The following is a 57,671-nucleotide window of genomic DNA, read 5'->3' on the forward strand; positions in this document are numbered from 1 at the left end:
GGTGCCCGCCTTGGCAAGCAGCGCATCGATCTTGCCAAGCACCTCTCGCATCTGATCGGCTGCAGACTGGCCAGGCCGGGCGACCTGGCCGGTCAGGTAGAGCGTGCCGTTGTGGATGACGCCGTGATGGATGCGGGTTTCGAAATCGAAGCGCTGGATATCGCTCATTGGATTGACCTTGTCAGATTGCCGGCGTCTGCCGGATAGGATTGCCCTGCAGGTATTGCGCGTAAGGCGCCTGTACGAGCCAGCCGGCATCGACAGGAAGGGTGACGCCGGTGATCGACGCAGCACGGTCGGAGCAGAGGAACAAAGCCGCCTCGGCGACGTCGCGCGGCTCGACGAAGCGGCGGAGCGCCGTGGTGGCCTGGATGGCTTGCGGGTTGCGCTCGCCCTTCGCGATCTTTGCCTTCAATCCATCGGACAGCGTGTAGCCGGGCGCCACGGCGTTGACGCGAACGCCATGCGGGCCAAGCTCGGCGGCAAGCATCTGGGTAAGGGCCAGGACCGCATGCTTGCCGGGCGTGTAAGCCGGGAGCGACAGCGGCGCGAATGAGGCGAGGGAGCCGACATTGAGGATCGCGCCGCGACCGGCGGCCGACATCAGGCGGCCGAACACCTGGCAGCCAAGCAGCGTGCCGCGATAGTTGATGCGCCACATCTGCTCGTCTTCGTCGAGGTCCTGGTCGAGCACATGCTTGCCGCTCTGGAGGATGCCGGCGCAGTTAATCACGACGTGCGGCGTGCGGAAGGCATCGCCGACAGCCCGCGCCAGCGCTTCGACCGAGGCGGGATCGCCAACATCGGTCTGGACAAACAGCGCGCGCGGCGCGCCCGCATTCTCGCAGGCGCCGGCAGCTTCCTTGCCTCTGATGGCATCGCGGCCGGCGACGACCACCTGATAGCCATCCTCGGCGAAGCGTTCGGCCATCGCACGGCCGATGCCGGACGTGCCGCCGATGAGGACCGCGGTCAGTATGTCAGCCATTGCGGCGATCCTTGCGGTCGATGTCGAAGAAGGCGGCCATGGCCTCGACCTGGAAATCCATCATCGGGCGCCCGGGCTGGATGCGGCAGCCGATCGCCTTCGCCGCCTTCAGCAATGGCGTTTCGGCCGGCTCCATGATGATGTCGACCACGGTCATGTCTGGTGTCAGCTTGCTCACATCCATCGGCAGCGGATCGCTGGCTTTCAGGCCGGCGGGCGTCGCGTTGATCGCCATATCCATGCCGGATGGATCGGGCTCGCCAACCTCGATGCGGCACTTGGGGAACGACTCGTTGACCAGCGCAGCTAGCTTTTGCGCGCGGTCCTTGTCGACATCGGTGAGACGGATCTCGGCGGCACCTTCCTCGGCAAGGCAATAGGTCAGCGAGGAGCCCGCGCCGCCGGCGCCGACCTGGAGGATCCGCTTGCCGGCGATCTGGTGTCCGCCTGCCTTCAGGCCATCGATGAAGCCGACGCCGTCGAAATTGTCGGCATACCAGCTGCCGTCCGCCTGTCGGCGCACCGAGTTGGCGCTCTGCACGCGCGATGCGCGATCATGGGCTGCCGCGCATTTGTGATAGACCGGAACCTTATAGGGCACCGAGATGATCACGCCACGGATGTTCTCCGCCGCCGTAATGCCGGCCCAAAAAGTGTCGAAATCCTCCGGACGGCAGCTCAGCGGCACCATCAGGCTGTCGAGCCCCTTCTGCTCGAAGATTTCGTTGAAGATTCCGGGACTCTTCGCATGGCCCACGGGATGGGCCAGCATGACGAAGATGTCGGCCTTGCCGGTTCCGCGCATCGGTTATTCCTTTCCGTTTGACAGTTCGTGATCACTCAGGATTTCCAGCGCCCGCACGAGCGACGAATGGTCGGCCTCCGCGCCGCCCGCCCGGGCCGAACAGGCATTCATCAGCTGCTGCGCCGTTGCGGTGCCCGGCAAGGCAACGCCGAGCGCGCGGGCGCTTTCGAGCGCCAGATTGAGATCCTTCTGGTGCAGCTTGATGCGAAAGCCCGGCGCGAAGGTGCGCGCGATCATACGCTCGCCATGCACCTCGAGGACGCGCGAGGAGGCAAAGCCGCCCATCAGGGCGTCGCGCACCTTGGCCGGATCGCAGCCGGCCTTGCTGGCGAACACCAGCGCTTCGGCGACGGCTTCGATGTTAAGCGCGACGATGATCTGGTTGGCGATCTTGCAGGTCTGGCCCGCGCCGTTCGTTTCGCCGATCAAATTGATGTTCTTGCCGAGCTTCTGGAAAATCGGCAGCGCCCGCTCGAACTCGGAAGCCGGTCCGCCGACCATGATGGTGAGGCTGGCCGCCTTGGCGCCGACCTCGCCGCCAGAAACCGGCGCATCGAGATAGCCGGTTCCCGCTTGCCTGAACTTCGCTGCGAATTCGGCCGTGTCGATCGGGCTGATCGAGCTCATGTCGATGACCAGCTTGCCGGCCGAAGTTCCTTCCAGCACGCCGTTCTGTCCGAGCAGCACACGCTCCACGTCAGGTGTGTCGGGCAGCATGGTGATGACGATCTCGGACATCCGCGCCACCTCGGCGGCGGAGGTGACGACCGATGCGTTCAGGTCCGTCGGAAGAGGGGAGCGATTGAGGACCGTGACGATCTCATATCCGGCATAGGCGAGATGTCTCGCCATCGGCGCTCCCATGACGCCCAGTCCGATGAAACCAATCTTCATGTACAACACCCGCGGCGGTTAGAGCCATCTTGCAGCTCACGTTAGCCATATGATATAGGACATCATACAAATTTCAACGCACCTTCTTCTGGCTGGGAGACCGATCGCAAAATGCAGGAGCGCGTCAATTCGGTGAAAGCTGCCGTGCAGGCTGGCCGGCCGCATATCGGCATCTGGTGCTCGCTGGCTTCGGCGCTCACAACCGAGGTGGTGGCAGGCTCTGGGGCCGGCTGGTTGCTGATCGATGGCGAGCACAGCCCTAACGATCTGCGCGGCATCATGGCGCAGCTGCAGGTCGCGGCGGCCTTTCCATGCGAGGCGGTGGTGCGCCTGCCGTCGGACGACGCGAACCTCATCAAGCAGGCGATGGACATCGGCGCCCGCAGCCTGATGATCCCGAACGTACGCACGGCGGATCAGGCGCGCGGCATCGTCGGCGCGATGACCTATGCCCCGGGCGGCTTTCGCGGCTTCTCGGTCGGCCATCGCGCCAACGCCTTCGGCCGCATCGCCGGCTATCATGCGAAAGCGCGTGAGCAGCAGCTGCTAGCCGTCCAGATCGAGGATGAAACCGGTGTCGCCAATGCCGCCGAGATCGCGGCGGTCGACGGGGTCGACGTTCTGTTTGTCGGGCCGGGCGACCTTTCCACGAATATGGGCGCCATGGGCAACCCCGGCGCCCCTCATGTGCAGCAGGCGATATCGTCCGTTCGCAAAGCCGCTGCATCGGCAGGCAAGGCGAGCGGCATCCTCGCGCCCGTCAAAGCCGACGCGGACCGCTATCTCGCCGACGGCTTCACCATGGTGGCCGTCGGCTCGGACCTCGGCTTGCTGGCGCGGGGCTCGGATGCCCTGGTCGCGTCGTTCAACCAGTAGAGCGGAGAACAGACGTGGCGATCCCTCCTTACAAGGCACCTTCGCGCAGCGCCTATGACATCGTCATCGTCGGCGGCGCCGTCGTCGGCTCGTCGACGGCCTACTGGCTTACCCAGGCGCTTGGCAATCGCGCCTCGATCCTCGTGGTAGAGCGCGATTCGAGCTACGAATTTTCCTCGACCGCGCTTTCCACCAGCGCCATTCGCCAGCAATATTCCAATCCGATCAATGTGAAGATCAGCCAGTTCGGCATCGAGATCATCCGGAGCTTCCAGGAGCGGATGGCGCCGTTCTACACGAATGAGCCGGCACCCGATCTCGGCTTCAAGGAACATGGATATCTCTATTGCTGCTCTCCCGAGGGCGTGGACGCTGCGCGCGAACGGGTCGAGCTGCAGCGCGGCCTTGGCGCCCATACGGTCTTCCTCGAACCGGGCGCGTTGAAGGAACGTTTTCCGTGGCTGAATGTCGACGATCTCGGCGGCGGCTCGTGGGGCGCTCGCGAAGAGGGCTGGTTCGATTCCATGGGCATGTTGAACGGCTTCCGCCGCGCCGCCCGCGGCAGCGGAGTCGAATATATCGACAATGCCGTGACGGCGCTGGATGTCGTTGACGGGCGTGTCGTCTCGGTCCGCCTCGCGACAGGTGAGACGGTCGCTTGCGGAACGCTGGTCAACGCGGCCGGTCCAAGAGCGCAGCAGGTTGCCGCGATGGCCGGGTTGTCGATCCCGGTCGCACCCTACAAGCGCTACAGCTTCGTCTTCGCCAGCGCTAATCCGATTCCGGGCCGGATGCCCAATGTCATCGACCTTTCCGGCACATTCGTGCGCCCGGAAGGCGAGCTTTTCCTCACCGGCAACACGCCGCAGGGCGACGGGCCTGCCGACTATGACGACTTCGAGATGCATTTCGAGGAGTTCGATGACCATATCTGGCCGGCGCTCTGGCATCGCATTCCAGCCTTCGATGCGTTGAAGGTACAGACGAGCTGGACCGGCCACTACGAATACAACATGCTCGACCACAATGGCATCGTCGGCTTTCACCCCGACGTGAAGAACTTCATGTTCGCCAACGGTTTCTCAGGGCACGGCTTGCAGCAGTCGCCAGCGGTCGGTCGGGCTGTGTCGGAGCTGATCGTCCACGGCACCTTCCAGACGCTGGATCTATCGCCCTTTTGCTACGAACGCATTCCGCGCAACGAGCCGTTCCTCGAAGAGGCGGTGATCTAGCGAGCTTGAGTATTGACTACAATTCATCTCGCTGTTAGCCGCCGCACGAGCAGATTGACCTGCGACTTGTTTTAAGCACTTAATAGTCTATGCCAGATAACTGGCCTCCCTGAAAGAATCGGCCATGAAATGGCGAAACGCCCGACAAGCCCGTCGCTTCGCTCTCTGCTCAATGCAGTTTTTGACAGGTTGCGGAACCTGTTAAGCGAATAGGCCGACGCGGACTGCTGCATGGCGTAGGCCGAAACCATTTGAGCAACGGGTACCAGATTGACACCGTAAGCAGGCCTGCGCTTGTGTCCGGGCGTTGGCTAAGGTTGTCAGATATCTGGTTTTGGTCGCGTGAAGCCGACGGACCGCTATCGGCCCATTTCGGTCATTCACTAGGAGGAAGTTCCTGGCGACCCGCAGCCACAGCGTCGATATCTCGAAGCTAGTAGTTAATCTCGTTTGTCGTCATCAGGTTCGCCAGACCACACGAGAGAATACGAAGGAAATGGGTTGGCGAACCAGATTACAGGAGTGGTATCCGCGATCCATATGTTTCGCCGGCCGCCTGCGGCAGTCCGATGTCTTGTCGCTCAAATCCTGAGCCTGTTCCGTACATGCTCGATGCCGAAGGGGCGCGGGACTTCTTAAGCCGGCGCAGTTTTAGTCGCGCCCTGCAGTTTCCGTAAGTATGGCTGGGGCATAGTGAGTATGTTTAACGGAAGAAGTTCTATTTTAATGTATAAAATTCTATATTGTTGGTGAGAAGTCATTGGATTCCCGCGTTAATCTCGCTGCCATCCATCAAATTACGAAAAACTGACGCCCGGGGAGGTTCTTCCCATGGCGCCGGAAGAATTAGCATGGTATGAAGCAACGGTTTCGTGTCCAGCGGGGAGGCTTGGAGATGCTGCGTTCATTCGGCGTGGGTCCGTCATCGCGTGAAACGGTGCAAGAATCACGAAATGCCGGAAGAAGCATGTGGGCGCGACTGCTTGGGTGGGGAAGGAAACGCAAGGCACACCGGCATTCGCACTCCGCCACCAGTCATCTCCCTGGTCTCAGGTTGGAGCCGTTAGAGCCGCGTTTCCTGCTCTCGGCCGACATAATCCCCTTCCAGGTCGACATGACGGGCGACGCGAGCGGCGCGCACTATTCCTTGAAGTACGACAATCTTATCCAAGCCGTTCAGGTTTTCGACGACCGAAGCGGCATGCTGATCGACAGCCGCAGCGCGCAGGAAATCAACTTTATCCGTGTCGTCGGCACCGCTGCAAACGACCGGCTGACGGTCGACTTCGCCAAGGAATTCCTGCAGGGGGTCGAAATCGACTTCGAAGGCGGTGACGGTGACGATGTGCTGGCGCTGACGGGCGGGGCCTTCACAGACGTCACAGTGACGATGACCGGCGACGGCGCCGGAGCGGTCGCAGTCAGCGGCGCGGCCGGACCGCAGACGATCGGCTTCACCGGCGTCGGCACTGTTTTGGATGGGAGCGCGGCCGGTAACCGCATCTTCCGGGACGCGACGGGGCAGGGTCAGACGCTCAGGATCGGCGACAACGGGACCGTGGGCGACGGTATCTCAAGCATCGACGCGGTCGGCGCCGGCGGCGCGCTTACCTACAATTTCCTGCATCCGGACGTTAAGCTCACAATTGACGCCGGCGCGGGCGACGACACTATCGTCCACGACGGCTTCGAGACGGCGCTCGCCGGCAAGATCCTGCTGAGCGGCGGCGCGGGCAGCGACGCGGTGACCGGCCCTCCGGCAAACACCACCTGGAACATAACCGGACGGGATTCGGGTAGTGTTTCAGGGGTGTCCTTCGTTGAGGTCGAGAACCTTCGGGGTTCGGCCGACAACGAGGACACCTTTTTCGTTTCCGCTGGCGGCGTGATGAGCGGCGTCATGGACGGCGGCGCCGGCGGCTTCGACAGCATGGTTCTGGAAGGCAATTCCGGCACAATCGTCTACAAGGCCGACGACGCGCATTCCGGCACCATCACGCGCGACGGCGCGGTGCTGACCTATGCCGGCCTCGAGCCGGTCAGCCTCGGCAACGCTGCAAACGTCACCATCGATCTCAGCGCCGCTTCCGACAATGCAGTCGTGACGATGAGCGGGTCGACCGTAACGGTCGCATCGCAAAGCATTCCGACGTTCGAGCAGACATCGTTCGAACTACCAACCAATTCCGTCACGATCAAACTCGGCAACGACCAGGGTCTCTTCCCGCTTCTCAATGAATATTTGGGCGAGGACGTATTCGCTGGCGCCAACTTGGGGAACCTCATCGCCGCCTTCGTTGAGGGTGATGCGATCACCTTCCAGGGCACCATCAATCTCGGCTCGGCGAGCCTGACGGTCGATGGTGAGGATGGACTCGACAACATCATCGTGACCGGCGCCCTGACCGCCGGAGCGATCCACTTCAAGGCCGAGGAGATCAATGTCAACGCGGGCGCGTCGGTCTCCGGCACGTCCGTCAACTTTGAGGCCGTCGGCGAAGGCAACGGCCTCATTCCGACGGAACTCACCAAGGGTCTCTATCTGGCGGCGCCGCACGCCACCATCAACGTCACGGGCAGTGTGACCGCTACTGCGGGCGACGTCGTGATGAGCGCAACTGCCACCTCGTCGCTCACACCCAGCCAGGGTCAGATCGGAAGCATCGGCGGCGCTATCGTGGTCGGACTGCCGAAGGCCACGATCACATTGGGCGACGGCTCATCCAGCGCCCATATCTCGGCCACGGGCAAGGTCGATCTCGACACCGCTGTGAACGTTACCGTCACGGCTGCCGACGAGGCGGATTCGAGCGACACCGAAGCCAAATTGGACGCCGCGATCGCGGTCACTACGCTGATTTCCAAGTCCGAAGTCGGAATTTTTGGCGCCAGCACGATCGACGCAGCCGGTGCGGTCAGTATCGATGCCGCATCGACGTTCGAGATCGAGAACGTCGCGGACGGAACGGCGGGTGGCGCAGGCGCGACCGTGGCCGCGACGGTGGTCGTTGCCGCCACCGGCGTGAAATTCAGCGACTCCGCATCGATCGGCGCCACCACTGCGCCGACGTCCGTCGCGTTCGCCGCGACGACCACCAGCACCATCACAACCTCGGCGATCTCGACCAAGGGCGGTGGCGATGAGAATGGCGGTGCAAACCAGTCCGAACAGCAACTCGACAGCAACAATGCGAAAACCGCCGAGGGCTCCATCAAATTTGCAGGCGCTGTGGCAGTAACCGTCTACAGGCCGGTCACGCAGATCTCCAGCAATACTTCAGGCTCCATAACGAGTTCTGGTGACATCACGCTGTCAGCGACGACTACCGATACCATCACGTCCAGCGCCGACGGGTCCAACACCGGCGAAGCGCAGGACCCGCCGCCCTCCGGCGGCACCGGCGTAGGCGTCGCCGTTGCAATCGGCATCATCGCGCCCAAGACGCTCGTTTCCCTGGGCGGCACAGGCAGTTACACAGCCCCGAACGTGGCGCTGACGTCGACTCTCGATGCCGACAGCACCTACAGGACCGAGGCCACGTCCGGCGTCGGCGACGGCGGCAAGACCGGTTTCGCCGGCTCGCTCGCCCTCAGTGTCGTCACCTCCACCACCACGGCGCTGATCGAGAGCGACGCGAACGTCAATCTGAACGGCGCTAACCTGACGGTGTCGGCGGAGTCCGCTACCGCCACCGAGGCCTCCGCCAAGGCCACCGTCGACGGTAGCGGTAACTCGACGGGCATCGGCGCTTCGGTGGCGATCAGCGTCGGTGACAACGATACGATCGCCCGTATTTCCGGTGCGGTTTCCGGCGCCGCCGACATCACCGTTTCGGCGAAAGGTGTCCATGACGTTCTTGCCGCCGCCGAAGGCGGCGCGACGGGCGGCACGGCTGTCACTCCGGTTGTCGCGACCGCGGTCGCGCTCAACGACACGAGTGCCGACATCCTGGCTGGATCGACGCTGACGATCACGGGCGATCTGACCGTCACGGCCGAACATGACAATGAGGCAGCCTCCACCGCCAATGGCGCGGCCAAGGGCACCAACGCGGCGATCGGCGCGAGCCTGGCGTTGACGATCGCGCAGGACAGTCTGCTCGCGGGCTTGGCGCGCAGCGTCACGGCAGGCGGCGCGGTGCTAATCGCCGCGACCAGCCGGGCAGCCAGCCGCGCCGATTCCAAGGCGAGCGCTACCGGCGCCAAGCAGGAAGGCGACAACGGCGGCAACACAACCCAGAGCCAGACCAATACCCAGGTCGCCGGAGCGAACAATGCCAGCGGCGCGAGCGCTACGGCGCCCGGCACCAATACTTCGTCCGGTCCGCTCAGCGTGGCGGCGGCCATTGGCATCAATATTGTGCAGGACACGTCTTCGCATGCGGTCATTGGTGGTGTGTCGGGAGCCCCGATCACGGTCGCTGCAGAGGGCGGCGTCACCGTAAAGAGCCTCGCCAATCACGATGCCGCGGCAACTGCCGACGGCAAGTCCGTGACCACCTCGAACGCCACCGCCATTGGCGCGGCCGTTGCGGTCAACGCCTCGGACAGCCAGAACCATGCTTTGATCGAACATGCTATCGTGACCGGCGACGGCGTCACCGTCGAGGCGGGGATGGCCGAACGCGAGATCGAGGCGACCTCGACCATCGACCTCGATGCCGACACGATCTTCGTCGGCGAGCAGGCCGGCCTCGAGACCGGTGAGAAAGTCGTCTATTCCAACGGTGGCGGCGGCGACATCGGCGGACTGACTAGCGGTACTGACTATTACGTCATCAAGGGCGAGAAGGGCCTGATCCAACTCGCAGCATCGGCAGATGACGCCGACAACGGTGTTGCCGTGGACCTGACCAGCCTTGGCTCCGGCGACGCGCACAAGCTCCAGCGCCCCGATACCACGGAAGATGACGACATCACCTTCGATCCCGATGCAGCGCGGTTCGCGTCGCCCGGCGTGGTGACCGGTGACGAGGTCGTCTATTCCAACGGTGGCGGCGGCAATACGGACATCGGCGGCCTGACCGATGGCACCACCTATTTCGCCATCGTTGACGGCAGCGGAAACATCAAGCTCGCCGAAGATCGTGCGAAGGCCCTGAAGGGCGAGGCGATCAAGATCACCTCGTCCGGCACCGGCGACGGTCACAAGCTGACCGAAACCAGCCATTCGACCGACGCGACCGCCAAATCGGGCGCCAGCAAGGGCAAGATCGGCGTGGCGGGTTCGGTCGCGATCAACGTCGCCGAAGGCGAAACCAGCGCCATTTTCGGCGACGGTGCGGCCGTCACCGCCCAGGACGGTGACGATGCCAATACGGACATTGGCGCCTCGTCCGTCAAGGCCGAGACGACGACCTATACACTGACGCGGGCGTTTCCGGCGACCGCGGCGACGGGAACGACCACGGGCGTCGGCCTCTCCTTTGCCGTCGGCTATGCCGGCTACGACACGCTGGCCGAAATCAAAGGCTCGGCCACAGTGACCGCGAACGACCTGACGGTCGATGCCGACGGTGGCCACGGCTTGATCACGCTGGCGACCGCCGGCGCCGGCGCTGGACAGGGCGGCACTTCGGTTGGTGGCGCTATCGCGCTGGGGGTTTCCGACAACAACACCGACGCGCGCGTGTTGGCGGGCCTGGCCATCGAAATCGAGGGCGACCTGACGATCACGGCGGACAATGTTGTCAGCCAGACGACCGAAGCCAATGCCGAAGTGACCGGTTCTGGCGGTACCGGCGTCGGCGCAGCGATCGCGCTCGGGTGGACCGAGGACGGCGTTGGCGCGCGGCTTGAGCGCAGCGTCTCGACGGGCGCGGCGGTAGCGGACGATGTGAAAGTGGAGGCCAAGGGCACGATCACGTCGACGGTGCTGGCGACGGGCAGCGCCGAGGGCGAGAAGAACGCCAACAGCGGCGGCCAGACCTCGCAGAACCAGACCGGTTCGCAGACCAGTTTCCTGAATGCCAGGACGAATTCCAGCCTGACCGAACCGACCCCGCAGACCCAGGTGGCGAGCGCCAACCAGACGTCGCAGAACCAGACGACGAATCCGGGCGGGCAGGGTAACGCCAACGCCAATCAGGCGGGCACGCAGACGTCCGGTGGCGTGCTGAGGATCGCCGCGTCGATCGGCGGAACGGTGATCGTATCCAAGGTCGCGGCTGAGATCGCGGACGATGTGGATATCGATGCCAGCGGTGACCTGTCGGTCAAAGCGATCAGCGACGCCGACGCGCAGGCCGAAGCGGTCAGCATCGCCTTCACCAAAGGCTCGTCCTCGTCCAACAATGTGAGCGCCGCAGTAGCGTTCAACGTCGCGCTGATGGACACGACAGCGCGGCTCGGCAATGGCACCACGACAGCAGGGTCGGTGACCGTCGAGGCTGGCACCAGCGCCGGCGAGGTGAATGCGTTCAAGGCGTTGGCTCTTTCGGGAGCCGGCTCGCAGCAGAGCAGCACCGGCGGGACCACCCAGGGTGGTTCCGGTGGCGGCGGGCAAGGAACCGGCGGCGACAAATCGAGCCTCGGCATCGCCGGCGCGGTCGCCTTCAGCGTCCTCGGTTCACCGGCGACTGACGATCCGAACACGGTGAGCGCCAGCATCGCGGATGGTGCAACCGTCACGGCGCTCAACGGCGATGTCACGGTCACCGCGCGCCAGGACATCGGCATGCAGAACATCGCCGGCGGCGGTGCCTTGAGGATCTCCGGTGGTGGAGGCGGAGGCGGCGGTTCCGACACGACGGTTGGCGCAGCGGTCACCATCGGCGTCCTCGATGTCGAGACGCTGGCCACGATCGGCAGTGACGCCACGGTCACGGCGGACACCGGCAATATCGACGTGAGCGCCGCGACCACGTTCAAGCCGCTTGAGATCGTCTCGCCCTTCGTCAAGGCAGTAGATACGGGCGTCGACGTCACCAATCTGGCGATAGGCGCGGCCATCGGCTCGGGCGGCGACACCGGCGCCGGCTCGGCAGTCATCAACGTCCTCGACGTGACCACTCGGGCGAGCATAGGCTCCGGAGCGACGGTCACCGCGTCGGCGGGAGACGTCTCGGTCACGGCATCGAGCGACGTCAACGTCATCGACTTCGCTGGCAGCATCGCAGTCACCATCGGCTCCGGGCAGAAGAGCGGCAGCGGCGTCGGCATCGGACTCGACGTCACCGTACTTAACGAAACGACCGAAGCTCTGGTCGCGACCCGCAACGGCGCGGCGACCACGGTCACCGCCGGCGGCAACGTCGTCGTCGACGCGACCTCGTCGGAGGACTTTTTCCAGCTCACCGTCAATGCCGGGGCAGGAAACAGCAGCTCGGGCGCCGGCGGGCTCAATGTGCTCGTCAACGATACCACTACGCGGGCGCTGGTCGGGCGGGACCCGACGGATGCTGCTTCGACAACCGGCACCGCAGCGATCGATGCCGACGGTTCGGTTGTCGTCGCCGCGGACAGCAAGACGGTGATCGAGAGCTATGCAGGTTCGCTCGGCGTCTCGTTGAGCGGATCGGCGGTCGGCGTTTCCATCGGCATAGTGGTCGATCTCGACCAGACCACCGCAACGGTAGGCGCAGGGTCCACCATCACCGCGCTCGGAGGCAAGACCGCCTCGGTGAACGATGGAATCTTCGACGGTGACGGCAATCAGGGCTCGGAATCCGTCCGCGGTCTTGCCGTTACCGCGATCAGCTATGGCGACGTGTTCCTGCTGGCAATCGCGGCGTCCGGCTCGCTGGGCAGCGACAATAGCGGCCAGGGCGGTGGCTCCGGCGGCAGCAGCAGCTCCGGCGGCACCAAGGTGGGCATCGCGGCATCGGTCGGCGTTGCGGTCCTGAAGGGCGAGACCAAGGCCACAATCGGCAATGGCGTCGCGGTCAATCCGGACAATACCGGGGCCAATGCGGCGCAGGGAATCCTGCTGCGCGGCGCCGGCGAGACCAATCTGACCAACGTCACGGGCGGCCTGACGATCACCCTCGGCGGCGGCGACGCCGGAATCACCGGCTCGGTCACGGTCAACGAGGTCGATAATTTCGTCTGGGCGAGCGCGCTCGGGGGCAACACGCTGAACGCAGCCGGGGGCGGAGTCCGCCTGGATTCCCACGCCAAGGTCGACATCGATGCGGTGACGATCGCTGTCGCCGGCGTCGTCAGCACCAGTTCGTCCAGTTCCGGCAAGAACAGTTCCGTCAATTTCTCCGGCGCTGGCGCGGTGACCGTGAACATGGTCGAGACGGAGGCGCTGGCCGATATCGGCGCCGGCAGCGCGGTCTCGACCACCGGCGACCTGACGCTTGAAGCGAGCGACGATTCGGCAATCACCGCGGATTCCGGCGGTGTCGCTATAACCGTCTCGACCAATAACGGGACAACGGCAGGCTCCGTCGGCGCGTCGGTCGCGGTCAATGACATCACCCAGACCATTTCGGCGACAGCGACGGACACCTCCACGAGTTAGGTTTCATCGCAAGTGTCCTTCCCGCTGCAGCGCATGCAGGGAGGGCTTAATCATGACCTCTCAGAAGCGCGCAGGCGTCTACGCTCAGGTTACCGAGGCGATCATCGCGGCAATCGAAGCCGGTGCAGGTGACTTCGTTATGCCGTGGCATCATGATGGAACGGCGACATCACGGCCCACAAACATATCTTCCGGAAAGCCTTACCGCGGCGTGAACACTCTCACGCTTTGGGCCGCGGCGCAGAGCGCCGGCTATCCCAAGGGCGTGTGGGGAACTTATCGCCAATGGCAAGCCCTGGGCGCCCAAGTCCGCGGAGGCGAGCGATCCACGACGATCGTCTTCTGGGGCCCGGTCCGGGGCAAATCCGACGAGGGCGAGGCCGACGCTGATGGTTCAGAGCGCACCATGCTGTTTGCGCGTGGCTATTCGGTGTTCAACTGTGCTCAAGTTGACGGATTTGAGCCTGAGCCAGTGGCTCCTCGTTCAAACAACGACCGCATCAGCGAAGCCGATACATTTTACGCTAACCTCGGGATCAACACCGTCTTCGGCGGCAGTGAGGCATATTACCTCCCCTCTGCCGACAGGGTGCATGTCCCGGCTCTCGCTGACTTCAAGGACAGTGCGTCGCATTATAGCGTTCTTTTTCATGAAGGCCTTCATGCGACAGCAGCCAAGCACCGGCTGGACCGGGACCTCTCGGGTCGTTTTGGCTCGGAGGCCTATGCGATGGAGGAGGTTGTGGCAGAGCTTGGAGCCGCAATGGTTCTCGCTGACTTGTCGATCTCGGCTCGCCCGAGGCCCGATCACGCGGCTTACGTTGCCAGTTGGTTGAAGGTCCTTCGCAATGATTCTTCCGCCATCTTTGCGGCTGCGAGCAGGGCTCAGAAGGCCGTTGATTGGATGCATGCGCAGCAACCTTCTAGCGAACTCAGCGCCGCCGCGTAGCCGACGGTTCAGCGGCGGGCCCCAATGCGGCTCGCCGCTGTACCGACGCTAATTGCCCCTCCACCGTCCTTGCTCTGTGAAGCAGGGCGAGGTTTTGGCTTGCCAGGCTACGCTTTTCTTCCGCATGCCGCTTGGCATCGGCGCGCAAGAGGGCAATTTCGGCCTCCAGCTCGCGAACCTTTTCGGCTAAGTCCTTCGAAGGCCCGGGTCCCTCAGCGGCGGCCTCGATTTCATCGAGGATGTCCCGATGTGTCGTGTAGAGCGGGTTTCGGCTTTTTCCCGCCTCACGTGCAACTGAAGCAGGGCTGATCCGGACGATCCGCCCCTGATGATCCGGATGGCGGCCCTCGCCGCGTACCAGCCGGGCCAAGGCGGCGCGGTAGGCTCGAGCCGCCGACGTAGCGGAAGGCGAGCGTGGTTCACTCATCCTTTTCTCCGATCCTGGTCAGGACAGTGTCGCACTGTTCGATCACCTCTGTCAGAACGGCGGCCGTCATGGCGTTGGCCCGCGGGAGTAGATCTAAATTCCGGCTTCGACGATCGCGCCAGTAAGGCGCATGGCGCAGTTCAATCACCATGTTCGCGCAACCCAGGCAGACGGCCGGGCTCCGGCCAGCCTCGCTCGGACCGACCTCGCCGCCGCAACGACTGGTCTCCCGCTGGAACACGCACCAACCATAGTCGCAGGCATGGATGCGCAGATCGGTATCGGTGAGAACGAACTCGATGTAATCCCGGCGTACCTGCTCACCCGCTCGTCCCCGGAAACACGCGTTGTTCGCTGCGATTCGCTCGCCCATGCGACCGGCAAGTCGATCACTCAGCAGCATCCTTTCCAACGCCGTCGCCGTTTCAGCCCGGTTTTCGTGTTCGATCAGTTGGCGGAGATCGAAGTCGTTGCCGACGTACCCCCGCGCGGTCATGGCGACCGATGCATGCTTGAAGTGTTCGGCAAGGCCAAGAAGCTGCGACCTGTCCTTTCGGGCAATGAATCGTGCAAAGGTCTTGCGGAACTGGTGTGTGCTGAACGACCAGGGCTCTCCCTCGTGCAGCGGCACCCCGACGTGGCGCGCAAAATCGTTGATCCGCCAGCCGATATGCATATGGGTCACCGGTACGACCTCGCCATACTGCGTGTTCTTGACGAGGAAGAGCTCACGCCTTCCGGATGCTTTGCGCAGCGGCGCGCTCAACTGTTCAAGCAGTTCCACTGCCTTCACAACCGGCTCTGGGGCAATCCAGCGTTCCATTCGACCGCCATGCTGGTCAACCGTCTTGAACAACCTCGCCACCAGGTAAGCTTGTTCGACACCGGTTTCTGCAATCGGGTGGGACTCTATGGCGCCAATTTCGATCGACAGAATCTCGCTCACGCGCATGCCGACAAAGCCGGCGATGACGATGTAGCACGCCTCCACGAGACGAGTGGCGGCGTGGCGGACCGCATGGGCGCCGAGCAGTGCTTCACCGGCAGGGCCTGTCAGGTTTATGCTGCGCAATGCCTTTCGAACATGATCCGAGGCCTGCCTTCTGGTCCCTTGTGTCAGCCCAGTTTCATGGGCCTGGCGGCGGACAGTCTCGGCTCTCACGATGGTCGGGCCATAAATTTCCACCCACTGAAGCGCGGTATTCAGCAATGAGATCGCAATGGGGTCGGGGATGAACGGGATCGCACCGCGCGTAGCTGGGGTCAATCCTGCCGCTTCATAGGTGGTTTCTTGTGGCAAGGGATCGACCAACGGGGCATCATTGAGCTTGGCTCGCTGTCGATAGAGATCCTTCAGCACCAACATGTAGTTGACGATGGTGTTGGCGGTGATTGACTTCGCCTTCAATCCTGGACGCGTCGGCAGCCAAGTCCGCAGGCGCTCCACGGCCCCGGCATCAATGCTGCTGAACGTCTCCAGTCCGTCAAGCGCCATCCACCCAATCATGGTTTTTAGTGTCACGGCTTTGCTATGCACCGACGCTGGCGACAGACGTTTGCGCCCGGTCGGAGGGTTCACAGTCATCGACCATAGGAACTGCTTTGCCGCCCTATGGAGACTGCGCCATGCCGTTTCGCTGATGACAGCTCCCTCCGGCAACTCTGGCGTCCAGTTTATCTTATTCTGGTCAGCGCGCCGGCCGGCAGTGCGGATATCGAGCAGCCATTCATCGTCGCCGAAGCGACTCCATGGCGAGACCGGCGCTTCAGCCCATCCGGCCACAACGGGATTTTCGGCGAGCAGCGTTTTCATTCGATCACCGGCAAGGCTGGCGCCTCTTTCATAGACGCAGCCAGGTGAAGCTCGGATGAGAAGCGCGGCAAGATGTCGTTCTCGAGGATTTCCAGTTTCGGGGCGTAAAGAAGACGCCAGCGATCTGGCGCCAGTTCCTGACGCGCCGCGACAAGCGCATCGCGCGTGGATATCAGCCGCGCCAGAACATCCGGATCGAGCGGGATGACGGCGTTCGGGCAGGTGAAGCAGCCAAGCCACGCCGTACACAGCCGGCCAACTTTCTGACCTTCCCCGACGCCGGCGAGGGGATCCTTGCAAGTGAAGCCGGCAGCCGTGGCATACGCGGCGTCGGTTGCCGATATTTCGTCCCTCCGCTCAGGAGCGTCAGTACCACGAACAATATCGACGAAGCGTGCCTGCAGGTCGCCGACGATGCGTTCTTGGGCTCGTCGGACGATCGGCCGATCGATATACCGTTGCGTTGTGTCGGGGGTGACATGGTTGGCGAGAACCTGGGTTTTCAGAATGTCGTGGCCGAGTGCCTCGTGTGCGAGGGTAAGTCCCGTTGTGCGCAGGGCCGCCAAGGTCAAAGCAAGCGGGTCTCCTTTCTCGTCAACGAGATCGTGGCGCTGCACAAAGAGCCGAACATGCTTGCTGGCCAGATAGTTGGGGATCAGCTGTGTTGCGCGTGAACCGTTTATGCTCGCAACAAGGAACAACCGATCGCGGTCGTCAGCGGGAACGTGCGGCAGCAACCCCGCCGTCATTTCCAGAACTCTGTCGACGAGGTTTGGTACCGACAGGCTCTTGTCGCGCAGGAAGCTTCGACGTTGGAGTCGGCTCGAACGGCCCTTCGACCATGTCATCACCTCTCGCCCCTCAAGAAGCAGATGATCGCTCATGCAGTCGCGCCGCAGGTCGCGCAGGGCTTCGGGGTTGGCATAGCTCTGCGCGCCTATGGCGATCATGTATGGGATCAGCGTTTCGGGCAGGGCATGAAGATAGCTGGAAAGCTTTTGGTTTCCGCCGTGTCGAACCGAGGCGAAGTGAAGCCGCCAGCGCCCGGAACCTCGCTTCAGCGTAACGTTCTGCGGAGGCATCAGTCCGCCGTAATGCTCGACAATAACTGCAAGCATCACGCCGAGGTCGTCGAGGTTTAGCCGGCTGAGGTCACGTTCCCTTGCGATCGCTTCTCGGTCAACCTGTGAGAGAAGTGCCTTTCCCCTTTGGAAGGTCGCCCAGCTCGCCTCGATGTCTTTCCGGGCCGCCGCCAGAACAGCTTCCATCTCTGATCGGCTTAGCGCCTCTCGCGGGCGCGTCTCCGCATTCTTACGAGGAAAGGCATTGAACGGGATTTCAAGATCGCAAGCAACGAGGTCGGGTCGGTTGTGCTTGAGCCAGCCGATCATCTGCTTGAGCACCGACCAGCTGCCATGACGAGAACTCTTGGTCCATGGCTTAGCATTGAGCCAGGCTATAAAGGCGTGCAGCACCGCCGTATCGACATCCCCCATCGACGTGATCTCGGAAGTATGATCGTTCAGGAAGGCAAACCAGCGAGAAAGTGTGTTGAACGCGCCTTCGCGAGTAGCCGGGCTGTGGCCGGCATGATGGTGACGGAAGGCAAGCGCAATTTCGGCTGCAATCCTCGGCGCAGTTCGATAGACGGTGAAGTCGAAGCTGCTTTCCGGTCGACCGTTGGGATCAAGGAAGTTGACCACTAGAGAGCCAGGCACGCCCACAAGACCCACTGGTGATGGATCGAGCCGATAATCCTTGCGTCGCTGTGCCATTATAACAAAGCCTCATAAAGGTTTTCGACCGATGCCTCCGCAAGCGTCAGGTCTGTCGCCACAACGCGCAAATAGATCGCCGTAGTGGTCAGATCGGCATGTCCCAGGAGAACTTGCAGAGTGAGGAGCGGATTGAGCTCCGGCTCCTGTTGTGTCCGCCGTTGCAGGAACCGGAGCATCGAGGTCGCAAAAGTATGTCTCAGCGCGTGGAAGCTAGCAGTCACACCGGCTGCCGTGGCAGCAGCGGCGAACATCGCGCCTACGCGCCGAGCACTCACCGCCCGTCCAGCTTCCGTCAGAAAGACCGTATTTGGTTCCGCATAGTTCGGGTTTCGGGATTTCGCGCGCCGTATAATGGCGGCGCGCTCCTCACGTACATAGGCAAGCGTACGGTCGACCAAAGGCTGTGGCGGATAAACGGTCCGCGCTTTCCCGCCCTTGGTGGTCTCGATCTTTATTGCGGTAAGGGCATCCGAGCTTTCCCGCGGAAGCACGCGCAGCCGCAATCCGGCAACTTCCATCCGGCGCATACCGGTGGTGACAGCCCACTCCACAATCAATCGATTTCGCGAGTCCAGCCCGCTCATCACCTGGCGCATTGTTGCGGGTGACAGAGGTCTCGGCAATGTCGATGTTTGTCGGACCGTCAGCTCATTGACAGTCTGGCGTCCACCAGTGGCGTCGACGTGCGCCAGGAAACCCTGCGGTCGGCTTCGCGATAGTGCCAACTCGTCCGCGGTAAATGGCAAGTGGTGAGCAAGGCCCGCACCAACGCACCATCGGTAGAACAGGGCCAACGTTCTGATGCGACCATTGATCGTACCGCGCGCGTAAGCGCGCCTGGTATGATCGCTTGGACGAAAGAGCATTCGATCTCGGTAAGCTGCGATCTCCGCTACTCCGATCGCGTCCCACACCCATTCATTGGCCTCAAGCGTCTGCCACCAATCGTAGAGAGTCTCTCCATAGGTGCGCCATGTCTGCCGACTGCGCGTGCGTCCCCGCACCAGAGCGATGTGCAGCAGCCACGCGCAAGCTGGTTCGACAAGTCGCATCTCGTTATCGAGAAGCATGGGGACGCCCGGGCGTGATATGCCGTGCGGCGCAAACTCTTCGGTGGTGAATAACAGTTCGGCCATGGGTTCCCCAATTCGCGCCGCCCGCCGCTTTGCCGGGCAGGCCCTCGGGCCCGCCCGGCAAAGCGGCGGGCGTCCCACGCAACCAAAACTGTCCTGATTCTAGTTCAGGAAGATGACAGAAAGGACGCGCTGGAGACGGGTCCTAACATCTCGGCCGCCAATGTGTCGGCTACAGCCGACAACAGCGCTGTCATCGATGCGCTGACGATCGCCGGCTCGGCGTCCGTCTCGACTGGCGGCAATGCGCTGGGCGGCGCAGGCTCCGGCTCCGGCAACTTCGTCGTCTCCACGACCACGGCCGGTGTGCTGAATCCGTCTGGAATCAAGAGTCTGACGGCGACGGGCAACATAACGGTCGAGGCTACGGATTCGAGCCAGATCGACGCCGATGCCGGCACGGGGGCTCTGTCGGTCTCCACCAACGGCGGCAATATGGGCGCCGTCGCCATAGGTGCTGCGGCAGCCGACAACGAGATCACCAAGACGACGACGGCAACGCTGCAGAACGTCAATGCGAGCGGTGCGAATGTCGACGTGACGGCCAGCTCCACCGGCACCATCAGTGCCTTCACACTCGGCATCTCCGGGTCGCTGAACACCAGCAACGGTCCCCTGTCGCTGGCTGGCGCTGGCTCGGGATCCGGAAATTACATCACGTCTACGACCACGGCGAGCATCGATCCGAGCACCGTAACCGCTACCGGCGATGTGACGGTTTCCGCGATCGACAGCGCCACCATCACGGCTACGGCCGGCGCAGTCGGCATCAGCTTGAATGTCGGCAGCGGCACTGGAGCCAAGGTCGGTGTAGGTCTCGGCCTGGCGATCGCCATCAACGAAATCAACAGCAGCGCTCTCGCTTTGGTGGAAGACAGCTCGGTGTTCGCCGGAGGCGCGATTTCGGTCACGGCCGGCAACACCGGCAACATAGATGCGACAGCCTTCGGCGTGTCGCTGACGGTTTCCAATTCTTCCTCCGCCGCTGCCGTCGGGGTCAGCGCCAACATTGCAGTCACGACCAACGACCTGACCTTGACCACCAAAGCCACGATCACCGATGACGCCGGCGGCGATCCCCAAAGCGTCTCGGCCGGCGCGGGCCTGTTGGTCAGCGCCACGGATTCGGGCATCATCAACGCCGACGCGACCTCAGTCGGCCTGAGCGTCGCGGCGGGCGGCAGCAGCGGCGTGTCGGTGGCCGGCACGGTCAGCGCGTCGATTGCCCAAAATTCCATTGCTTCGACGACGGAAGCCATTATCGACAACGTCGATACGACGGTTACCGGCGACGTCGATGTACTGGCGTCGTCGTCGAAGTCGATTGACGCCATCGTCACGGCAGCTTCGGTGGGCGTTTCTGTCGGCTCCGGCAGCGCCAGCGTCTCGTTGACCGGCGCAGGAGCAGGCGCCTCGAACGTCACCAACAATTCCGTGCTTGCAATCATCCGCGCCGCGGATGTCGACGCTTCGGGCGACGTTACCCTCAACGCCGCCGACCAGACCGATATCAGCGCCACCATCGTATCAGTCGCCGCATCGGTCGGCGTCAGTGGCGGCAGCGGCGCATCGGCGACGCTGACCGTATCGGCCATCGACGCCACGAACTCCATCACCAATATCACCCGCGCGGTGGTCGAGAACGGATCGAACGTCACCGCTGACGGCAATTTCACCGCGGACGCTTCGTCGACCGGTTCGATCACCGCCACAGCGGTGGCGGCGTCGATCGGCGTCGGTGTCGGCGGCGGCAACGTCACCCTTTCCGGCGCCGGCGCCGGTGCCGGTGCCGACAACGCCATCTCGAATACGATCGAGGCGGGCGTCATCGGCGATTCGTCGGTCGCGGCGGACGGCAATGCCGACATCTTCGCCGCCGACTCGGCGACGGTGAATGCCAATGTGGCGACGGCCGCGATCTCGGCATCCATCGGTGGCAGTTCGGCGACCGTTTCGCTGACCGCGGCCGTTTCGATCGCCACGAACACGGTGAACGACGTCGTGGCCGCGCATGTGGTGGATTCGAGCCTCACCTCGGGTGGAAGCGCCGCTATCGAGGCTGATTCCACCAAGTCGATCACCGCCCTTCAGGTCGCGGTCTCGGTTTCGATCTCGATCGGTTCCGGCACGGCAACTCTGGCCGGAGCGTTTGGCGTTGCGCAGGTGTCGAACGTTATCGGCGGCTCGACGACGGCGGGCATCTTCGATGCTGATGCCGGTGAGAGCCAGGCGGCGACCATTGGCGGGCCGCTGACCATCAGCGCGACGAGCGCCGGAACCGTTCACGCCACGCTGGTGGCAGTGACAGCGTCCGTCGCAGTGGGATCGGGCACGGTGACGCTGTCGATGTCGGCGGCGGTCGCGCTGGCCTCGAATAGCATATCCAACGACGTTCTGGCGGCCATTGAGACCTCCGTTGTCGACGCGAGCGGCGCGGTCGATATCACCGCGACAAACAGCAAGGACATCGACGCCGTGTCGGTGGGTGTGGCGATTGCGGTCTCGGTGGGAAGTTCCGCGTCGATTTCGGCGGCGTTGGCCTTCTCCAAGGCCACGAATGCCATCATGGGATCGACCGAGGCGCTGATCACGCAGAGTTCGGTGACGGCGGACGGCTCGGTGGCGCTGACGTTGGAGGATACCTCCTCGATCACCTCGGACGTCATCGCGGCGTCGGTATCGGTTGCCGTCTCCGGCGGGATCGCCGGGGTCGGCCTGGCGGTTTCGGTCGCTCTGGCGGAAAACACCATCTCGGGCAGCAGCCGCGTCGCCATCGAAGACTCTACCGTCACAGCCAGTGGCGGAGCAAGCGACGTCACGGTCGATGCGACGACCGAAAACACCATCAAGACCGTTGCTGTCGCGGCCTCGGTCTCGGTCTCGGCCAGCAGCGGCACCGTGGCGCTTTCCGGCTCCGGCGCGGGCGCATCGGCCACCAACACCACGACCAACGAGGTTCTGGCTGAAATCGTCGGCTCGACAGTTGAAGCCGGACGCGCCGTATCGGTCACCTTGTCAGACGATTCGGTGATCGAGGCCAAGATTGTGGCGGCTGCCGTCGGCGTCTCGGCGTCCAGCGGCGTTGGCATATCCGGCGTGGTCGCGGTAACCGTCGCCACCAACAGTATTGGTGGCGTCTATGGCGCCACGATCTTCGATTCCGATGTCGATGCGCTGGCCGGCGGGGTGACGGTTTCGGCGACGGCCGACAACTCGATTGACGCAATCGCTGTCGCGGTCGCCATCTCGGTAGCCCTCGGCAGCAGTTTCGCCGGCTCTGTTGCTGTTGCAGGGGTCATTGCGGAAAACATACTGACCAATTCTTTGACTGCCGGCATTGTCTCCGGCAGCAATATTGGCGCTCATGGTCTTGTCGGCGTCAGCGCCACCGACACATCGTCGATCAAAGCCACCCTCGTGTCGGTTGCCGCGTCAATTTCGGCCAGCGGCAGCGCCAGCGTCGCTTTCTCGATCTCGGCAACGGTCGCCAACAACGAGATCGGCTCGACCCTCAAGGCGACGATCGATGATTCCGCCGTCGATACGACGGGTGCGGTTTCCGTCGAAGCGCGGGCCGATACGCTGATCTCCGCCACGGCGGCGGCGATCAGCGTCAGCGTCGCCGTCAGCGGCGGAGTGTCGATTTCTGGCGCCGGCTCGGGTGCCTACGCAGCCAACAGCACGACCAATTCTGTCGAAGCCTCCATCATCGGATCGTCGATCACGGCGGTGGGCGATGTCGATGTGCTGGCGACCGACATTTCGAGTATTTCGGCGACGCTTGTTTCAGCTGCGGTCGGCGTGTCTGGCGGCAGCGGGCTTGCCGTGTCCGTGTCCGTCGCGGTCACGCTGGCGGAAAACACTATCGATAGCGCCTTGCTGGCGACGATCGACGATTCCACCGTGAGCACTTCCGCCGGCGCGGTCACCGTTGCGGCGACCAATTACGACGACGCCCTTGCACGAGGCATGGGCATTACGGCGACAGCTGTGGCTGCGGCCATTTCGGCCGGCGGCTCGGGCGGCGTGTCAGTTCAAGGCGCCGGCACCGGCGCGGTTGCCACCAACAGCATCAGCACCGGCATACAAGCAAGCATCGTCGACACTGCGGTCACTGCACACGGCACGGTTTCGGTCGCGGCAACGGACGAGGCCAGGATCAAGGCCGTGCTCGTGGCGGCCTCTATCGGCGCCGGCGGCGCGGGCGCCGTCTCAGTCAACGTTGCGATCAGCGCCACGGTAGCCGAAAACACCATAGGCGGCGGCTTGCTGGCGACCATCGACGGCTCGACCGTCAACACGACGAACGGCGCAGTGACTGTCGACGCCATCGCAGACAGGACCATCGACGCGCTCGGCGTGGCGGTGGGCGTCGCGGCGGGCGGTGCCGGGGCCGTTTCAGTCAATGTTGCCCTCAGCGCCGTTGTAGCGAGCAACATCATTGCTGGCGCAACTGAAGCCAGCATTAAGGGCGGCAGCGATGTCGACGCCAACCACGCGTCCAACGGCTTCGTTCGGGTCAACGCGCTGGACACGTCCTCGATCGAGGCGACCCTGGCGTCGGCGTCGGTTACTGCCGGCGGAGCCGGAGCGGTGTCGGTCAACGTGGCCGGCGCATTCGTCTATGCCGACAACGCATTGACGGCGAGTACCGATTTCGACTGGAACGCCGACGGCGTCATCGATTTCCACGACATTCATGCGGGCCTAGCGGTGCTGACCGCATTGCATGACCTTCAGATCGGTAACGACGGCGTAATTGGCGATCAGCCCGGCCCTGACGGAGATCCCGATACTTTGGGGGATAACGTCCCCTCCGACGATCTGACCGTCGATCAAGCTATCGACGCCCTTGGCAATTTGAGCGTCTTTGCAGCCGGACAACCGAGCGCTGCCTACAAGACGGCGCTGAAGAGCCTGATCGGTTCGAGCTTCGACATTGATGGCGACGGCAACATCACCAATCGCGATCTGCGGCTCACTGGCAGCACGTCTGACGACGTCGTCATCGCGAATTCGATCGTCGCGTCAATTGAAACGTCAAGCGTTGATACAGCCGGGGCGGTTGCCGTATCCGCCTCCGACTACGATACCGGGTCAGCCAGCGGAATGACCATCCATGCGACCGGCATTGCGGTCGGCATCGCCGCCGGCGGCGCGGGCGGTATTTCCGTCAACGTCAGCGGTGCCGGCGTGGTGGCGTTCAACGACATCAATAACGGCATCGAAGCCAGCATTGTGGGAAGCACGGTAATCGCGGGCGGCAACGTGACTGTCCATGCCGAGGATCGGGCGGGCATCAAGGCCGAACTGCTGGCTGTCACCGTATCTGCGGGCGGTGCCGGTGCGGCCTCGGTCAACGTTACCGTGTCGGTCACCTATGCCGAAAACACGATGAGCGGCAGCCTGCTGGCCACCATTGACGATTCCACCGTTACTTCGACGTCGGGCAACGTCACCGTCGATGCTTTCGCCGACAACCTCATTGAGGCCGAGGGCGTAGCTGTTGGCGTGTCGGTCGGTGGCGCGGGCGGCGTGTCCATCAATGTCGCGGCCAGCGCGGTCCTAGCGACGGCTGTTCTGACCAACGTGGTCGAAGCCAGCATTGTCGGCGGGTCCGATGTTGCCGCAAACTCCGTCAGCGCCACGGCGACCGATGAATCGACCGTGGATGCTACCCTGGTTGCGGCTTCCGTCAGCATTGGCGGCGCGGGCGCTGTTTCTGTCAATGCGTCGATCGCGGTCTCCGTCGCGCAAGTGGATTTTGGCACGACCACACGGGCGCTGATCTCGGGATCGAAGGTTCTCGCGCGAACGGGCAACGTCAGCCTCACCGCGCTCTCAACCGGATCCGTCGATGTGGACGCGGTTGCCGTAGGCGTATCCTTCGGCGCATCCGGCGGCGTCTCGGGTTCGGTCGCGGCCGCGGGCGCGATCGCAACCATCAATTCGACCAATCTTGTCGCGGCGTTGATCGTCGCTGATTCGGATGTCGACGCGACATTGGGATCGGTGATCCTGAGCGCGACCGACGAAACCCTGTTCACCAGCGATGTCGACTCGGTCAGCGTCGCCGGGGCAATCAGCGGCGGCGCTGGGATTGCGCTCTCGATCGCCTATGCGCAATCGAACACGTCGATCGACGGCACGGTCAGGACCGAAATCAACGACAGCGACGTTGATGCCGGCACCGATATTACGCTCACCTCCTTGGCCGATGGCGTGATCGACGCCGATGGCGTGGGTGTCTCCGTGTCGCTTTCCGCCGCGGTCGGCTTCTCGCTTTCGGGCGCCGGCGCGGGCGTCATTATCACCAACGTCATCGGTCAGGACGTCATTGCGGAAATCGGCGACAGCGAGGCCGCTGAAGGCCAGGGCGCGACCGCCGGCAACGATGTGCTTCTCAGCGCCACTGATTCCATCAAAAGTACGGCTGACGCGTCGGCCGCCACCGTTTCAGGGGCCGCGAGTTTCGCGGCGGGCGCCCTGGCGATTTCAGCCGCACGTGCGAGCAATTCCCTCGAGGGCACCACGCGCGCCGGTATCAAGAAGAGCAAGGTGCAAGCCACTGGTGGCGACGTCGATATCAAGGCGAAATCGGAAAGCGAGTTGATCGCCACGCCCGAAGCCTATGCGCTTGCCGCGGCGGCCGGTTTTGGCGGCGCGGCCGCTGGCGCAGGGGCGGAAGCAAGCAACACCGTCACGCGCACGACCGAAGCCTTCATTCGCAACCAGTCCGACGTGCGGGCGCTGAACGGCCTGTTGACAGTCGAGGCCCACGACCTTCTTAAGGCAAAGGCCGATGTCGACGTGTTCTCACTCAGTGTCGGCATGGCTTCGTTCGCGGCTGGCGTCGCCTTGGCCAGCAACAACATCGCGTCGGTTACCACGGCGTCCGTCGAAGGCAGCACGGTACAGTCCGGCCTCGGCAATCTGTTGATTGACGCGGATAGCCAACAGCTTGACGCCGATCTCATCACCCGCAGCGACGCCGCTGCAATCGGCGCCGGCATTGGTGTGGCAGCGGTAGGCGTTGTCGCTGAAGAAGTCATTGCGTCGCGTGTTGAAGCCTTCGCCAGCGGCTCGACGCTCATCGCCGCCGGACAAGTCAATGTCGACGCGGATAGCAACCACAGAGCGACCCCCGAAGTCTTCGGCTTGTCTGCCTCGCTCGGCGTCGCGATTTCGGTGGTCGATGCGACCGCGATCGTCAGCGGCGCAACGCGCGCCTATATCGACGGCAATTCCACCGTCAGTGCCTCCGGCGACACCAATGTGACGGCGGACAGTCTGTCTCACGCACTGCCTGACGGCGATTCCGTCGCCGTTGGTGGCGGGATCGGCGGCGCGGCCGCGATCATGGACGCGCAGGTCAATCGCGTGACGGAAGCCTTCGTCGGCCGGCGTGCGAGCAAGCAGCTTGTGGTCGATACACGGCTCAACAGCATCCAGCTTGACGAGCCGGCAACGCCGTGGGGCGACGCCGAGATCGTCACCTACTCGGCTGGCGGCGGAACCGCGATCGGCGGCCTCGTCAGCGGCAAGCAGTATTATGTCTTCCAGAGCTCCGACGGGCGGATCATGCTGGCCGAAATCCTGCGCGACGGCGGCAACAACATCAAGCCGCTGGCGGAACAGGACAATCTCAACGGCCGCATTGCGATCGACCTGACCTCCCTTGGCAGCGGCACCAACCATCAGTTGATCCGTGCGGGGTTGATAGCCGATGTGGCGTTTAACCCGTCCGAGGTGCTCAACCCTGCACCTTTGACCACGACGGTGCTGGACATCGGCGCCCACAAGCTCAATGTGCTGGCGAATTCGACTTACGAGGCGCGGGCCGACAGTCTTGCGGCCGGCTTCGGCCTGCTGGGCGGCGCAAGCGTCGCCAAGTCCTCCGCGAGCGTCGTCGGCGACACTCTCGCCTATGTGGGCGAAGGCGCGACCGTCAAGGCCGGTGGCCTCGATGTCAAGGCCGTGTCACATGACGGCGCCTATTCGTTGAACGAGTTCTACGCCATAGGCGGTGCTATCGCGGTAAACGTGACTATCGCCGACGCCACGATCGACAGCCGCACCGAGGCGTTCATCGGGACGCAGGCAGGCGTCACACCGACCAGCGGCGCCCCGACTGTCGTCACGCTCACCGATGCGGTCGGCGTGGACGGCCGCCTGTTGATCGATGCAAACGGCAGCCAGACGGCGACGGCCGAGGCCAAAGGCATCGGCGCGTCGTTCGGGGTATCCGTCAACGTATTGCTGCCTACGGCGGACGTGTCGGGCGCGGTGCGCGCCTATGTCGGCGAGAACACGACGGTCGTCGCCGACCGGCTCGACGTGCTGGCGCATGGCGACGTGATGGATGCGACCGCAACGGTGAGATCCGGCACGATCAGCGGCATCGCCTCGGTCACGGGTCTGTCTTCGCTCGCGAAGGTGACCGGTGAAGTCGAAGCCTTCATCGGCGCGCACAATGATCGTGGCGCCTCCGCGACCCTGGCGCCTCAACTGACCATCTCCGGCAGCGACGCCGGTGACGGCGCCGTCGTCGTTGATGCCGATGCGACCATGGATGCGGTCGCCGATACGTTCCTCGTCGGCGCAAGCTTCGGCCTGACCGTCAACATTGCCGAACCGAAGGCTGAACTGAGCGGCAAGACCCGTGCCTATGTGCGCGATGGCGTTGCCCTGAAGGCCGCGTCGCTTGAGATCGAGGCCGGCGATTCGGCGGATCGCGTCCAGTACAACGCAACCGCAACCACCTTTATGCTGAGCCTCGGCGGCCTGGCGTCCGTCTCTACCCTCACGGCCAATGCGCTGGTCGATGGAACAGTCGAGGCCTATCTCGGTGCGCCGTTCAACGGTCCGGTCACCGGTGGCGCCGGCGTGACTGACATTACCGGTGTGGTAACCGTCAACGCCTGGTCGGACATGAACGCGACCGGCGGCATCGACAATGGCGGCTTCGCGCTCAATGTGGGCGGCGTCGCCACCATCAGCGTCTTCGACACATTGTCCGACGTGGCCGGCAAGACCCGCGCCTTTGTCGGCCAGGGCGGCACGCTCTGGGCCGCCTCGCTCGACGTCAAGGCGGACGGCGATTATGACGCCAACTCCGATACGACGGCCGTGGCCGTCTCGGGTGCGGTCAGCGCTTCGGACATCAAGGCTACTGCCAAGATAACCGGCGAGGTTGATGCGCATGTCGGTTCGGCTTCCGGCGTCGAACCGTCCTCCGACATCGGTGTTGTCGATATTGACGGCCAGGTCAACATCACCGCGATCGGCAACATGCTGGCGACGCCCGACATCGTGAATGTCGGGATTTCCGGGCTCGCCACGGTCTCGCTGCTTGAACAGAACGCCACCGTTTCCGGCAAGGTGCGGGCCTATATCGGCCAGGGCGTCGATGTCGACGCAAGCGGCGTAGCCATCCTTGCCGACGCGCCTGAAATGAAGGCGGATGTGCAGGGCGCGAGCATCGCGGTAGGCGGATTGGTTGCGGGCAGCGATGTTACCTCCAACGCCACCGTAAACGGTGTCGTCGAAGCCTTTATCGGCGCCGGCAGCAGCCAGGTTGCAGCGAACGTGACGACCGACGTCAATGTGGGCGGCGGTGCGATCACGGTCGTTTCAGACAGCAACATGCATGCGGTCGCAAATCTCCTGGGCGTCGACGTGGGCGGGATCCTGTCTGTCGGCCTTTACAAGCCGACAGCCACCGTCAGCGGCAAGACGTCATCCTTCGTGCGAGACGGGGTGAACCTGCTGGCAGGCACGCTCGACGTCAGCGCGGGCAAGCTTGGCGGCGTGGACAGGGTTGTCAACAAGGCCGAGGCGAAAGCCAATAGCGTCGGCGTCTCGCTCGTCGGCACCGTGCAGGATCTCGAGGCCGTTGCGCAAACCAGCGGCATCATCGAAGCCTATATTGGCGCAGCAGACGGCGTGAGCGCCGGCGGCGACCCGAATGCCGTGGTCAAGGTGACCGGCGGCGCTGACGCCGTCGACATTTCGGCGCGCGGCGACATCGACGCGATCGCCCGCACCGAAGGCGGCGGCGGCGCGCTCGGCGTCACCGTCGGACTTTACAAGCCGACAGCCATCGCCGGCGGCAAGACGCGGGCCTATGCCGGCGACGGCGCGGACCTGCGCGTGACGGACCTGAACCTGACGGCCGATGGGGATGCGCTGGCCGATGCCAAGCTCTTCAACGTCACGGTGTCCGGTCTTGCATCCGTTTCCGGCCTCTCGCCCACCGCGATAACCTCCAACGACGTCGAGGCCTATGTCGGCCGCAACAATGATGCGTCGCAGACGACGCTTGTCGACATCGACATATTGAGCCAGGACGGCCTGTCGCGCGGCCGCATTGACGCGGTCGCCAATGGACGTACCGAGGCGAGGGCCGTCACCGAAGGCTTCAGCATCGCCGGTCTGGTCGGCGTGTCGATCACCACCGCTGTCTCCGACATGCAGGGCAAGACCCGCGCCTATATCGGCAAGTACACCGACCTGACGGCGGGAACCGTCAATCTCACCGCGACGGAAGCAACCGCCGCGGCCAATTCGACTGTCACCGCCACCAGCTTCGGCGGGCTCGCCGATGTCAACGACCTCGAAGCCCGTGCGACCGCCAGCCGGATTACCGAAACCTTCGTCGGCCACGATTCGATCATCGATCTCGGCGGTGCTGCCCTGACCGGTATCGCCACAACGGCGACCGGCGCATCGATGGCCAACGCTCTCGTCAACGCCGCCTCGGGATCGCTGGGCGTTTCGGCCAGCGATATCACGGCGATCGCTACGATCGGCGACGGAACCGGGCAATCCTCGCGTACCCGGTCCTATATCGGCGACAGCGCCAAGGTGACCGCGGGCGATGTAACGCTGACCGCGACCTCCAATACGACTGTCAACGCCGATGTGACCAGCTTCAAGGCCGCTGGCCTTGCAGCGATCTCATCGACCACGATTACCGCCAAGGCCGCGCATGACACCGAAGTGTTCGTGGCCGACGGCGCGGACGTGACGCTGAGCGGCGCGCTGACCATGACCGCGACGGGCACGTCCACCTCGGCGCCACAATCCAAGGGCGTCGGCATCGCCGGCGGTATCGCCTTTGCGTCGACAACCGTCACGACCTGGATCGACAGTGATACGCGCGCTTATATCGGCGAGGACGGCGAACTTTCCGCGACGAGCGTCAGGCTCCTGGCGGAAGGCCATCACACCGCCGACGCGGCGGCGCTGGGCACCGGCGTTGCCGGACTGGCCTCGGTCACAGCTCTGGACGTGACTTCGAAGGATACCGGCGGCGCGGAAATCCGCATCGGCGCCGAGGCAAGCGATGCTTCGCAGGGCACGACAAAGATCACCACCACCTCGGGCGGCATCGACCTCGATGCCGACCTGACGTCGAATGTCAGTTCCACTGCGAAGGCGACAACGCTCAGTGTCGGCGCGTCGATTGGCGACGTCATCACCCGCGCGACCAACCAGTCTCAGGTCATCGGCCGGATCGGCGGCAATGTCGATGTGACGTCGGCGGCTGGTTTCGACATGCAGGCCAAGCTGGTCGGCAATTCCATCAGCGCGGCGACCTCATTGACCGTCGGCGCGGTTGCGATCTCCAATTCCAACACCTTCTCGGATTTCGACGCCTCGCTGGATTTCACCAGTGGCCAGGGTGGCTCGATTCATGCTGAAAACAGCGTCAATATCGTCGGTCTTCTCAACCATGATGGCGTCAATTTCCTGCGCGTCTCGGGAGCCACGCCACGCGGCGCAGTCGCATCTGCCAACAACGTCATAGGTGGCCTGGCCGCCGTGAGTAATACACAGGTCAATGCCGATGCCAGCTCGACCCTGAACCTGGACATCGACGAAGGCCTGTCGCTGACCTCCGCATCCGGCGATATCAACATCGCCGGCCGTCATGGCAACGAGGCCTTCGGCGGTGGTTCCACGGCCAGCGGCGGCTTTGTCCGGGTAGACTCGGTCGATGTGAACGTGACGGCCGGCGGTTCGACCACGGTGAAGTTCCGCGGCGATGTGGATGACGATACAAACAGTGCCGCCAACAACATCAATGTCGACGCCGTGGCGCTTGCCACGACCACTTCGACCATGTCGTCGGACGGTGGTGGTCTCGCCAATTTCGCATCCGGCAGCGCGGATTCGACGACCGTGCATACGATGAACCTGACTTTTGCCGGCGTCGGCAGCATCATGCGCGTTGGCGGCAACATCAAAGGCACGGCCAACCTTGTTACGGACGCCGACTCGGCGGGCCGCGTCAGCGGTGGCGGGTTCATCAGCGACAGCGCGGTGACGACAAGCGCTTCGGCGACCGGCACGGTGAACTTCGTGATCGGCGATTCCGAACGCGTCGAGGCGCAGGGCAACATCGAGATGATCGCCCAGCACGGCGCCAACGGCGGCGACGTGTCGGACGGCACGGTCACGGGGTCCAGCGACGCCGGCAATTTCATCGACTTCGGCAAACCACACAAGCTGAACGACAGCGCGACGATCACCTGGACGGGCGCTACCACAGGCGGTCTTGTCCAGAACAAGGAATACACCGTCGTCGTGCGCGACGGAAATACCGTGCAACTCGGCGCCAGGTTCGGTTCGAGCGCCGTCAACGCGGCATACGACACGATCACAATCCCCAACCACACTTTCGTGGATGGCGACCAGCTGATCTACAACTCGAACGCAGGCGACGTGATCGACGGCCTGTCGAACGGCACCACGTACCAGGTCAAGGTCATCGACGAAAACACGATCAAGCTGCAGACGCTCGGTTTCGTGGAGGTGTCGGACACATTTACGCGCGGCATGATCGACGATGCGAACGACAAGATTCTCGACGCGAGCACGCCTTTCAACAACGGCGACGTGGTGACGTATCGCCCGGCGCAGCCGCGCACGTTCATTCCGGCATTCGTGGACGCCAATGTCACGCTGGACAATCCGGCGACCGAGGCCAACGAGTTCTCCGTGAGCCAGGACAACTCCAATGTCGGTCGCATCTATCTGCCCAGCCACGGATTCTCGAACGGCCAGGCGGTGATCTATACCGGTTCAGGAATAGCCGGGCTGGTCAGCGGCCATACCTATTATGTCATCAACGGCGGCAGCTATACCGGTGCCGTCGGCGTTGCATATAATTTCGATGCAAACTTCATTCGGCTGGCCGACAATCCTGGCGATACGGTCGGATTCATCGACACCGCCCCGGATCCGGACGTTTATCACGCCCCGGTCGTCAAGAACCTGGTCTTCTCGAACACTTTCACTGACAATTCGCTCATCGGCGTGGGCGAGCAGACCCTCAGCAACCTGAATCCGGGTCAAGCCTATTACGTGGTTCAGAAAGATGCCGCCGGATACAAGCTGTCGACCAGCTTCAACGGCACGCCGGTCGCGCTGAATCTCAACGGCAATAGCAGCACCGGCACGCATAGGTTGGTCAAGGAAGGCGTCGATCTGCAGGACTCCGGACCTGCCTCGGGCCAGACTCTGGTCTACAACATCACCAGCAATTCGATTTCCGGCCTGTTCGACGGGGTCGGCGGTGCAGCCGGCTTCAACGTGCCGACCTCGGCCGATGGCGTCGTCACCGGTTCGGCCGGCGGTTCGTCCGGCGGCGCCTGGAACAACAAGGACTCGAATACTTCATCCTCTCAGACGGTTTCGACGAACCTGACGGTGAATGCCGGCGCCATGCTGAAGGGCGCTAATGTCCTGCTTCAGACCGACAGCCGGATGGGATCGGTCGCCACCGCGGACGGCGGCGGCGGCGGCGGCATCTCGCTCGAAGGAGCGCAGGCCACGGCCACCGGCGTCAACAAGAGCGACATCGTCATCGGTTCCGACGCCAGCATCGAGGCGCTTCACGACCTCACGGTCAGGGGCATCACCAAGTCCTACGTCTCGTCGGAGGCGCAGTCGTCGAGCGGCGGTCTCGGTGCGGCGAGTGATGGAACCGCGACGTCAACATTGAGCTTCGGCATGAAGCAGCAGATCAATGGCGACCTTAAGGCCGGCCATGCCCTGGTTGTCGACAACAAGGTCGACAACAACTCGGCTGCGCATGCCGAAGCCTATGGCGGCGGCCTCGGGGCCAGCACCAATGTGAGTGCGACCGCACGAGTGCAGGCCGCGGTCGGCTACAAGGGGGCCGAAATCATCCTTCAGGGCAACGCCGATCTCGTCGGCGCAACCGTGACGGTGAATTCGGAAATCGTCCGCAACCGTGCCAACGCCAACACCAACACGACCGCCGGCGGCGCCGGCGGCTCCGCGGTCGCCAACTCGACGGCGACGATCAGCGGCAGCAACGAAGTCGTCCTCGAGCACAGCTCATTCGTGCTCGCCGACACCTCCATCCTTATCCAGTCGCTCTATTCCGGCACGGACAACCGCGCGACGGCGAAGTCGAGGCTCTATGCGATCGGCGGCTCGACCACGGCAAACGCGACCGATGAGGTGACCAACAACGCCAAAGTCGAAGGCTTCTGGGAGGCTGTGCTCAAGGCCACGACAGTCGACGTCAACGCGCTCGATTACAATTTCAGCAATACGCGCGACCGGAGTCCCGGCGGCTTCTATATCGGCCCTGCTCATAGGGGCGGAAGCGAATCCACCGACCGGAATCGCGACATCTTCTGGGAGGCGCATGTCATCCTGCTCGGCGAGCCCAATCCCGAACTGGAGATCGACAAGGACGGCGTCATCACCAAACTCGCCAACATCAATTTCCTGGGCGTCAATGCCGGCAAGACGATCGGCGACACGCTGGTTGCGGCGAACGCCACCAATCCGCAGGTCATCATCGACGACATCGTCTATGACTCGGCAGGCAAGCTGACCTTCTATGCGAACGCCGTCTCCGGCGACAACGGCCGCATCTGGGGCAATCACGGGCTGGTCGACAGCCAACGCACCTGGGATTCGGTCAAGATCACGAATTCATCGAAATTCGACCTGGTGATCAACCATATCGACACGCTCGACGGGTCGTCGGTCGTCGACATCAAGGTCGACACGATCTACGGCGATACCGGCAACAATCCAGCCGACAACAACATTTCGCTGCATCCGGATGATCCGACAAAGCGGGCCGACGGGGTAACCCCGGCCACGCCGACGTTCGAATTCGACGTGAACCTGCGCCATCCTCAGACCGACGTCAGGATTATCAACCTCGCGGCGGCCGGTGTGCCGAACAGCGACATCCTGCTTTACCGCGGCATCGAGAACACGCTGGGCTTCACCAAGATCGAGAACCAGCGAGGCAACATCTTTGTCGACGAGCTCAATCTTGTGGAAGAGCAGCCGGCGCTCGCCGGACTGTACCTGAATTCGCACCCGGCCAGCGGGCGCCCTTACGATGAAGGTCTGATCCGCACCAACACGCTCGACGTCGACGCGTCCGGTCATATTGGCGACCAGAACGCCGCCGGAACGCAGCCGCGCAAGGCGCTGATGGTCGAGCTCGTCCGCATCACCCATGCGGTCGACAAGGGCCAGACGCCCACCTTGAGGCAGGTCCATCTCACTGCCGATGCCGGCGGCGATGCGGTTCTCGACATCACGCTGCACGATCGCTCCGCCGACCCGGCGCTGTCCTCGCTCGCCGTCACCATCGACCGCATCACGGCGGGTGACGATGTCGACGTGGTCGTCAACGACTCCAGGGCCGGCGACAATCTGTCGAACATCGACGGCGTGCATGTCAGCACCTATTACCCGCTGGTCAACCTCGTCACGACCCAGGCGCGCACTGGCGAATATTTCGACCATTTCAGCCCGGACGTCACCGGCATATCGCTCTACAACTTCGTGCGCCGCAGCCTGGGCACCGACTATGAAGAGGTGGATTCCACCTATAGTTTCGCGGAAGTTCGGTCCGGCGACGACATCGACATCGGTCATGTCACGACCACGTCCCTCTATACCGGAGACGAGCCGCGCAGCTACCGGACGACGTCGATCGCGGGTACGCCCTATGGTGCCGACGTCGTCGTCGACTCGCCCGATACCGTCATCAACTTCGTCGTCAACACCGACGTCGACTGGACGGGCGGAAGCTCCGAGGACGACATCGAACAGATCTTCCTGACGACCAATGGCGACATCACCGCCAGTGAGCTGGTCGGTCCGATGCTTGTCGGCCATATCCATTCGACAGGCGGCGATGTCACGCTGAGATCCCGTGAGCAGATTCTCGACGCCGACAGCCAGCCGACGGTCGACGTGACCGGCGTCAACATCACCCTATATTCCGGCGTTGTCACGGTCGGCGGGGCAGCGATTTCCGGCGGCATCGGCCTTGCGACCGACTTCCTGGAAATCAATGTCGACCGCAACAACGGCGACGGCGTCCTCAACGCCTTCGACAACAATGCAGCGATCTCCGTGCATGGCGGCATTTATCTCGACGAGCTGTTCGGCCCTATGGAGGTCGATACTGTCTGGTCGATCGACAATGTCAGCCTGCGCACCGTTGACGGTTCGATCCGCGACGCACGCAATAACGGCCTAGGCGATGACTTCGCCAACGTACTCGGTCAGGCTGTCGATCTCGACGCCAACGGCGTCGGTGCAAGCATCGGCTCGTCCGGCAACGACCTAGAGATCGACAGTTCGCGCGGTTCGTCCGTGCTGACCCTCGACCAGGACGGCGACGATGTCGCCATGGAGGCGGACGCCAACATCTATGTGACGGAAACCGACGGGTACCTGCGACTTCTGCTTGCTCACACCTATACCGGCGATATCCGCATCACGGTGCGCGAATCGGCCAACGCCACTTCGACGGGCGAGGACCTGCAGCTCGTCAAAAGCGGCAGCGCCCAGTTCGCGGAGAGCAATTCCAGGCTCCCCGGCCTGCATGTGGACGCCCAGCGTCCGCTGCCGCACGGCCTCATCCTTGCCGAAGCCGGCTCGGTGACGCTGCGCGTCGGCGACGACGTCGAAACGCACCAGAATTCGGCCATCGTCGCCGGCAACCAGATCGACATCTATGGCGACTATGCGGACGCCGATGAGGGTTATGGCACGCACATCCTGCTGCGCGGCCAGATCATCGCCGGCGCAATCATGGTCGTGGCGGGCAACCGCTCGCCGGGCTCGCCTGCCGGCACCTCCGCGTCGCGGCCGATCGGCACCTGGCGGCCGGACGACAACACGGCCGGCGTCACGAATGCCGACAGGCTGACGCGCATCTTCGGCAACGCCGACAGTGACTTCTTCCAGTTCGGCGACACGACCGGCTCCGCAGGCGGCACCGCCTGGGGCAGCGCGGGCTACGTCTTTATCGGATCGAAGACGAGGGTTTATGGCAGCGACGTTGCCGCGACCGGCAGCTATGCGACGCCGAATGACCGCAACGACGGCGAGGACAGCTTCAAGGTCTACTTCCTGCAGGATGCGGCCGCCCAGACCTCGCCGGCGATCACACCGGTGGGCGTCACCTTCACCACCGACCAATATACGACCGGTGCTGCGCTTCCCACCTATACCTACCAGATGAATGTGCTCGCCGAGCACACGCTGACCCTCGACGGTCAGTCGGACACCGACACCTACGAGGTCTATACGCTGGGCTCGCAGGGCAACCAGCGCAACTACATCATCAACGTGCTCGATACGGGCGAGGAAGATGATGGCGTGGACGAGCTTTCGATCTTCGGCCGGGACAGCGCCAACAACGGTGCCAATTTCCAGACCGACGACATTTTCCTGCTGCGCGCGGCGGCCTACCTGCCGCACGAGACGGCCGACCGGCCGGGCTATGTGGCGCTGCTGCATGGCACGCTCGGCCCGTATCAGGACGTCGTGCAGGGGAATGAGGATTCGAAAGAGGTCCAGAGGATCAACTACGATACTGGGCTGAACGGCCGGCTTACTGTGGAAGGTCGCGGCGGCAACGACGCCTTCTTCACCGACGACACAACCGTCATCACCACACTGGACGGCGGCGCTGGCGACGATCAGTTCCAGGTAGGCCAGATATTCGGCGCGCAGCGCGATTCCGCCGACGGCGGACTGCTGCCGCAGGATGTCTTCCCGAACCTCGTGGCCACGACCCGCGGTTGGCTGTCGGCCGGCTCGTCGTCGCCGATGGTCGCCCAGGGCGGCACCGGCAACGACACTTTCCGCGTCTATTCGAACCAGGCCGAACTGCGCCTGGAAGGCGACGACGACAACGATCTGTTCATCGTCCGTGCCTTCGCGCTGTCGGCGACGACCGACTTCGACTGGAACGGTGACGGAACGATCAACAAGGCCGACCTGGATGCCGGCGTGGCGATCCTGAAGGGGCTGAAGAGCGGCTCGCTCACCTTCGCGCAGCTCTCAAACGGCGCGGCCCTGCAGGCCAAGATCGGCAACGTCTTCGACACCAATGGCGACGGCGGCATCAACTATCTCGACCTGCTGATCACCAGCGACCCGACCGACGACGTCATCGTGCTCGACAGTAAGGGCGTGGCGACGCCGCAGATCGGACTCGGATTCTCGGTCGCCCAAGCGCCCGACATCCGCGCCGGCGGCGGCCAGGACGAGGTCCGCTACAACATCAACGCGCCGGTTTCGGTTGACGGCGGCACGGGCTTCGACAAGCTGGTTATCCTCGGCACCGAATTTGCCGACGACATCGTCATCACGGACAAGGGCATATTCGGCGCCGGCCTCAACGTGCGCTACTCGACCATCGAGGTCGTCGAGGTTGACGGCCTCGAGGGCGACGACGAGTTCTTCGTGCAGTCGACCGCCTTCGGCGTCGCTTACCGCGTGATCGGCGGGCTCGGCTCCGACACGATCAACGTCACCGGCGACGTCACCGAGGACATCATCACCCGCGAGCTGGAAGGCGTATCCGGCGCGGTCGATCACCTCGTCACCTCGAACGATGCGCTCTACAACGGTCTCGTTGTCGACGGCTTTGACTACAACGTCTCGACCGCGCATGAAGGCCTCGTGGTCATCAACGAGGAAGCCGCCGGTGACGGCAGCTCGGGACATACCGTTGTCCGCGAGGAGTCCACGCAGGCCAATCAGTTTGCCGACTTCTACACGGTTCGGCTCTCGCAACAGCTGACGGGCACACAGGTGGTTTACGTCACGGTCTCCGCGGCGCGCTCGCCGCAGGAGGAGCGCACGATCAACCCGGCGACCGGTCTTCCCTACGACCTCAATCCCGATCCGCTTAGCGATAAACTTGGCGACTCGATCTGGCTGTCGACCGACCCGATGTCGGGCAATCACACCAACACCTACGCCGTCGGCGACCTTGCGACGACTGCCGACGACAGCTTCCTGCACAAGGTCACGATCGACGGCCAGGACTTCTGGATTCCGGATCGCGCCGTCGTCCTCAGGTTCGACGCAAGCAACTGGAATCAGGAGCAGAACGTCTACGTCTTCGCCCCCGACGACAAGCGCTCGGAAGGCGACCGCGTCGTCGTGATCCAGCATTCGGTCATCTCGAATGTCGGTATCTACAACGGGGCCGACGTGCGCAACGTCGAGGTCGACGTCCTGGATAACGACACCCCCGGCGTCTATGTCCGTGAGGTTGATGCGGCGGGCAATCTCGACAACCGCACCATCGTCATCGAAGGCACCAACACCACCAAGCTGACCGACCAGATCGAACTGCGTCTGGCCAAGGCTCCGGCCGGAACGGTGGTGGTCGACATCGTGCTGAACGACTTCGCCGACAAGGCGATCAAGTTCTTCGACAAGGTCGATTTCGCCGATGACGGCCTTCTCAACGGAAGCGCCACGGACAGCCGCCTGACGCTGTTCGCCAATCCGACCTATGACGCGGTGAACGATCGCGTGGTGGTGGGACGGGTGACCCTCAACGCCTCCAACTGGAACGACCCGATCATGCTCGGCGTCGAGGCGCGCGATGACTACGTCCGCGAGGATGTGCAGACCGCCGTGGTCGAATTCGTGCGCAATGACGTTCTGACCACCGACGCGACCTATGTGTTCCCGAACCTGCGGTCTGGCCTGCAACTCCTCGACGTGGAAGTGCACGACAACGAGACCTCGGGTGCGGTCATTCTCGAGAGCGGCACCGGCACGCAACTGATCAAGGACATTCCGGCCGGCAGCGGCAAGAACGACACCTACCAGATCCGTCTGACCCGCGAGCCGGACGCGACGGTTCGGGTAGCCGTGCTCACGGACGGCCTCGCCGACGTGGTCAAGATCGGTTCGACCGTCATCTCGCCGGAAGACTATGCGGTGATCGGCGGGCTGCAGGCCACGCAGATGTTCACCGGCAATCTGGTGTTCGGCACCCAGGGCGGGTTCCTGACCATCAAGCGCGGCGCAGGCTCCGATCTCGGCAGCTTTATCGACCAGGGCTTCTTCGGTGCCTCCGAAGCCGCTCATCAGGTCTTCAGCGGCAACCTGACCTTCGGCACCAGCGGCGGCAAGCTTGCGCTGGACGGCGTCGGCCTCAACACGCTCGGCTTTGCTGCCGGGGACAAGATTCGTGTCAGCGCGCCTTCGGCGAACGGCTTCGACGTCAACAACGACGACTACCAGGTGCTGAGCGTCAGCGCCACGCAGATCGTCCTGACGAAGGCCGGTGTGTGGGCCAAGTCGGGTGCAGGCCAGTCCGTAGCTCTCAGCGAGTTCGTGCCGATCGAAGGCCAGCATATCCGCATCGGCGGCAGCGCGGTCGCGCAGGAGCTGTTCGACGGAGTGCTGACGTTCGGCACCAGTGGCGCCAATCTGGCGGTCAACGCCACCGGCATCGGCGGGCTAGGCTTCGTCGCCGGCAACAAGATCCGCATCGACGCCACGGGTGCGTTCTCCGGCAATGACGGCGACTACGTCATCCAGTCGGTTAGCGCCAACCAGATCGTCCTTACGACGCTCGCGGCGGTCGATCCGTGGACGACCTCTGGCACCGCCACTGCGGCAGTCTCGGTGAGCAAGCTCGTCAGCAATGATGGCGACTACCAGATCGCGTCGATCTCGGAAGACGGCAAGACCATCACCCTGACCCAGACGGGCTCGTGGACCGCCGCCGGCGCGACCGCTGACCCGGCCGTGCTCAGCGACCTTGCCGAACGCTTCATCTTCGAAGGAACCGTGAATTACGGCCAGGAGACCAATCCGCAATCCTTCCCCGGCCAGTTCCTCGACCGTGGGCTGACCGGCGAGCAGGAAGGCTGGCTCTCCGAGGGCTTCCTCGAGGGCATGTGGGTGCGGATTTCGGACCTCAACGGCGGCCATCCCGACATCGAGGCCAAGATCCAGCTCATCCGCGGCGACAACGCCGGCAAGGATGCGAAGCTCCAGTTGATCCACGTCATGATCGACGGCGTCGAGCAGACGCTGAGCGCGACCTGGCTGGGCGACGCCACTGCGGACAATGTACGCGTTGTGCGCATTGCGCCCGAGGCGGTGTTCACCGGCGGCGATCCATCGGCTTCCGATGCCTGGTACCAGCTCCAGACCGTCGAACTGGCGGCTGACGTGGACTACATCGTCCCGCCGACCCGCGACGGCGTGAAGATCTTCCCGGTCTCCACCCATCTTCTGTCCAAGTTGCGCGGCCCGCTGGCCGTCGAGGGCGGCCCGGCCGGCGCCGACCGCTCGCTGACCGCCGGCGTCAAGCTGCCGGGCGAAAAGGATACCTTCCTGATCGCCATCGGCGCGCAGCCGCCGGAAAGCCAGCAGATCGACGTCCTGAACATCTTCGACGACTCCAGCCAGGCAGACGGCAACGGCGTCATGGATCAGACGACGCTGCGCGGCTTCGGCATGGCCAACGACCTCATCTTCAAGGGGCTGAGCGGCCCGCTCTATGGTGAAGCTGCTGCGGGTTCGACCCAGATCGTCGTTCCCGGCGGCATCAGCTTCGGCAAGGTGAACTACGGTTCGAGTAGCGTCGGCACCGACGGCAACCAGAGCACCATCGAAGTGTTCAACCTGATGCTCGGGCAGGGCAACGACCGCCTCGACATCGGCGGCACGCTCGATCCGGCGCCGTTCGTCTCGGCCCAGAACGTGTTCGAGTACAACAATGTGGGCCATGACCCGGATTATCCGGCCAATGTCACCATCCGCAAGGACGGCTTCGACTGGAAGGCACAGGGCTTCCTGCCCGGACAGACCGTCACTATCGAAGGGGTCGCGGGAAGCTGGACCGTCATCTCGGTCGAGGACGCGTTCTATCTCGACGGCAACGGCCAGAAAGTTCCCAACGGATCGGGCGGGTTCCTGCGCGATCCCAACGACAACTCGATCCTGGTGTTGAGCGGCCCGGCCTTGCCGGCTGGTCTGACGGGCGAGCGCAAGATCGTCGCCGTCGATCCGCTGGTGCTGGAGAGGGTCGCATATGACGTCGCCTATACGGCGACCGGCGGCATCCTGAAGCGCAAGGACAGCCAGAGCTGGGAGGCCCACGGCTTCCTCAAGGGGCACCTGATCAACATCGGTGGCGAGAACGGCAGCTTCGACCAGGCCAAGCAGTACCGCGTCCTGTCGATCAACGGTGACACCATGGAACTGTTGGGCGAGCCTATCGACAGCGCCACCAATGTCAGTGCGAACATCTGGGTCCAGGGCCCGCATGGCGGGCTGACCATGGTGCATGGCGGCGGCAACCTGCCGGTCCAGACCATAGGCTCCTACCAGACCAAGACCTACACGAGCGGAAACGTCAGCAAGAACATCCTGACCCGCCTCGACGGCCGCAACTGGCAGGACGACCGCTACACGGTCGGCCAGCTCATCCAGGTCGGCAACGAGGGCGAGACCCGCGAGATCCTCGGCTTCGGCGACGCCGCCGATTACGGTATCGCGAAGCCGGCCGGCGAGTTCGCCACCTGGGGAACGGGCTCGGTGATGATCCTCTCCGGTCCGAACTTCGGTGCGGCGACCACCATAAACAACATCGACCTGCATCGTTCGATCCCGCAGCGCGTGGAAGTTGAGATCGAGGCGACGCTGGTGGTCGACACGCTGACGCGTGCCGCCGGCAGCTGGCTCGACGACGGCTTCGCGGCAGGGCAGGTGATCTACATCGAGGGACTGCCGGGCGGCTTCACCGTCAAGTCAGTCACCAAGACCGACCTGGTGCTGGACGGCGCTGCGATCCACGATTGCGTCATCGAAGAGGGCAGCACGATCACCGTCTACCGGATCGACCTGAAGAAGGATGCCGGTCCGGAAGTGGGCGGCGATCACTTCGTCATCGCGCCGGCCACGCCCAACAGCGTGCTCGCCGGCCCGAACAGCCCGCTGGTCGTCTATGGCGACACCAGCCAGGACGGCGCCTGGTATTCGGGCCGATCCTACGACCGGCTGGGCCAGGAGTTCGGCCAGAAGCCGTTCGATCCGTTCCCGGAACTGCCGGACGAGCAGAACGAGGACAATGAGTGGGTCTTCCCGCTTGCCAACCGCTTCGTCTATTACGGCAATGACATCATCGACGCTCATGCGCTGTTCGCCAATCTCTACAATGCGCAGGGCAACCTGGTCGGCAATCTGCCGAGCGTGGGCTTCACCGCCTATGGCGGGGCCGGCAACGACCTCATCATCGGCAGCCAGGCCGGCGACCATCTGGCGGGCGGCTCGGGCGACGACACCATTCTCGGCCAGGGCGGCAGCGACCACATTTACGGCGACAGCGGCTTCAACGTGGACATCCTGACCCGCGCTCTGCATGTGGCCACTTCCGACAATAGCCCGGCGCCGACCATCGATCCGCGGCTGGGCGCCAGCGACCAGACCTTCAAGCCGGTCAAGGTCGAGACGCCGATGCGCGACGACATGGCCGCCGGCAACGACTTCCTCGACGGCAATGGCTCCCTCAACAAGGATCTGCCCAACATCATCATCGGCGACCACGGCGTCGTGAAGCAGTGGGTGGACGATCCCAACCTGCCTCCGGTCCTGCTGCAGAAGATTCAGACGACAAACCTGTCGACTGTGATCGAGATCAGCACGGCCGAGCCGCAGAACGGCGGCGACGACATCATCTTTGGCAGCGATATTCCCGACATCCTGATCGGCGGCAGCGGCAACGACATGCTCGACGGCCGTCAGGACGACGACCTGATTTTCGGCGACAATGTCAAGTTGACCCGCAACGGCGGCGACGACGGCAACCTGCTGGACGACATCCAGAACCTCCGCTTCCAGACGCTTGCCGGCACGTTGATGTATTCGCGCACCGACCGGCCGGTCCCGGCCGGCGTGGATCCCCGCTATGCCTATGACGCGACGGGTGCCAACTCGTTGACCGAGTACACGTCGGGCAGGCTGCTGACCGATGGCGTCGCGCGCAACTACCGCGATCCGACGGGTCCGGAGTGGTGGGCGGAATACAAGATCGACTATGCCCAGTATCACACCTTCGCCATCAACAATGGCGATGCCGGTGTCGGCAGCTTCGGTAACGACTACATCGCCGGCGGCGCGGGCAATGATGAGATCTTCGGTCAGCTTGGCCATGACGTGATCCAGGGTGACGGCTCGATCGACGGCGCGGTCGCTGCGACCGCCCATGTCGGCGCCGCGCGCAAACCGGTGCGGCTGGCCAATCCTAACGGCTCCGGCATCGACGATCCGGCAGGCGCGCTCTTCGTGGTGCCGAGCTTTGAGGCCGCTAGCGATGGTCAGGACTATATCGAGGGCGGCGGCGGCCGGGACGTCATCTTCGGCGGCCTCGGCCAGGACGATCTGGTGGGTGGCTCCTCGGACTTCTTCAGCCTGACGACTGCCGACAACCGCCCAGACGACATGGACTGGATCTTCGGCGGTGCCGGGCTCCGGATCGCCCGCAACGACGGTTTCGATCCGCTGGCGGGCAAGACTGCGGGCGCGACCACCTACGGCAAGGACGTCGTCACGATCTCGGACGGCACGACATCCGCGAGCAAGCACGGCCGTGATTCCGATGCGATCGTAGGCGACAATGGCGACATCATCCGCATCGTCGGCATCAACCACACTGACGTTAATCCGCACCCCGAAACCAATCCGTTCGGGCAGAACTACGTCACCTTCAACTACGACAACTACGGCGGCGAGAAGATCGTCGTCCGCGGTATCCGGTTGCTCGACTACACGCCGGGCGGACCCGACTTCAAGCCAGGGGACTTCTCGCTGGTCGATCCCGCGACGACCCCGACCACAGCCGACGACGACATGCGACCCATGTTCTCGCTCTGCTGCTGCGATCCCCATACCGGGATCTGGGCTCGCGTCGACATCGGCGGCAACGACGAGATCCACGGCGAAACCGGCGATGACTTCGTCTATGCGGGCGGCGGCGGGGATGTGGTCTTCGGCGATGCCGATGACGACGACATCGTCGGCGGCTGGGGCTCGGACTGGATTTCCGGCGGCACCGGCATCGACGGTATTCTTGGCGACGACGGACGCATCTTCACCAGCCGCAACACCAGCAGCCAGGCCAATGCCGAAAACCTCTATGGCGTCCTGGCTCTGCGCGCCACGGACCCTGACACCAGGACCAGCCAGGGCGACGTGTTGAACGAACTGATCCGTACGCCGGGCGATGTGCAGGTCGAATTGATCAACGTGGCCGGTGCGCTGACGAAGTCGGTCGACCTCACGCCGTTCAACCTGACTGCCATTGAAATCGGGGCGGCCGATCCGTTCCTCTCCGACCAGCAATTCGCGGATGACGTCATCTTCGGCGGCCTCGGGCAGGATTTCCTGCACGGCGGATCTGGCGACGATGCCATCAGCGGCGCGGAGGCGCTCGGCGAATCCTACGCTCCGCGCTTCGACAGCCTCGGCAATTTCGTCGGGCTGATCCGGACCGACTTCAGCCGACCTTACAACCCCGGCGATATACTGCATTTCGGTTCTGGCGATCCGCATTGGAACGAACCCAAGCCCGTACAGAGCCGGACCGGCGAGTTCTTCCTCTACAATGAATATGTCCGCGCCGTGTGATCCTGTTCGATGGCGCCGCGGGACATGTCTGGGATGGGCCCACCGCGGCGAATGGGGGCCTGCCTCCCATAAACCAGGACGGCATCACCGGCGGAACGGAACTGCTGCAGTACTTCCTCAACTGGCGCAGCGATGAGGGCGTCAGCGTGCTTGGCTACGTCGCGTTCAAGCCAGACGGCCAGACACCTGATCCGACCGTGCCGCAGGAATACCGTCAAAGCGATGGGGACGACCGCATCTTCGGCGATCTGGGCAATGACTGGATCATCGGCGGCACGGGTCGCGACCACATCTATGGCGGCTTCGGCAACGACCTGATGAACGCCGACGATTATGTGGGCACGATCAATCCGAACCCGCCCAATTCCAATCCAGGTCAGTTGCCGCTGCATGGCACTGACGAAAGCCCGGATACGCATTGGAGCTATGAGGATCGGGTGTTCGGCGGCGCAGGTCTCGACATCCTGATCGGCAACACCAAGGGCGACCGCCTGATCGACTGGGTGGGCGAGTTCAACAGCTACATCGTGCCGTTCGCGCCCTTCGGCATCGCGACGGTCAGCCGGCAGGTGCCGCCGCATCTGTTCGACTTCCTCTACGCCCAGGCTTTCGGGGACGGCGTGGACATCACTCGCTACACCGATACCGGCACGTCGAACCACAACCAGAGATACTCGAACGTGACGACCATGCAGGGCGGCATCGACGGCGAGATAGGCCTGGTGACGCAGCAGGATCACGGTTACTGGCAGAGCCAGACCGGTGGGCCTACCGACCCGCAGGCCGGCAACGTACCTGGCGGGCGGCGCGACGTGCTGCGCACGGCGACCTTCAACGACGGCACGCTCGACGTGTTCGCGGCCGACCAGGGCAAGTTCGCGGTGTCCAACGCCGCGATGTCGGCGCAGTCCAACACCGGGACGGACCAGGCGGCGGCAGTGTTCTATGCCGACCAGTATCTACCGGTGTATTTCGAGGTTACGGCGAAGATCACCGCCGAGAAGCCTCTCGCCGGCTGGAAGGCAAATACCTACATCATCTTCGACTACCAGTCGCCGACCGACTTCAAATATGCCGGCATCAATGTCTCGACCAATCAGATCGAGATGGGCTACCGCGACGCGAGCGGTTGGCATCAGCTCGTCAAGTCGAACAAGCCCGTTCAGTTGAAAGCGGGCACGGCTTACGACGTGCTCGTCGCGGTCAATGGCACAAACGTGACCGTGTCGGTGGCCGGCGTGAACCAGTTCAGCTACACCTTCGCGCCTCGCATCGAGAATGGCGAGCCGCAGGGGCTGAACAAAGGCATGATCGGCGTCGGCAATCAGGGCGCCAAGGGTGTGGTCGACAACTTCACCCTGCAGATACTGCCGCCCGAACTGACGCTCGACTACACCGATCAGTTCGACAACGCTCAGGGACGCTTCCCGCTTGCCGGAACCGCAGGCTGGACGTTCAGCAATGGCAGGCTGATAGCCAACGGCGGGGCAGCCGCGAATACGTTCAAGCTCGGCGCATCGCTGGCAGCGGACTCGTATCTGGAAGTCGAAACCAAGCTGTCGACTGCCACGATCGGCGGCATCGTTTTCGACAGCTACGCAGCGAACGACTACAAGTTCGTCACGCTGGACGTCGTCAATGACAAGGTGGTGGTTGGTCATGTCAGCCCGAAGGGCGGCATGACGATCGACGCGAGCTTCACCAAGGTTCTCGACGCAAATGTCGACTATTCGCTGCGGCTCATCTTCAAGGGCGCGTCGGTCAGCATCCAGGTCAATGGAGGTCTCGTCGGCACCTATGGATACAACTCGGTGCTGGTGGACGGCCAGATCGGCCTGATGACCGGCAGCGGCGCGACCTCGTTCGATCGCTTCCAACTGCGTACGAACGATCTGTTCTTCAACACTGCCTCCAGCCTGATGGCGGCCTCGTCCGGAACGACCGTGAACGCGGTGAACCTGACGGCCGGGGCGCCGGTCAATGCCCTGCTTGACCAGGCGGTCACGGTATTGAAGGCGAGCGGACGTTTCGACGATGAGCAGATTGCGTCGCTATCCGACATCACCATTGACATTGTCCAACTCGACGGCCGCACCCTCGGACGTTATGAGAACGGTACGGTGTTCCTGGATACCGATGCCGCCGGCAATGGCTGGTTCGTCGACCTGACGCCGGTAACCGCCGAGGAATTCACCTGGCGCGATGGCAAGCTGGTTGCTGTTAGCGGCGGCGCGGCCGATGGCCGTATCGACCTTCTCTCGGTGCTGATCCATGAGCTTGGCCACGGTCTTGGCCTCAGCCATGACGACGGTGTCTCCGGCGGCCTGGGCACGGTGATGGGTGAGGTGCTGGCAGTCGGCGAGCGGCGTCTGCCCACCGTCGATGCCGATGCCGGCCTCAGCGTCACCGCCTTCTTCGACGAAGGGCTTGGCGGTTTCGTCAGCGGCTCGGCAGGCGGGAACGAGGAGAGGGCAGCAAGCATCGAACTGCCTCTACCTGTCGCGACCGTGTCGACTGGCAGGACAGCCTCGTCAAATGGCAGCAAGTCGTCCGACGGCGGCGCGACAGGCTTCTTCGACGAGCAGAGCGGTGTGTTCGTGGAGGCGTCGGAGTTCGAGCTGATGCGGTTCGCCAAGATCGGCGGTAACAGTGCGGACGACGCCTATGTGGTTGTCGAAGAGAACAACGACAACCATCGAGAGGCCACTCCTGCGTCGTCTCGCCATGGTGACGATGGCATCGAGGAACTTAGTGGCATGATCGAGTGGGAGGCCCGTACAGGCCTGCTGCAAAGACTGGCTGGGCTGTTCAGCAGAGTCATAGAACGCGAGTAAAAAAAATGAGGGTATGCCCGGCGAATGAATGAAATGCTGAAGGGCCCGACGCCGGGCCAGGCAGGTTCAGCTTCTGGAACGGTGAGCTTCGCCGTTCTTGACCAAGCCTTGTGGCAGAAGTTTCGCAACGCCGCAGGGCCAGAGGAATTCGTGGAAGCGTGGCTGGCGCTTCTTTGCCGGCAAGTTCCGGGTGTGGTGGCCGGTGTGGCCGTGCTTGGCGAGCCGGATGTCGGTCCATTCACTCCGGTGGCATGGTGGCCTGACAAGGAAATGGTCGGCATCAGCCTCTCGGCCATAGCCGAGAAGTCGCTTGTCCAGCGCCAGGGTGCCGTCACCAGCGGCGGCGGTCCGGATGGAGCGCAGGCGGTTCGGCAGATTGCCCAACCCCTCATCGTCGACGGGCGGATCTACGGCGTGTGCGCGGTCTCCTCTGTTGGGGATGAGATTGGCGCCGGCGAGACGCTGCGTCGCATGCAGTGGGCCGCAGGCTGGATGGAAGTCCTGCTGCGGCGCCAGATGCAGGCCGACGATCAGGAAGCGCGCGAGCGCAGTCGCATCGCCTTCGACATGCTGGCGACCGTGCTCGACAACAATGGCATCACCGCCGCAAGCACGGCCCTGGTCACTGAGCTTGCGCTCAGGCTCGATTGCGACCCGGTCAGCGTCGGCTTTGTCCGGCATCGCCGCTGTTCTGTCGCGGCTGTCTCCCATGCCGCGGATTTCTCGAAAAAGATCAACCTGATAAAAGATATCGCGGCGGCGATGGACGAGGCTGTCGACCAGCGCAGCATCGTGCTTCATCCTGCGAGGGAAGGCTGGGAATACCGCGTCAGCCGCGAGCACGAAGAACTTGCTAGGGAACACAAGACCGGTGGCGTGCTCACCGTGCCGCTGCAGTTCGACCACCGATCGATCGGCGCTATCACCTTCATCAAACCGGCAGGACGGGAGTTCGACGAGGCTGAGGTCGATCTGTGCGATGCGGTGGCGGCTGTCGTCGGGCCGGTGCTCGAGGAAAAGCGCCGCAACGATCGCAACATCCTCGTCAAGATATGGGAAGCGTCCGCCAGGCAGGTCGAGCGGTTGCTCGGGCCCCGCTACTTCGGCCGCAAGCTCGCCACACTCTGTTTTGCCGCTGCCGCGGTCTGGCTCAGCCTGGCCACCACGGACCACGCCGTTACGTCGCCAGCTATCGTCAGGGGCACGATCCAAAGAACGATCGTGGCACCATTCAACGGCTATGTGGCCAGCGAGAACGTACGTGCCGGCGAGACGGTGAGGAAAGGTGACACGCTCGCCCAGCTCGACGACCAGGACCTTTCCTTCGAGCGGTTGAGGCTCTCCACTTCGCGCCAGCAGCGGATGACCGAATACGACCGCGCGCTCGCCAAGTATGATCGCGCGGAGGCGGCGATCATCAAGACCCAGATCGAACAGGCGGAGGCGCAACTGAAGCTCATCGACGAGCAACTGAGGCGCACCCGTCTCGTCGCGCCCTTCGACGGTTTCGTGGTCCAGGGCGACCTGAGCCAGTCGATCGGGGCCGCCGTCGAAAGGGGGCAGGAATTGTTCCGGATCGCGCCCCTCGACACGTACCGCGTTGTCATCGATGTCGACGAGAGCGACATCGGCGACATCGCGCTCAACCAGGCGGGCGTGCTGCGCGTGGCCTCCCTGCCGCAGGAACCGATGAGCTACCGTGTCGAGCAGATCACCGCGCTTTCCATGCAGAAGGACGGCCGGAACTTCTTCCAAGTGGAAGCTGCCCTTGATCACCCGAGCCCGCGGCTCAGGCCAGGCATGGAGGGTATCGCAAAGACGGCGATCGACCGCCGCCTGCTGGTGACGAGCTATGCCGGCAAGATGGTGGACTGGGCCTACCTCGTCCTGTGGCGTTGGCTGCCTTAGGTTGAGCCGATGGAACAGTCCTACCTCAGCTCGTCCTGGTATCGGGTCTCCGGCTTGAAGCTCAGGCTGCGCAGTCACGCCCGCATCCACAGGGCGATCTTTCGCGGCCAGCTCTGGTATGTGCTGCAAGACAGAACGTCCGGCCGCTTCCACCGGTTCACGCCCGAAACCTGGTTCATCATCAGCCTGCTCGATGGCACGCGGACGATCCAGGAGATCTGGGACATGGCCTGCGCGCAACTCGAGGACAAGGTGATGACTCAAGACGAGGTCATCCACCTTCTCGGACAACTGCACACGACTGACGTGCTGTTCGGCGACGTGCCCCCCGACATCGGAGAACTCGCCGATCGGGGTAAGAAGCAGCGTGACCGCAAGCTCATGATGAGCTTCATCAATCCGCTTGCCTTGCGTTTCGGCCTGATCGACCCCGACAAGTTTCTGCAGGCGACCTTGCCGCTGATCAGGCCGCTGTTCTCCTGGGTCGGGGCGCTCGGCTTCTGCCTCCTGTTCGGCTATGCATTGATGCTTGCCGGCGTGCATTGGAGGGCGCTCACCAAGGACGTTACCGATCGCGTGCTGTCGGCGGAGAACCTGATCCTGTTGCTCATCGCCTTTCCGATGATCAAGGCGGTGCATGAGCTGGGCCATGCCTATGCGGTAAAGCGGTGGGGCGGCAGCGTCCATGAAATCGGTGTGATGCTGCTCGTCTTCATGCCGGTGCCTTACGTCGATGCATCCGACAGCCTCGCCTTCCAGAACAAATGGCACAGGGCTATTGTCGGCGGTGCGGGAATACTGGTCGAGATCGTACTCGCCGCGCTGGCGCTGATTGTCTGGGTCAACGCGGAGCCTGGGCTGGTTCGGGCCTTCGCCTTCAACGTGATGCTGATCGGCGGCGTGTCGACGCTTGTCTTCAATGGCAATCCGCTGCTCAAGTTCGACGGCTACTACGTGCTCTCCGACATTATCGAGATTCCGAACCTCGCCAGTCGCGCCAATGCTTATCTCGGCTATCTGGTTCAGCGCTACGCGTTCCGGATACGCTCGGCCACTTCTCCCGTCACGGCGTCGGGGGAGGCGGGCTGGCTCTTCTTCTATGGGTTCGCCGCGTTTTTTTACCGGCTTACCATCACGGCGGCGATCGTCACCTTCGTCAGCCGGCAGTTCTTCATAGTAGGAACGCTTATCGCATTGTGGGCGGTCATACTGATGCTTGGCGTGCCGGTCGCGAAGGGAATGTGGTTCCTGTTGGTCAACCCGGCCCTCCGACACAATCGCGGTCGCGCCTTCGGTGTGGTCGCAGGCACGATCGCCGCGCTTGCGGTGGCACTGTTTCTGGTGCCGTTGCCGCATTCAACGATCGCGCAGGGAATCGTCTGGTTGCCCGGCAACGGCATCGTCAATGTCGGGACCGATGGCGTCGTGAAGGAGATTCTGGCCGCTCCCGACAGCGAGGTGGCGCAGGGCGTGCCCCTGGTCAGGCTGGAGGATCCGCTGCTTACAGCCAAGGTCGAGTTGCTGACGATCCGCGTCAGGGAACTGAAGGCGAGGCTGGCCAAGCAGGATATAGCCGATGAAGCCAATTCCCTCATTGTCAAAGAAGAGCTGCGGCTGGCAGAGGCCGATCTTGCCTTGGCCGCGGACAGGCAGAAATCGCTTACTGTACGCAGCCAGGCTTCCGGGACCTTCATACTGCCAGGCGCGACCGACCTTGTCGGACGCTTCCTGCATCGCGGCGAGACGGTCGGCTACGTCGCCGAGTTCGACCATCCGCTGATCCGGGTCGTCGTGCCGGAGGACGAGGCGGATCTGGTGCGCAGCCACACCCGAGATGTCAGCGTGAGACTGGTCGGCGATATGTGGCGGGCCGTTCCGGCCAGCATGATCCGGGAAGTGCCGGCATTGAGCGACTCGCTGCCGAGCGCCGCCTTGAGCACTGTCGGCGGCGGCACGATCTCGCTTGATCCCACCGATCCAAAGCAGCGCCGCGTGGTCGCCAATCTCCTCCATCTCGACTTGCGCCTGGATGAGGATCGGACAATTCCGCGCATCGGCAGCCGCGTCTACGTGCGTTTCTCATACGGGGCGGAACCGCTTGTAGGACGTCTCTATCGAGGCGTCAGGCAGGTATTTCTGCGTGTTTTTCAGATATAAATTTAGGAAAGTCGTATATAATTCAGGTTTAATAAGCGGTGCGCTGAAGTTGTTGTGATATTTCTCGGATGACGATGCGGCTATGCGGCTCGTCGGAGCAATCCTGCTCGCGCATAACGGTAAATAATCAGTATAGCCGGCTACATATTTGCTCGAGAAACGGTCAGGAAGCTGAACTATGGTCCCTTTTGTCGAGAAGACCTTTGTCTGATAGCGTTACGACCAATGACTACAAAATACGTCGCTGCTTTGGTTGCGATCCACGTGTCAATAATTAATCATATTCTTTCAAAAATCTGACTGGACATTAAAGCCATGACGGTGTTCTCTGCTCATTAGGGGGAAGCCGGCGGCGGAAATAAGTAAATCTCATTTTAGGCTGCAGATGGCGTCAGGATTCTCCTTGGATTAACAAGGGAGTGTTTCATGACCACGCAATTGCTTTTCTATCAGAATGCAACGCCGGTCAGTGCCGAGCGCCACAAGGACCTCGCCGTGAAGGCAGGGGTAAGCTATCGTTTCGCCAGCAGCGTCAATTCCGTACCGCTCACCGCCGTCGAGTTTGCCCAGGCAGCGGCTGAGTATCCGATTGTCTTCGCCGGCGCCGACGATTCGGTCATGCCTGTCGTGGTGCTCGGTGCCCAGCAAACCGAGAACCTGTTCATCAACGACGAGGGTGCCTGGCAAGGTAAATACATACCGGCCTTCGTCCGCCGCTATCCTTTCGTCTTCTCCACCGACAAGTCAGGCAAGACGTTCATCCTGCACATCGATGAGAGCTTCGAAGGCTGCAACCGGGAAGGGCGCGGAGAGCGCCTGTTCGACAATGACGGCCAGCAGACGCAATATCTGAAGAGCATTCTGAATTTCCTCCAAGACTACCAAGGGCGCTTCCAGCGGACCAAGGAGTATTGCGACAGGTTGAAAGCGCTCGACCTTCTGCAGCCCATGCAAGCCCAGTTCAACCTCAACAGCGGCGAGCGACGGTCGCTTTCGGGCTTCATGACGGTTAACCGGGAAAAGCTGAAGGCGTTGCCCGATGCAGATCTGCTCGCCATGTTCCGCAACGACGAACTCGAGTGCACGTATCTGCATCTCCATTCGCTTCGCCATTTCGGCGACATGATCGAGCGTATCGCTACGAGGGGTGCGGCGCCCGAAATCGCGGCCGAGCCCATCGAAATAAGCAAGGAGGCATCACGGCATCCGTCCAGGACGGCTGGCCGCAACGCCAAGGTCGAGGAAGCCTCGGCATAGCCTGCTGCCATGCGAATACGAAATTGCCGATCGCCACGGAGCGGGGGAGCAGACACCGCTCCCGGGGGCAGTTGCTCAGCTTGCGGAGTAAAGTCGGGTGAGCGAGCAAGCGCAAATGTGGTCACTGCCGGCTCTTGAACGGAATGCGGAACGGGCGGACCCGAAACAGCACTGGCTGGATCCAATCGAGGCGGTCGCCACGGCCGCCCCGAGCGCGCTTCTTAGGCGGCTGTGGCGATCGCGGATCGGAAGGTTGGTCGGCGGCGTTGCCGCGCTAGAGCCGGAACTCAAGCTGGCGTCGGATGCTCGTCTGGCGGGGCGTGCTCGCGAGATCCGGGCCACGATGCGTCGGGACGGGCTGGACGAGCAGCTTGTCGTTGCCCTCTTTGCGCTGGTGAGGGAGGTTTCCCGCAGAACCGTCGGGCTGCGGCACCACGACGTCCAGGTTCTCGCGGGTCTTTCAATGATCGGGGGAGCCGTCGTCGAGATGGACACGGGCGAAGGCAAAACGGTGACTGTCGCCTTGCCGGCGGCGGCGGCCGCCTTTGCCGGGATGCCTGTGCATGTTGTGACGGTGAACGAATATCTCGCTGAGCGCGATCATAGGGCGTTGTCGCCGATCTTCAGTTTTCTGGGCCTTTCCACCGGCGTCGTCACCAACGGGCTGTCGCCAGCGGAGAAGGTTGCCGTTTATGCCCGCGACATCGTCTACGCCAGCAACAAGGACATCGCGTTTGACTATCTGCGCGATCGCATCGCGCTCGGTATCCGGCCGAATTTCCTCCGTACGAGGCTCAGAGAATTCGCTGGCGATGCTGATGCCAGCCAGCGTGTGGCAATGCGCGGGCTGCATTTCGCCATCGTCGACGAGGCCGACAGCGTGCTCGTCGACGAAGCGCGCACCCCGCTGATCATCTCAAGGGAGACCGATGTCAGCGAGGAACGGGAGTGGGCGCAACAGGCCTTCCGGATGATTGAGGACCTAGAGCCGGACCTCCACTACAGAATGCGGGCCGAGGAGCGGCGGATCGAGCTGACCGATGCCGGACGAGCTTGCCTCGAGGACAAAGGTCGGGCCGTGGGCGGCATCTGGCTCAATCGCATCCGGCGCGAGGAAGGAGCCCGCCAGGCGCTGTCGGCCACGCACATCTTCCGGAAAGGCGAACACTATCTCGTCCAGGACGGCAAGGTGCAGATCGTCGATGAATACACCGGCAGGATCATGCCCGACCGGTCCTGGAGCGACGGGCTGCACCAACTGATCGAATTCAAGGAGGCATGCGAGACGACGAGCCGGAAGCTGCCGATGGCTCGCATGACCTATCAACGCTTCTTTCGGCGCTATCTTACGCTGTGCGGCATGACCGGGACCGCGCGTGAAGTAACGAGTGAACTGTGGTCGGTCTATCGGCTCGGCGTCGTTCGCATTCCGCCGAACGTGCCATCGAAGCGTCGAGATCTCGGCGCCACCATCTGCGCCAATCAGGACGAGAAGTGGCGCCGCATCGTCGAACGCGTGAGGGCGTTACACTCCAGCGGCCGGCCGGTGCTGATCGGCACGCGCTCGGTGCTCGCCTCCAATCAGCTCAGCCGGTCCCTCATGGAGGCAGGGCTCGAGCACGAAGTGCTCAACGCGGAGAACGTCGCGCGCGAGGCCGGCATCATCGCCGAGGCTGGACGCCGCGGCCGCATCACCGTGGCCACCAATATGGCTGGCCGCGGCGTCGATATCGCCGTCGACCCCGATCTTCTCGACGATGGCGGCCTCCATGTCATATTGAGCGAATTGCATGATGCGGGTCGCATAGACCGCCAGATGCAAGGGCGAACCGCAAGGCGCGGCGAGCCGGGTACAACTGAGACGGTGCTTTCCATGGAGGACCCGCTGCTCGAACTCTTGCCGGCGCGCCTGCCACGATCGCCGCAATTCGGTCGGGTGCTCTTTCATCTGGCTCAGCGTCGCGCCGAGCGCGCTCACAGGCGGGACCGCAGGAATCTGCTCGCGCAGGACGGGCGGCTGGGTGTGCTCCTGGCATTCTCGGGGGGAAAGAGTGATGTCAGCAAGGTCGTCGGTTCGGCGAGTGAGGCTCACCGCGGCGAAGGCTCCTCACCCCCGGCGATCTTCCGACAGCGAAGGAATGGAACCCCGTAGATTGGCTCGGGCAGTGGCGTGGCGGTTGGCCGCCGGGCTGATCTTCGGGATTTCGGCCGCGGCTTCGGCGGCGGCCGAATCGTTCGACTGCGTCATTGATCCCGCAATCGTCGTCAAGGTCGGCAGCCAGGTTCCGGGCCTGCTCGATTCCGTCATTATCGACCGCGGCGACAGGGTCACCGCCGGTGAGGCGATCGCGACGCTCTCGTCGAAAGTGGAGTCGGCGACGGTAGCGCTGATGACGGTTCAGGCAGGGAGCACAAGCGAGATCGAGGCGCAAAGGGCGCGCCTGGATCTTGCGCAAAACAAGCTGGCGCGTGTCGAGGAACTGGTGAAGCGCAACATATCGGCGAAGAGCGACCTGGATGCCGCGATTGCGGAGGCGGAGGTGGTGAAACGGGAGTTGGCGCTCGCGGAGATGCGCAAGCGCGCTGCGGAACTGGAACTCAACCGGGCGCAGGCCGTGCTCGAACAGAAGACCATCCGCAGCCCGATCACCGGCGTCGTGATCCAACGGTCGCTCTCCAAGGGCGAATATCTCGATCAGGACGGACAACTCGCCACCATCGCCCAGCTCGACCCTCTGTTTGTCGAGTCCTTCCTCCCTGTGAGCAAGTTCGGCAGCATCAAGGTTGGCATGCCGGCAATCGTCAAGCCTAACGAACCGATCACTGGCACCTATGAGGGGACCGTCAAGGTCGTGGATTCGGTGTTCGATGCCGCCTCCAGCACGTTCGGTGTGCGTGTGGAGCTTTCCAATACCGGCCAAAAGCTCCCCGCCGGCCATCGCTGCAGGGTTTCCTTCGACCGCACGACGGATTGAATGCCGACTTCAGCCGAGAACTGGTGCTGGATTGACCCCCTTGCGGGTTTCAGAAAAACTTGGCCGAGCGCAGCGCCTGCGTTGGAGAGCTGCGACGCCATGCTTGGTGCTTTCAAAGCTACGCCTGCTCCAACGGAAGCAGGTGCAATGATACCTACCTCGCCAGCAGCGACTTCCGTTGAGAATATTGTTAGGTTAGGAAAGTTGATGTAGGCCGCCGTAGCAGCTTCCGGACCAACAAATGGTGCTGCAAGCCCAAGCGTAATCCCTCCGACAGCATCGAGAGTACCAGCGGGCGGCTCATCGGTTCGGCGTCTCGCCGCGAAACAGCGGCTGGTGCGCCCGCATCAAGGCGGCAATCCGGTCGGCGATTTTTCGTACCGGCGGAGAGTGGCGTTCCTCGTGATGGGTAACGACCCATTGGTCGGTTTCGAGTTCGGGGATAGGCCGAGCGACGCGAACCAGCCGCGGATCGCTATCACCGACAAAACACGGAAAGATCGAAAGGCCGGCGCCGGCGGCCACCAGTTCGCGCACCGAATGGATGTTGTTGCCACGCACGGCGATGCGGTCGCCGTGATGGGCTTGCAGCCAGCGTGCCGAGGCAATGTTTGCCCCTTCTCCGGTGACGCCGACGAACAAGCCGGCGGCGATGCCGTTGATCAGGTTGCGTCCGGAATAGATGGCGTAGGCGACCTTGCCGCTCTGACGGGCGGCCAGCCACTGCTCGGTAGGACGCTCGCTGCGGATGCCGATGTCGGCGGCACGGCGACCGATGTCTACCCGGTCGGTGGTGGTGACGAGCTCCACCCTTATGCCGTCATCGACCGTCCAGATCTCGCCGATGTGGGTGGAAACGAATGCCGAGGTCCATGGCCCGGCCGAGACGCGGACAATGCGGTCGGGCAAGCTTCCTTCGCGCCAGCGGGTCAGCGACTGCATTGCCGCCTCGACGTCTTCGGCGCGCCGCAGCAATTCTTCACCGACCGGCGTCAGTCCGTAGCCGGTCTGCCGACGCACGAACAGCGGTTCGCCGATCTGCTTTTCGAGCGCGGTGACGTGTCGTCCAAGAGTGGCTGCGCTGAGGCCTGTGGTTCTCGTCGCTGCGCTCAAACCACCCAGCCGCGCGACATCGAGAAACAGCTTCAGATCGTCCCAGCCGATATCCATTTTTCAGAAATGAAAAGCTCCTTGCGACCGTGGG

The 57,671-nt window shown here is 63.2% G+C and carries 20 protein-coding genes (1 of these 20 running past the window's edge); 11 read left to right on the forward strand and 9 right to left on the reverse strand.

Features of this window, described 5'->3' with window-relative positions; all coding sequences use genetic code 11:
- The 4 genes in view from EJ067_RS27230 to EJ067_RS27245 are tightly spaced (at most 13 nt apart) and all read right to left on the reverse strand, a layout consistent with a single transcriptional unit that may run on beyond the window.
- A protein-coding gene (locus EJ067_RS27230; RefSeq protein ID WP_126088254.1) for a RidA family protein crosses the window boundary here: on the reverse strand, positions 1-168 show its 5' end (the start). 180 nt of this gene lie to the left of the window's left edge; the window shows 168 of its 348 coding nt (coding positions 1-168); its start codon is at positions 166-168; the stop codon falls past the left edge of the window.
- 13 nt (positions 169-181) lie between these two features.
- Entirely contained in the window at positions 182-988 is an 807-nt protein-coding gene (locus EJ067_RS27235) for an SDR family oxidoreductase (RefSeq protein ID WP_126088255.1), read from the reverse strand.
- Positions 981-1,793, reverse strand: coding sequence for a shikimate dehydrogenase (locus EJ067_RS27240; RefSeq protein WP_126088256.1), 813 nt, complete (start codon positions 1,791-1,793; stop codon positions 981-983). The genes EJ067_RS27235 and EJ067_RS27240 overlap by 8 nt, the downstream gene beginning before the upstream one ends.
- Before the next feature lie 3 nt (positions 1,794-1,796).
- Positions 1,797-2,687 (reverse strand): 2-hydroxy-3-oxopropionate reductase, encoded by an 891-nt coding sequence (locus EJ067_RS27245; protein WP_126088257.1) that lies wholly within the window; start codon positions 2,685-2,687, stop codon positions 1,797-1,799.
- A gap of 111 nt (positions 2,688-2,798) precedes the next feature.
- On the opposite strand from EJ067_RS27245, the gene EJ067_RS27250 reads away from it, so the two are divergent.
- From EJ067_RS27250 to EJ067_RS27265, 4 genes are all read left to right on the forward strand, one after another.
- Positions 2,799-3,563: an aldolase/citrate lyase family protein gene (locus EJ067_RS27250; RefSeq protein ID WP_126088258.1), complete on the forward strand. Its 765-nt coding sequence runs from the start codon at positions 2,799-2,801 to the stop codon at positions 3,561-3,563.
- 14 nt (positions 3,564-3,577) lie between these two features.
- Positions 3,578-4,795, forward strand: a complete 1,218-nt coding sequence (locus EJ067_RS27255; RefSeq protein ID WP_126088259.1) for an FAD-binding oxidoreductase — start codon at positions 3,578-3,580, stop codon at positions 4,793-4,795.
- A gap of 1,054 nt (positions 4,796-5,849) precedes the next feature.
- Positions 5,850-13,262, forward strand: coding sequence for an LEPR-XLL domain-containing protein (locus tag EJ067_RS27260; protein ID WP_189510130.1), 7,413 nt, complete (start codon positions 5,850-5,852; stop codon positions 13,260-13,262).
- A gap of 52 nt (positions 13,263-13,314) precedes the next feature.
- On the forward strand, positions 13,315-14,211 hold the full coding sequence (locus tag EJ067_RS27265; protein WP_126085774.1) for a zincin-like metallopeptidase domain-containing protein: 897 nt from the start codon (positions 13,315-13,317) through the stop codon (positions 14,209-14,211).
- On the opposite strand, the gene EJ067_RS27270 is transcribed toward EJ067_RS27265, so the two are convergent.
- From EJ067_RS27270 to EJ067_RS27285, 4 genes are read right to left on the reverse strand one after another with little or no spacing between them, the layout of a single operon-like run.
- On the reverse strand, positions 14,195-14,638 hold the full coding sequence (locus EJ067_RS27270; RefSeq protein ID WP_126085775.1) for a hypothetical protein: 444 nt from the start codon (positions 14,636-14,638) through the stop codon (positions 14,195-14,197). The genes EJ067_RS27265 and EJ067_RS27270 overlap by 17 nt on opposite strands.
- On the reverse strand, positions 14,631-16,451 hold the full coding sequence (locus tag EJ067_RS27275) for a hypothetical protein (protein ID WP_126085776.1): 1,821 nt from the start codon (positions 16,449-16,451) through the stop codon (positions 14,631-14,633). The genes EJ067_RS27270 and EJ067_RS27275 overlap by 8 nt, the downstream gene beginning before the upstream one ends.
- Positions 16,448-18,226 (reverse strand): site-specific integrase, encoded by a 1,779-nt coding sequence (locus tag EJ067_RS27280; protein ID WP_245467990.1) that lies wholly within the window; start codon positions 18,224-18,226, stop codon positions 16,448-16,450. The genes EJ067_RS27275 and EJ067_RS27280 overlap by 4 nt, the downstream gene beginning before the upstream one ends.
- Complete coding sequence (locus tag EJ067_RS27285; protein ID WP_126085777.1) at positions 18,226-19,365, reverse strand: site-specific integrase; 1,140 nt, start codon at positions 19,363-19,365, stop codon at positions 18,226-18,228. The genes EJ067_RS27280 and EJ067_RS27285 overlap by 1 nt, the downstream gene beginning before the upstream one ends.
- 162 nt (positions 19,366-19,527) lie before the next feature.
- On the opposite strand from EJ067_RS27285, the gene EJ067_RS27290 reads away from it, so the two are divergent.
- From EJ067_RS27290 to EJ067_RS27320, 7 genes are all read left to right on the forward strand, one after another.
- Positions 19,528-45,336, forward strand: a complete 25,809-nt coding sequence (locus tag EJ067_RS27290) for a hypothetical protein (protein ID WP_126088261.1) — start codon at positions 19,528-19,530, stop codon at positions 45,334-45,336.
- A complete protein-coding gene (locus tag EJ067_RS27295; RefSeq protein ID WP_126088262.1) occupies positions 45,333-48,170 on the forward strand; it encodes a hypothetical protein in 2,838 nt (945 codons plus the stop codon). The genes EJ067_RS27290 and EJ067_RS27295 overlap by 4 nt, the downstream gene beginning before the upstream one ends.
- Positions 48,171-48,320: 150 nt before the next feature.
- Positions 48,321-50,078, forward strand: coding sequence for an efflux RND transporter periplasmic adaptor subunit (locus EJ067_RS27300; RefSeq protein WP_189510132.1), 1,758 nt, complete (start codon positions 48,321-48,323; stop codon positions 50,076-50,078).
- 9 nt (positions 50,079-50,087) lie between these two features.
- Positions 50,088-52,235 (forward strand): M50 family metallopeptidase, encoded by a 2,148-nt coding sequence (locus tag EJ067_RS27305; protein WP_126088264.1) that lies wholly within the window; start codon positions 50,088-50,090, stop codon positions 52,233-52,235.
- A 426-nt stretch (positions 52,236-52,661) separates the two neighbouring features.
- Entirely contained in the window at positions 52,662-53,492 is an 831-nt protein-coding gene (locus EJ067_RS27310) for a SapC family protein (RefSeq protein ID WP_126088265.1), read from the forward strand.
- Between the two features lie 97 nt (positions 53,493-53,589).
- Positions 53,590-55,644 carry a prepilin peptidase gene (locus EJ067_RS27315; RefSeq protein WP_245468065.1) on the forward strand — a complete coding sequence of 685 codons (2,055 nt, stop codon included), beginning with the start codon at positions 53,590-53,592 and terminating at the stop codon, positions 55,642-55,644.
- Positions 55,574-56,467, forward strand: coding sequence for an efflux RND transporter periplasmic adaptor subunit (locus EJ067_RS27320; protein ID WP_189510134.1), 894 nt, complete (start codon positions 55,574-55,576; stop codon positions 56,465-56,467). The genes EJ067_RS27315 and EJ067_RS27320 overlap by 71 nt, the downstream gene beginning before the upstream one ends.
- Before the next feature lie 300 nt (positions 56,468-56,767).
- Here the strand turns inward: EJ067_RS27320 and EJ067_RS27325 are convergent, their stop codons facing one another.
- Positions 56,768-57,637 carry a LysR family transcriptional regulator gene (locus tag EJ067_RS27325; protein ID WP_126088267.1) on the reverse strand — a complete coding sequence of 290 codons (870 nt, stop codon included), beginning with the start codon at positions 57,635-57,637 and terminating at the stop codon, positions 56,768-56,770.
- Positions 57,638-57,671: the final 34 nt, after the last annotated feature.

Source organism: Mesorhizobium sp. M1D.F.Ca.ET.043.01.1.1 (genome assembly GCF_003952385.1).
Classification (GTDB): domain Bacteria; phylum Pseudomonadota; class Alphaproteobacteria; order Rhizobiales; family Rhizobiaceae; genus Mesorhizobium.

What these genes read in the sequence shown, in the direction of transcription:
- EJ067_RS27235 (WP_126088255.1), bottom strand. Translation starts at nt 988, where the DNA reads ATGGCTGACATACTGACCGCGGTCCTCATCGGCGGCACGTCCGGCATC.
- EJ067_RS27280 (WP_245467990.1), bottom strand. Translation starts at nt 18,226, where the DNA reads ATGGCACAGCGACGCAAGGATTATCGGCTCGATCCATCACCAGTGGGT.
- EJ067_RS27305 (WP_126088264.1), top strand. Translation starts at nt 50,088, where the DNA reads ATGGAACAGTCCTACCTCAGCTCGTCCTGGTATCGGGTCTCCGGCTTG.
- EJ067_RS27325 (WP_126088267.1), bottom strand. Translation starts at nt 57,637, where the DNA reads ATGGATATCGGCTGGGACGATCTGAAGCTGTTTCTCGATGTCGCGCGG.
- EJ067_RS27250 (WP_126088258.1), top strand. Translation starts at nt 2,799, where the DNA reads ATGCAGGAGCGCGTCAATTCGGTGAAAGCTGCCGTGCAGGCTGGCCGG.
- EJ067_RS27270 (WP_126085775.1), bottom strand. Translation starts at nt 14,638, where the DNA reads ATGAGTGAACCACGCTCGCCTTCCGCTACGTCGGCGGCTCGAGCCTAC.
- EJ067_RS27310 (WP_126088265.1), top strand. Translation starts at nt 52,662, where the DNA reads ATGACCACGCAATTGCTTTTCTATCAGAATGCAACGCCGGTCAGTGCC.
- EJ067_RS27265 (WP_126085774.1), top strand. Translation starts at nt 13,315, where the DNA reads ATGACCTCTCAGAAGCGCGCAGGCGTCTACGCTCAGGTTACCGAGGCG.
- EJ067_RS27285 (WP_126085777.1), bottom strand. Translation starts at nt 19,365, where the DNA reads ATGGCCGAACTGTTATTCACCACCGAAGAGTTTGCGCCGCACGGCATA.
- EJ067_RS27245 (WP_126088257.1), bottom strand. Translation starts at nt 2,687, where the DNA reads ATGAAGATTGGTTTCATCGGACTGGGCGTCATGGGAGCGCCGATGGCG.
- EJ067_RS27240 (WP_126088256.1), bottom strand. Translation starts at nt 1,793, where the DNA reads ATGCGCGGAACCGGCAAGGCCGACATCTTCGTCATGCTGGCCCATCCC.
- EJ067_RS27275 (WP_126085776.1), bottom strand. Translation starts at nt 16,451, where the DNA reads ATGAAAACGCTGCTCGCCGAAAATCCCGTTGTGGCCGGATGGGCTGAA.